The organism is Marinomonas atlantica (assembly GCF_001639725.1).
In the GTDB taxonomy this organism is placed as follows: Bacteria; Pseudomonadota; Gammaproteobacteria; order Pseudomonadales; family Marinomonadaceae; genus Marinomonas; species Marinomonas atlantica.
On the sequence record NZ_LTAW01000013.1, the window covers coordinates 1 to 56,688 of the forward strand.

60 protein-coding genes and 2 tRNA genes (1 of these 62 only partly in view) are annotated in these 56,688 nt (G+C 44.1%); 35 read left to right on the forward strand and 27 right to left on the reverse strand.

Features of this window, described 5'->3' with window-relative positions; genetic code table 11:
* From AYW75_RS16990 to AYW75_RS17030, 9 genes are all read right to left on the reverse strand, one after another.
* Nucleotides 1-74: transfer RNA gene (locus AYW75_RS16990), tRNA-Met, on the reverse strand.
* 11 nt (nt 75-85) lie between these two features.
* Nucleotides 86-160, reverse strand: a tRNA-Gln gene (locus AYW75_RS16995).
* Between the two features lie 103 nt (nt 161-263).
* On the reverse strand, nt 264-1,355 hold the full coding sequence (gene ychF, locus AYW75_RS17000; RefSeq protein ID WP_067102044.1) for a redox-regulated ATPase YchF: 1,092 nt from the start codon (nt 1,353-1,355) through the stop codon (nt 264-266).
* Nucleotides 1,356-1,378: 23 nt separating this feature from the next.
* On the reverse strand, nt 1,379-1,963 hold the full coding sequence (gene pth, locus AYW75_RS17005; RefSeq protein WP_067102048.1) for an aminoacyl-tRNA hydrolase: 585 nt from the start codon (nt 1,961-1,963) through the stop codon (nt 1,379-1,381).
* Between the two features lie 16 nt (nt 1,964-1,979).
* Entirely contained in the window at nt 1,980-2,558 is a 579-nt protein-coding gene (locus tag AYW75_RS17010) for a 50S ribosomal protein L25/general stress protein Ctc (RefSeq protein WP_067102051.1), read from the reverse strand.
* A gap of 67 nt (nt 2,559-2,625) precedes the next feature.
* Nucleotides 2,626-3,573 carry a ribose-phosphate diphosphokinase gene (locus tag AYW75_RS17015; protein WP_067102054.1) on the reverse strand — a complete coding sequence of 316 codons (948 nt, stop codon included), beginning with the start codon at nt 3,571-3,573 and terminating at the stop codon, nt 2,626-2,628.
* Between the two features lie 57 nt (nt 3,574-3,630).
* Nucleotides 3,631-4,491 carry a 4-(cytidine 5'-diphospho)-2-C-methyl-D-erythritol kinase gene (gene ispE / locus AYW75_RS17020; protein ID WP_067102056.1) on the reverse strand — a complete coding sequence of 287 codons (861 nt, stop codon included), beginning with the start codon at nt 4,489-4,491 and terminating at the stop codon, nt 3,631-3,633.
* Nucleotides 4,488-5,069, reverse strand: coding sequence for a lipoprotein insertase outer membrane protein LolB (lolB, locus tag AYW75_RS17025; RefSeq protein ID WP_067102059.1), 582 nt, complete (start codon nt 5,067-5,069; stop codon nt 4,488-4,490). Before lolB ends, ispE begins: the two co-directional genes overlap by 4 nt.
* A gap of 9 nt (nt 5,070-5,078) precedes the next feature.
* Nucleotides 5,079-6,809 (reverse strand): tetratricopeptide repeat protein, encoded by a 1,731-nt coding sequence (locus AYW75_RS17030; RefSeq protein WP_067102062.1) that lies wholly within the window; start codon nt 6,807-6,809, stop codon nt 5,079-5,081.
* A gap of 238 nt (nt 6,810-7,047) precedes the next feature.
* On the opposite strand from AYW75_RS17030, the gene hemA reads away from it, so the two are divergent.
* Genes hemA through prmC form a run of 3 tightly spaced genes read left to right on the forward strand, consistent with a single transcriptional unit; the run spans nt 7,048 to nt 10,274 of the window.
* A complete protein-coding gene (gene hemA / locus AYW75_RS17035) occupies nt 7,048-8,322 on the forward strand; it encodes a glutamyl-tRNA reductase (RefSeq protein WP_067102065.1) in 1,275 nt (424 codons plus the stop codon).
* Complete coding sequence (prfA, locus tag AYW75_RS17040; RefSeq protein ID WP_067102067.1) at nt 8,319-9,407, forward strand: peptide chain release factor 1; 1,089 nt, start codon at nt 8,319-8,321, stop codon at nt 9,405-9,407. Before hemA ends, prfA begins: the two co-directional genes overlap by 4 nt.
* Before the next feature lie 30 nt (nt 9,408-9,437).
* Entirely contained in the window at nt 9,438-10,274 is an 837-nt protein-coding gene (gene prmC, locus AYW75_RS17045) for a peptide chain release factor N(5)-glutamine methyltransferase (protein WP_067102070.1), read from the forward strand.
* Nucleotides 10,275-10,278: 4 nt separating this feature from the next.
* On the opposite strand, the gene yaaA is transcribed toward prmC, so the two are convergent.
* Entirely contained in the window at nt 10,279-11,055 is a 777-nt protein-coding gene (gene yaaA / locus AYW75_RS17050) for a peroxide stress protein YaaA (protein WP_067102073.1), read from the reverse strand.
* An 89-nt stretch (nt 11,056-11,144) separates the two neighbouring features.
* On the opposite strand from yaaA, the gene AYW75_RS17055 reads away from it, so the two are divergent.
* The 3 genes from AYW75_RS17055 (at nt 11,145) to AYW75_RS17065 (ending at nt 13,985) form a co-directional block, all read left to right on the forward strand.
* On the forward strand, nt 11,145-11,351 hold the full coding sequence (locus AYW75_RS17055; protein ID WP_067102076.1) for a hypothetical protein: 207 nt from the start codon (nt 11,145-11,147) through the stop codon (nt 11,349-11,351).
* 27 nt (nt 11,352-11,378) lie between these two features.
* Nucleotides 11,379-12,296 carry a hypothetical protein gene (locus AYW75_RS17060; RefSeq protein ID WP_067102079.1) on the forward strand — a complete coding sequence of 306 codons (918 nt, stop codon included), beginning with the start codon at nt 11,379-11,381 and terminating at the stop codon, nt 12,294-12,296.
* Between the two features lie 141 nt (nt 12,297-12,437).
* Complete coding sequence (locus AYW75_RS17065; RefSeq protein ID WP_067102082.1) at nt 12,438-13,985, forward strand: methyl-accepting chemotaxis protein; 1,548 nt, start codon at nt 12,438-12,440, stop codon at nt 13,983-13,985.
* 56 nt (nt 13,986-14,041) lie between these two features.
* On the opposite strand, the gene AYW75_RS17070 is transcribed toward AYW75_RS17065, so the two are convergent.
* Genes AYW75_RS17070 through hemC form a run of 4 tightly spaced genes read right to left on the reverse strand, consistent with a single transcriptional unit; the run spans nt 14,042 to nt 18,207 of the window.
* Complete coding sequence (locus AYW75_RS17070) at nt 14,042-15,274, reverse strand: heme biosynthesis HemY N-terminal domain-containing protein (RefSeq protein WP_067102084.1); 1,233 nt, start codon at nt 15,272-15,274, stop codon at nt 14,042-14,044.
* Entirely contained in the window at nt 15,271-16,497 is a 1,227-nt protein-coding gene (locus tag AYW75_RS17075) for a uroporphyrinogen-III C-methyltransferase (RefSeq protein WP_067102085.1), read from the reverse strand. The genes AYW75_RS17070 and AYW75_RS17075 overlap by 4 nt, the downstream gene beginning before the upstream one ends.
* Nucleotides 16,490-17,251, reverse strand: a complete 762-nt coding sequence (locus AYW75_RS17080; RefSeq protein WP_067102088.1) for a uroporphyrinogen-III synthase — start codon at nt 17,249-17,251, stop codon at nt 16,490-16,492. Before AYW75_RS17080 ends, AYW75_RS17075 begins: the two co-directional genes overlap by 8 nt.
* Nucleotides 17,252-17,280: 29 nt before the next feature.
* Nucleotides 17,281-18,207, reverse strand: a complete 927-nt coding sequence (gene hemC / locus AYW75_RS17085; protein WP_082856577.1) for a hydroxymethylbilane synthase — start codon at nt 18,205-18,207, stop codon at nt 17,281-17,283.
* A gap of 157 nt (nt 18,208-18,364) precedes the next feature.
* Between hemC and argH the strand changes: the two genes are divergently transcribed.
* Complete coding sequence (gene argH / locus AYW75_RS17090) at nt 18,365-19,765, forward strand: argininosuccinate lyase (protein WP_067102094.1); 1,401 nt, start codon at nt 18,365-18,367, stop codon at nt 19,763-19,765.
* 54 nt (nt 19,766-19,819) lie between these two features.
* Here argH and AYW75_RS17095 read toward each other — a convergent pair whose 3' ends face one another.
* Nucleotides 19,820-20,581 (reverse strand): hypothetical protein, encoded by a 762-nt coding sequence (locus tag AYW75_RS17095; protein ID WP_067102097.1) that lies wholly within the window; start codon nt 20,579-20,581, stop codon nt 19,820-19,822.
* A gap of 181 nt (nt 20,582-20,762) precedes the next feature.
* On the opposite strand from AYW75_RS17095, the gene lptM reads away from it, so the two are divergent.
* The 6 genes from lptM (at nt 20,763) to trxA (ending at nt 24,819) form a co-directional block, all read left to right on the forward strand.
* Nucleotides 20,763-20,900 (forward strand): LPS translocon maturation chaperone LptM, encoded by a 138-nt coding sequence (lptM, locus tag AYW75_RS18690; protein ID WP_082856578.1) that lies wholly within the window; start codon nt 20,763-20,765, stop codon nt 20,898-20,900.
* A 9-nt stretch (nt 20,901-20,909) separates the two neighbouring features.
* On the forward strand, nt 20,910-22,163 hold the full coding sequence (gene lysA / locus AYW75_RS17100) for a diaminopimelate decarboxylase (RefSeq protein WP_067102099.1): 1,254 nt from the start codon (nt 20,910-20,912) through the stop codon (nt 22,161-22,163).
* A gap of 10 nt (nt 22,164-22,173) precedes the next feature.
* A complete protein-coding gene (gene dapF / locus AYW75_RS17105; RefSeq protein ID WP_067102102.1) occupies nt 22,174-23,004 on the forward strand; it encodes a diaminopimelate epimerase in 831 nt (276 codons plus the stop codon).
* A gap of 10 nt (nt 23,005-23,014) precedes the next feature.
* On the forward strand, nt 23,015-23,683 hold the full coding sequence (locus tag AYW75_RS17110) for a DUF484 family protein (protein WP_067102104.1): 669 nt from the start codon (nt 23,015-23,017) through the stop codon (nt 23,681-23,683).
* On the forward strand, nt 23,680-24,393 hold the full coding sequence (locus AYW75_RS17115) for an HAD family hydrolase (RefSeq protein ID WP_067102107.1): 714 nt from the start codon (nt 23,680-23,682) through the stop codon (nt 24,391-24,393). The genes AYW75_RS17110 and AYW75_RS17115 overlap by 4 nt, the downstream gene beginning before the upstream one ends.
* A 99-nt stretch (nt 24,394-24,492) precedes the next feature.
* On the forward strand, nt 24,493-24,819 hold the full coding sequence (trxA, locus tag AYW75_RS17120) for a thioredoxin TrxA (RefSeq protein ID WP_067030552.1): 327 nt from the start codon (nt 24,493-24,495) through the stop codon (nt 24,817-24,819).
* A gap of 80 nt (nt 24,820-24,899) precedes the next feature.
* Here trxA and AYW75_RS17125 read toward each other — a convergent pair whose 3' ends face one another.
* Nucleotides 24,900-26,153: a peptidoglycan DD-metalloendopeptidase family protein gene (locus AYW75_RS17125; RefSeq protein WP_067102109.1), complete on the reverse strand. Its 1,254-nt coding sequence runs from the start codon at nt 26,151-26,153 to the stop codon at nt 24,900-24,902.
* A gap of 171 nt (nt 26,154-26,324) precedes the next feature.
* Between AYW75_RS17125 and tyrS the strand changes: the two genes are divergently transcribed.
* The gene (gene tyrS, locus AYW75_RS17130; protein WP_067102112.1) at nt 26,325-27,629 is read left to right on the forward strand and encodes a tyrosine--tRNA ligase; all 1,305 of its coding nucleotides are present in this window, start codon (nt 26,325-26,327) and stop codon (nt 27,627-27,629) included.
* A 60-nt stretch (nt 27,630-27,689) separates the two neighbouring features.
* On the forward strand, nt 27,690-28,931 hold the full coding sequence (gene tilS, locus AYW75_RS17135; protein ID WP_067102115.1) for a tRNA lysidine(34) synthetase TilS: 1,242 nt from the start codon (nt 27,690-27,692) through the stop codon (nt 28,929-28,931).
* Nucleotides 28,932-28,983: 52 nt separating this feature from the next.
* Here tilS and AYW75_RS17140 read toward each other — a convergent pair whose 3' ends face one another.
* On the reverse strand, nt 28,984-30,222 hold the full coding sequence (locus tag AYW75_RS17140) for an outer membrane protein transport protein (protein WP_067102118.1): 1,239 nt from the start codon (nt 30,220-30,222) through the stop codon (nt 28,984-28,986).
* A 139-nt stretch (nt 30,223-30,361) separates the two neighbouring features.
* Complete coding sequence (locus tag AYW75_RS17145; protein WP_067102120.1) at nt 30,362-31,045, reverse strand: nucleoside/nucleotide kinase family protein; 684 nt, start codon at nt 31,043-31,045, stop codon at nt 30,362-30,364.
* Nucleotides 31,046-31,118: 73 nt separating this feature from the next.
* On the opposite strand from AYW75_RS17145, the gene AYW75_RS17150 reads away from it, so the two are divergent.
* From AYW75_RS17150 to rpoS, 13 genes are all read left to right on the forward strand, one after another.
* The gene (locus AYW75_RS17150) at nt 31,119-31,415 is read left to right on the forward strand and encodes a DUF6482 family protein (protein WP_067102123.1); all 297 of its coding nucleotides are present in this window, start codon (nt 31,119-31,121) and stop codon (nt 31,413-31,415) included.
* Between the two features lie 85 nt (nt 31,416-31,500).
* On the forward strand, nt 31,501-32,469 hold the full coding sequence (locus AYW75_RS17155) for a PDR/VanB family oxidoreductase (RefSeq protein ID WP_231886238.1): 969 nt from the start codon (nt 31,501-31,503) through the stop codon (nt 32,467-32,469).
* A 183-nt stretch (nt 32,470-32,652) separates the two neighbouring features.
* Nucleotides 32,653-34,287 (forward strand): CTP synthase, encoded by a 1,635-nt coding sequence (locus AYW75_RS17160; RefSeq protein ID WP_067102126.1) that lies wholly within the window; start codon nt 32,653-32,655, stop codon nt 34,285-34,287.
* A gap of 51 nt (nt 34,288-34,338) precedes the next feature.
* The gene (gene eno / locus AYW75_RS17165; RefSeq protein WP_067102128.1) at nt 34,339-35,634 is read left to right on the forward strand and encodes a phosphopyruvate hydratase; all 1,296 of its coding nucleotides are present in this window, start codon (nt 34,339-34,341) and stop codon (nt 35,632-35,634) included.
* A gap of 111 nt (nt 35,635-35,745) precedes the next feature.
* On the forward strand, nt 35,746-36,024 hold the full coding sequence (locus AYW75_RS17170) for a septum formation initiator family protein (RefSeq protein WP_231872648.1): 279 nt from the start codon (nt 35,746-35,748) through the stop codon (nt 36,022-36,024).
* On the forward strand, nt 36,024-36,719 hold the full coding sequence (gene ispD, locus AYW75_RS17175; RefSeq protein ID WP_067102130.1) for a 2-C-methyl-D-erythritol 4-phosphate cytidylyltransferase: 696 nt from the start codon (nt 36,024-36,026) through the stop codon (nt 36,717-36,719). Before AYW75_RS17170 ends, ispD begins: the two co-directional genes overlap by 1 nt.
* 13 nt (nt 36,720-36,732) lie before the next feature.
* Nucleotides 36,733-37,221, forward strand: coding sequence for a 2-C-methyl-D-erythritol 2,4-cyclodiphosphate synthase (gene ispF / locus AYW75_RS17180; protein WP_067102132.1), 489 nt, complete (start codon nt 36,733-36,735; stop codon nt 37,219-37,221).
* A complete protein-coding gene (truD, locus tag AYW75_RS17185) occupies nt 37,218-38,312 on the forward strand; it encodes a tRNA pseudouridine(13) synthase TruD (RefSeq protein WP_067102135.1) in 1,095 nt (364 codons plus the stop codon). Before ispF ends, truD begins: the two co-directional genes overlap by 4 nt.
* On the forward strand, nt 38,290-39,036 hold the full coding sequence (gene surE / locus AYW75_RS17190; RefSeq protein WP_067102137.1) for a 5'/3'-nucleotidase SurE: 747 nt from the start codon (nt 38,290-38,292) through the stop codon (nt 39,034-39,036). The genes truD and surE overlap by 23 nt, the downstream gene beginning before the upstream one ends.
* Nucleotides 39,033-39,695, forward strand: coding sequence for a protein-L-isoaspartate(D-aspartate) O-methyltransferase (locus AYW75_RS17195; RefSeq protein WP_067102140.1), 663 nt, complete (start codon nt 39,033-39,035; stop codon nt 39,693-39,695). Before surE ends, AYW75_RS17195 begins: the two co-directional genes overlap by 4 nt.
* Entirely contained in the window at nt 39,688-40,635 is a 948-nt protein-coding gene (locus tag AYW75_RS17200) for a DUF368 domain-containing protein (RefSeq protein ID WP_067102142.1), read from the forward strand. The genes AYW75_RS17195 and AYW75_RS17200 overlap by 8 nt, the downstream gene beginning before the upstream one ends.
* 227 nt (nt 40,636-40,862) lie before the next feature.
* Nucleotides 40,863-41,486: a peptidoglycan DD-metalloendopeptidase family protein gene (locus AYW75_RS17205; RefSeq protein WP_231886239.1), complete on the forward strand. Its 624-nt coding sequence runs from the start codon at nt 40,863-40,865 to the stop codon at nt 41,484-41,486.
* A 50-nt stretch (nt 41,487-41,536) separates the two neighbouring features.
* Nucleotides 41,537-42,532 carry an RNA polymerase sigma factor RpoS gene (gene rpoS / locus AYW75_RS17210; RefSeq protein WP_067102145.1) on the forward strand — a complete coding sequence of 332 codons (996 nt, stop codon included), beginning with the start codon at nt 41,537-41,539 and terminating at the stop codon, nt 42,530-42,532.
* 69 nt (nt 42,533-42,601) lie between these two features.
* On the opposite strand, the gene AYW75_RS17215 is transcribed toward rpoS, so the two are convergent.
* Nucleotides 42,602-44,035 (reverse strand): AhpA/YtjB family protein, encoded by a 1,434-nt coding sequence (locus AYW75_RS17215; RefSeq protein ID WP_067102147.1) that lies wholly within the window; start codon nt 44,033-44,035, stop codon nt 42,602-42,604.
* A 167-nt stretch (nt 44,036-44,202) separates the two neighbouring features.
* Between AYW75_RS17215 and serB the strand changes: the two genes are divergently transcribed.
* Complete coding sequence (serB, locus tag AYW75_RS17220; protein WP_067102149.1) at nt 44,203-45,120, forward strand: phosphoserine phosphatase SerB; 918 nt, start codon at nt 44,203-44,205, stop codon at nt 45,118-45,120.
* Nucleotides 45,121-45,166: 46 nt separating this feature from the next.
* On the opposite strand, the gene AYW75_RS17225 is transcribed toward serB, so the two are convergent.
* From AYW75_RS17225 to moaA, 4 genes are read right to left on the reverse strand one after another with little or no spacing between them, the layout of a single operon-like run.
* Nucleotides 45,167-45,595, reverse strand: a complete 429-nt coding sequence (locus AYW75_RS17225; RefSeq protein ID WP_067102152.1) for a hypothetical protein — start codon at nt 45,593-45,595, stop codon at nt 45,167-45,169.
* Between the two features lie 44 nt (nt 45,596-45,639).
* Nucleotides 45,640-46,830 carry a molybdopterin molybdotransferase MoeA gene (locus AYW75_RS17230; RefSeq protein ID WP_067102155.1) on the reverse strand — a complete coding sequence of 397 codons (1,191 nt, stop codon included), beginning with the start codon at nt 46,828-46,830 and terminating at the stop codon, nt 45,640-45,642.
* A gap of 3 nt (nt 46,831-46,833) precedes the next feature.
* Nucleotides 46,834-47,373 carry a molybdenum cofactor biosynthesis protein B gene (gene moaB / locus AYW75_RS17235; protein WP_067102157.1) on the reverse strand — a complete coding sequence of 180 codons (540 nt, stop codon included), beginning with the start codon at nt 47,371-47,373 and terminating at the stop codon, nt 46,834-46,836.
* Between the two features lie 14 nt (nt 47,374-47,387).
* Nucleotides 47,388-48,383 carry a GTP 3',8-cyclase MoaA gene (gene moaA, locus AYW75_RS17240; protein ID WP_067102160.1) on the reverse strand — a complete coding sequence of 332 codons (996 nt, stop codon included), beginning with the start codon at nt 48,381-48,383 and terminating at the stop codon, nt 47,388-47,390.
* A gap of 147 nt (nt 48,384-48,530) precedes the next feature.
* Here moaA and tesB point away from each other — a divergent pair, with 147 nt between their 5' ends.
* Entirely contained in the window at nt 48,531-49,391 is an 861-nt protein-coding gene (gene tesB / locus AYW75_RS17245) for an acyl-CoA thioesterase II (protein ID WP_067102163.1), read from the forward strand.
* A 92-nt stretch (nt 49,392-49,483) separates the two neighbouring features.
* On the opposite strand, the gene queG is transcribed toward tesB, so the two are convergent.
* Nucleotides 49,484-50,554: a tRNA epoxyqueuosine(34) reductase QueG gene (queG, locus tag AYW75_RS17250; RefSeq protein WP_067102206.1), complete on the reverse strand. Its 1,071-nt coding sequence runs from the start codon at nt 50,552-50,554 to the stop codon at nt 49,484-49,486.
* 71 nt (nt 50,555-50,625) lie between these two features.
* Nucleotides 50,626-50,886, reverse strand: a complete 261-nt coding sequence (locus tag AYW75_RS17255) for a hypothetical protein (protein WP_067102166.1) — start codon at nt 50,884-50,886, stop codon at nt 50,626-50,628.
* Between the two features lie 427 nt (nt 50,887-51,313).
* Here AYW75_RS17255 and AYW75_RS17260 point away from each other — a divergent pair, with 427 nt between their 5' ends.
* From AYW75_RS17260 to AYW75_RS17275, 4 genes are all read left to right on the forward strand, one after another.
* Nucleotides 51,314-53,032, forward strand: a complete 1,719-nt coding sequence (locus tag AYW75_RS17260; protein ID WP_067102169.1) for an acetolactate synthase 3 large subunit — start codon at nt 51,314-51,316, stop codon at nt 53,030-53,032.
* 1 nt (nt 53,033) lies between these two features.
* A complete protein-coding gene (gene ilvN, locus AYW75_RS17265; RefSeq protein ID WP_067102172.1) occupies nt 53,034-53,525 on the forward strand; it encodes an acetolactate synthase small subunit in 492 nt (163 codons plus the stop codon).
* A 252-nt stretch (nt 53,526-53,777) separates the two neighbouring features.
* Complete coding sequence (locus AYW75_RS17270) at nt 53,778-54,275, forward strand: YtxH domain-containing protein (protein ID WP_067102175.1); 498 nt, start codon at nt 53,778-53,780, stop codon at nt 54,273-54,275.
* Between the two features lie 128 nt (nt 54,276-54,403).
* Complete coding sequence (locus AYW75_RS17275) at nt 54,404-54,862, forward strand: Lrp/AsnC family transcriptional regulator (RefSeq protein ID WP_067102177.1); 459 nt, start codon at nt 54,404-54,406, stop codon at nt 54,860-54,862.
* Here the strand turns inward: AYW75_RS17275 and AYW75_RS17280 are convergent.
* Nucleotides 54,843-55,715 carry a DMT family transporter gene (locus tag AYW75_RS17280; RefSeq protein WP_067102179.1) on the reverse strand — a complete coding sequence of 291 codons (873 nt, stop codon included), beginning with the start codon at nt 55,713-55,715 and terminating at the stop codon, nt 54,843-54,845. The genes AYW75_RS17275 and AYW75_RS17280 overlap by 20 nt on opposite strands.
* 167 nt (nt 55,716-55,882) lie before the next feature.
* On the opposite strand from AYW75_RS17280, the gene AYW75_RS17285 reads away from it, so the two are divergent.
* The gene (locus AYW75_RS17285; RefSeq protein ID WP_067102182.1) at nt 55,883-56,515 is read left to right on the forward strand and encodes a LysE family translocator; all 633 of its coding nucleotides are present in this window, start codon (nt 55,883-55,885) and stop codon (nt 56,513-56,515) included.
* An 88-nt stretch (nt 56,516-56,603) separates the two neighbouring features.
* Here AYW75_RS17285 and luxS read toward each other — a convergent pair whose 3' ends face one another.
* On the reverse strand, nt 56,604-56,688 hold the 3' portion of the coding sequence (gene luxS, locus AYW75_RS17290; RefSeq protein ID WP_067102184.1) for an S-ribosylhomocysteine lyase. The gene runs 428 nt beyond the window's last position; 85 of the gene's 513 nt are visible here — the last part of the coding sequence; the start codon falls outside the window, past its right edge; its stop codon occupies nt 56,604-56,606.

Genomic DNA, 56,688 nt, shown 5'->3' on the forward strand with positions numbered 1-56,688 from the left:
TGGCTATGACTAGATTCGAACTAGTGACCCCATCATTATGAGTGATGTGCTCTAACCAACTGAGCTACATAGCCTTTTGAGAGATTGGCTGGGGTAGCTGGATTCGAACCAACGCATGACGAGATCAAAACCCGTTGCCTTACCGCTTGGCTATACCCCAACATTCTCTCAACACAGACATTTTGAAACGTTGCTTCGCTGTGTCTGTGGCGCGATATTATTCACATAACCCGTTAATGGGTCAAGGATTATTTTTAAAAAAGTTAAACATTAAATCGGAAGTGCATCACGTCGCCATCTTTGACGATGTATTCTTTACCTTCTAGGCGCCATTTACCTGCTTCTTTCGCGCCGCTTTCACCTTTGTATTGGATGAAATCGTTGTATGCGACAACTTCTGCACGAATAAAGCCTTTCTCAAAGTCTGTGTGGATCACACCAGCCGCTTGAGGGCCCGTTGCACCTTGTTTAACGGTCCAAGCACGCACTTCCTTAACGCCTGCTGTGAAGTAGGTCTGAAGACCCAGTAGTTCGTAGCCTGCACGAATGACTCGATCTAAGCCGGGTTCTTCCATGCCCATTTCATCCAAGAACTCTTGCATTTCCTCTGAATCCAACTCAGAAATTTCCGCTTCAAGTTGGTTGCAAATAGGCACAACCATGGCGCCTTCAGCTTCGGCGATTTCACGAACGACGTCTAGGTGAGGGTTATTTTCAAAGCCATCTTCAGCGACATTGGCTATGTACATCGTCGGTTTAGTGGTCAAAAGATGCAGTTGTTTTACGGCTTTTTTTTCATCGTCTGAGAGTGGCATCGCGCGAACAGGTAGACCGTCTTCTAAGTGAGCTTTGATGCGTTCTAGAAACTCTTTATGAGCAATGGCTTCTTTATTGCCGCTTTTGGCATTTTTCGCTGTGCGGAACAGTTGTTTATCGATTGATTCGATATCGGCGAAAATTAGCTCAAGATTAATCACTTCAATGTCTAGTTTCGGGTTAACGTGATTGGAAACGTGGATTACGTTTTCATCTTCGAAGCAGCGAACAACATGAGCAATGGCGTCGGTTTCGCGAATGTTTGCTAGAAACTTGTTGCCTAAGCCTTCGCCTTTTGATGCGCCTTCTACTAAGCCTGCTATGTCTACGAACTCCATGGTCGTAGCCAATACGCGTTCAGGCTTCACAATTTCAGCTAATGCATCCAAACGCGGATCAGGCATAGCCACGACACCTGCGTTTGGCTCAATTGTACAGAAAGGAAAGTTTTCAGCGCCAATGCCAGCTTTGGTGAGCGCGTTGAATAAAGTTGATTTGCCGACGTTTGGTAAGCCGACGATGCCGCAATTAAAGCCCATATGAGATTCCTAAAGCTGTTAGTTTATGCTTTAAAACTATGAAGATGGTTCATTACACTGTTCCAATTGTCCGCAATGATATCGGTATGGTAGCGTAGTGATTCATCGATGGTTTGTTCGATTTTTTGGTATTCATCGCTGGGGGCTTTTTTGAGCACGTAGTTTGCCACTTGGCTTGCATGCCCAGGATGACCGATACCGATGCGAACACGACCAAAGTCTCGGTTATTACCGAGTTTGCTAATGATATCTTTAAGGCCGTTGTGACCACCGTGACCACCGCTTTTTTTAAGCTTAACAGTGCCAGGAGAGATATCGAGCTCATCGTGAACGACTAGAACTTCTTGGGGAGAGATTTTATAGAATTGACAGACGGCTTGAACTGCTTTGCCGCTTAAATTCATATAGGTCGTAGGAATAAGGAGGTAGCATTCCTGCCCACCTATAAAAACTTTGCCGAACTGACCAAAGAATTTTTTTTCAGTTCGAAGAGAACACTGACTCATACGAGCCAGTGCTTCTATCCATTGTGCGCCAGCATTGTGGCGGGTATTTTCATATTCTGAACCTGGGTTACCCAAGCCAACGAGTAATCTAAAACCTGCCACAGACTTGCCTCAATGATTAACGCTTAGCTTTACCGATACGAGCGATAGGTTGGTCGTGGTCTTCGCCTTTAAGCAAAGCAACCAATTCAACGCCTTCTGGAAGTTCAGCATCAGATAGGTGGAAAATTTGACCAAGCTGACCGTTGATTGCGTCAACGTTCAAAGCTGCTGGAAGGTCTTTTGGAAGACAACGAACTTCAGCAAGTTTTGCTTCAACTTGTAGACGACCACCTTGAGATTTAACACCTTCAGATTTAGCAGCGTTAACGAAGTTCAAAGGAACTCGTGTAACGATCTTAGTTTCTGAATCAACGCGAAGAAGGTCGATGTGCATTACATCGCCAGTTGCTGGGTGGCGTTGTAGAGATTTAACGATTACTTCTTGCTCAGCACCATCAACTGATACTTTTACTACAGAAGTTAGGAAAGCAGCATCTTTTACCGCTTTAACTACTTCGTTACCTTTGAACGAAACAGACTCAGGGTTAGTGTTACCACCGTATACTACAGCAGGAACAAGGCCTTGAAGACGAAGGCGGCGGCTCGCACCTTTACCTTCTTCGTTACGTACAGAAGCGTTTAGAACTACAGACATGTGAATATCCTAAAATAAAGTTAAGGTTGCCCAGAACTGCGACCCGTTCCGAGCGTAAATGTTTGGCTTAGGCCCCAAACATGGCACTGATTGACTCTTCATTGCATACGCGACGAACAGCCTCAGCCAAAATGTCTGACATAGACAGTTGGCGGATTTTTGCGCAATTCTGTGCCGTTTGAGTCAGTGGGATAGTGTCTGACACCACTAACTCGTCAAGTACAGAATTGCTGATATTATCAATTGCTTTGCCTGATAGAACAGGATGAGTACAGTAAGCTAATACTTTTGCAGCGCCGTGTTCTTTAAGCGCTTTTGCTGCAGCGCAAAGGGTGCCGCCAGTATCGATCATGTCGTCGACCAATACACAAGTTTTACCTTCTACATCACCAATCAAGTGCATGATTTGCGCTTCGTTTGCGCGTGGGCGACGCTTGTCGATGATGGCCAAATCTGCATCATCCAGCATTTTAGCAAATGCGCGAGCACGAACAACACCACCAACATCCGGCGAAACGACTGTAATGTTCTCATGACCTTGGCGCTGTAGATCATCTAATAGCAGTGGTGTTGCATAAACATTATCTACAGGAATGTCGAAGAACCCTTGAATCTGGTCAGCATGCAGGTCTACCGTTAGTACGCGGTTGATCCCTACAGCCGAGATCATGTCTGCAACGACTTTTGCTGTAATTGGTACACGTGCTGAGCGTACACGACGATCTTGACGTGCGTAGCCGAAATATGGAATTACAGCCGTTACACGGGTAGCTGACGCGCGACGCAGTGCATCAGCCATTACAATCAGCTCCATAAGGTTATCATTACTTGGAGCGCAAGTTGATTGGATAATAAAAACGTCTTTACCGCGAACGTTTTCGTTGATCTCGACCGTGATTTCTCCGTCGCTGAACTTTCCGACCGTAGCGTTGCCGATAGGGAGACCTAGGCGACGAACGACCCTGCGAGCAAGCTCAGGGTTTGCATTACCGGTAAAAACCATCAACTTGGACACTGTGTACACCCTTTGTATTTATAGCGATGAAAATATATGTTTGCGTTTTATTCAGCATTAAGTATGCTGAGATGCGATCCACTGGTTTAGTACGTCAAGAGTAGGAGATGTATTACATCCACGACAAACCCAAGTCTGCCACTTCTCTGGTGCGTAGTTTTTCACCCGCTTGGCTTCATCAATTGACTCACATGCTAAAAACAAACATGCGCCAGTGCCAGTTAGTTTTGCATTACCAAATGTTGTGAGCCACAAAAACGCTTCATCCACTTCAGGATACAGTCTCCGAGCGACGTCTAGGCAGTCGTTGTGCCCTTCCAGTTTCAAGGCGTGCGATATTCTGATCGCAGGGGTGTCTCTTGTCAAATATTTATCGGTAAAAATTTGACCAGTTGGTACTTCGCAATTTGGTTTTAAAAGCAGGTAATAAGGGGTATCAGGATTGGTTTTCGTTAGCACTTCACCAATCCCTTCTGCAAATGCCGAGTGGCCAAATACAAATATGGGGACGTCGGCTCCTAGCTGTTTTCCTAAGTGTGCGAGTTCTTCCAGTGATAGATCGCAGTTCCATAGTGTATTTAGCGCCAATAGCGTTGTTGCAGCATTACTGCTACCACCACCTAATCCGCCGCCCATAGGTAGGATCTTACTAATTGATATAGCGATACCTTGGTGTGTTTTCTTGTGCGCTTCTAGAAGGCGTGCGGCTTTTACGATTAAGTTATCTTCGTGATCGACGCCATTAATTTCAGGGATAAGGCTAATATCAGGATTATCGGTAAGGGTGAAGCTTAACTCATCACTTAGATCAAGGAATTGAAACAAGGTTTGCAGTTCGTGGTAACCATCGCTTCGACGACTTGTGATATGTAAAAATAAATTCAATTTTGCTGGAGATGGCAAAGTAAGTGTCGTCATTGAACATTCCAGTCTGTAATGATCAAGTTAACCCGATATGGGGGGTGAGTAACTTGCATTTTTTGCGGTAATTTTAAATGTTCTAACTCAGTGAATTCTTTATAGGTAATGGTCCAACCATTTTGTACGATTTGCTCTGGTGTGGTGCCATCTTGTTGATAAGTGATTTCCGCTGCACTGTTCGGAGCGGCTAGTCCTCGAATCCAATATTGTACGCTGGTAACAGGGAAGTGCCAGCCTAGCTCATGGTAAAGCAAAGCATCGGCGCTTGGCCCAGTTAAGTCTTTGTCGTCATAAGTCAAACGCGACTCTTTGCCGGGGATGCCTTCCAAGCGTGTTGCACCTTGACCAAAGGGGCCGTAAATATTGAGTTCGTAATACTCAGGAGAGTGCTCCCAATTAAAGTTACCGGAGATTGCATCTTGCTCTGTGCGAATGCCGACTCGGCCTTCATTTTGCCAGGCCATTATATCAGCGTTACTTTCAGGTAATGGTGTCTTGGGTGATGTTGGTGATGAACTACAGCCAGCTAAAAAAATGCTAGCTAAAAAGCCAATAACCAAATTTTTCATTTTCATGGTTCTTCCTTATGAGCCTAATAGAGTAGGTGCGTATTGCTCTAAAGTTTCAAGTAATACTGGCAACTCACTATTGTTTCTTAATGCCTGCCGCCAGATTTTTATCGCGTTCTCTCGGTCCTCAAGCTGCCACAACACTTCGCCATAATGAGCACCTATTTCAGCATCCTGCATGGCGTCCCATGATTGTGAAAGTAACGTTTCAGCTTGTTCTAAGTTACCTTGTAAATAATACGCCCATCCCATACTGTCCATGATTGCTGCGTCCTCGCTGTTAAGGTCATAAGCTTTTTGTATCAACTTAAAAGCTTGGTCGAACTGATCAGGATAGCGAACCATCATAGTGTAGCCAAGTGCATTAATATAAGACGGATCATTAGGGTGCTTTTGATATAGTATTGTAAGGTCTTGTATCGCTTGAGACCACTGCTGTTGCATATCGTAAGTAATTGCACGTTTATAGCGTAGCCCGTCAGCGTCAGGAAAAATGGGAAGAGCCCGAGTAAGTAGGTCAATTGCTAAGTCTGGACGTTGGTTATGTAGATGTAAATCTGCAACGCCAGTGATATGGCCAGGTTCTACATCAACAACAGCCCGTTTCAAAATGAAAGAGTTCACTTGGTCTGCTTGATCGGCTGAATAAAGCCATTGTACTAATAGGTTAGAAGCCTCCCAGCTTAGTTTGCCAAACACATTTAATAAGCTTTTTAGAGCGTCATTGTAACGTTCGGCTTGATGTTGTGCATTGGCTAAAATAAATAATAAGTCATCACGTAAACCGCCATGTTTTGGCAATTTGGAAATTAACTGTATAGCAAGCTCAGGTTGTTTTTTTTGCATTAACAATTGGGCGATAGCAGTACCAATTTGTTGTTGTAAATAAGGGTTGAGTTGAGCTTCATCAAACGCTGACAATGCGGTTTGATACTCATCATTTTTAACAAGTATTTCTAGATAGTTGGCCATCAAACGCTGGCTTTTAGGGAAGCTCTTCAAACCTTGTTTGAGAGTCTTTTGAGCACTCTCTTTTATTCCCAGTTGTTCTTCACTTACTGCCTTTATGATGAATAACCCTTCTTGCTCGGTTTCTGGGCTCAGTTCAAATAATGGTGAAATATTGTCGAGTATGTATTGATATTTACCGTTGATAAAATGAACATGAAGTAAAGCGATGTTAACAAACAAATCGGAGGCTAATTTCGGGTCACTTAAAAGATTTTCTAAGTGGGTTGTGATGCGGTCGTGACGGATATTTTGATCCACAAAGCTAGGCAGAAAACTCAGTGGGATATCGTTCTTTTTAGCTTTTAATAGAAGTGCTTTTGCTTCGTCTAGCGCCCCTATGCTTAGCTGAGCTTGCATTAAAATAGGGTAGGCTTGAGATGCGCTCGGATCAAGTGTTAGCCATCGGGAGCTGGCTTTGAGTACCGCTTGACTGTCTTCACTCATCATGGCGGTGGAGGTGGCTCGTTTGGCAATCTCTACATCTGTACTTTGCTCAGCTAAATCTAAATACAGCGTGGTCGCAGACTCACTGCCTTGACGTTGCAAAGCAAACTCAGCGCTCAGAAGTTGTTCCAGTTGCTCCGTATGTTTGGATTGTGCTACCGGTGACCAACGGTTATCTGCGATTGGCACAGTATGTGAGTTAGGAATGGATGAGCAGGCGCTGACAGATAGACCGAATGCCATCGTAAGAAAAGCTCGTTTAATCGATACCGCGTGTTGCATTCGTTGCATAAGTGCCTGCCTTATTTGGCTAAAATCATATCCAAGTTACTATGGTAGCTCTGCAATATAGGTGTTGTCAGCCTAATAAACGGTGCATGATTGTAAGGAATTGACATATTTATTGATTTGATGGGGTGCGAAGAGCTAAAAATTCCACTTATAATAGGGGTATTTAATCATGTGTCATAATACTAGGCATATATCTGCAAACATCTGTTCGATCTCAAGTCGTGAGAAGAGTTCCTGAATGCCGCTAATTGCTGTGGGTGTGAACCACAAAACTGCACCAGTATCTATTCGAGAGAAAATTTCGTTTGCCCCTGAAAAAATGCTTGAGGCGCTCAATTCACTTGTGTCTGACGCTCAAACAAAAGAGGCAGTGATTGTTTCTACCTGTAACCGTACAGAGTTGTATTGCGCTGCCGACGGTGAGTCTGATGCTGAAAAGATCATTGCTTGGTTGGGGCGTTATCATCAAATTGAGCCTGCTGAACTAGGTCGCTTTTGTTATGCCCATTCTGGTGATGAAGGTGTGCGTCATGTGATGCGTGTGGCATCAGGGCTGGACTCTTTAATTTTAGGTGAGCCTCAGATTCTTGGGCAAGTAAAGTCTGCCTATGCAGTATCTCAAGAAGGCAAGTGTGTTGGTTCTGAACTTCAGGCCTTATTTCAGCAAACATTCTCTGTTGCAAAGCGAGTGCGTACTGACACGGCAATAGGAGAAAATCCTGTTTCGATTGCATTTGCAGCGGTCAGTTTAGCCCAACGAATATTTGCAGATGTGAAGCGCAGTACCGCTTTGTTGATTGGTGCAGGACAGACTATTGAGTTAGTAGCCCGTCATCTCAAAGAGGCTGGTATAAAGCGTATTATTGTTGCCAATCGTACGCTCGAACGCGCACAAATTCTCGCTGACGAGCTGGGTGCAGAAGCTATATTGTTGGGCGATATTAACGATTTTCTGCATCAAGCAGACATTATTATCTCTTCAACTGCCAGCCAGCTGCCGATTATCGGCAAAGGAATGATTGAGCGCGCGACAAATAAACGTCGACATAAGCCAATGCTGTTGGTCGATATTGCGGTGCCGCGAGACATCGAGCCGGAAGTACAGGAAGTTGAAGACGCGTATTTGTATACAGTCGATGACCTTCATTCTGTGATTGAGGAGAATGTTCGAGCGCGTCAAGATGCTGCTGAAGCCGCTGAAAAAATCATCGAGCAAGGCGTTGATGAGTTTAGGCGCAAACAAGAGTCTCGCAAAGTTGCTGATCTAATTGTAAGCTACCGCGCCCAAGCAGAATTAATAAAACAGTCCGAATTAGAGCGAGCACTGAAAGGTTTAGAGTCAGGACAGGCTCCGGAACAGGTGGTTGCTAAATTAGCCCATGGATTGATGAATAAACTGATCCATTCCCCAACCCAGTATTTACGCCACGCGGGTGCCGAAGCTGATCAAGAAGCTTTGCAGCGAGCTGCCGAGGTGTTGGGCATAACCGATACGAAAGAATCCTTAGAATGAAAGAATCGATTAAATTTAAGTTAGAGAGCTTATCTGAGCGTTACGAAGAACTGGCGGCATTACTCAGTGAAGCAGAAGTGATTATGGATCAAGATTTGTTCCGTAATTACAGTAAAGAGTACGCCGAGCTAGAGCCTGTCGTGAAATGCTTTTCTGAATATCAGCAGGTGTTGGAAAACATTGAAGAAGCGCAACTAATGTTAAGTGATACTGATCCAGATATTAAAGAGATGGGTCAAGAAGAACTGAAAGCTGGGCAGGCGCAAAGAGAACAATTATTGTTAGATCTTCAGTTGCTTTTGCTGCCGAAAGACCCTAACGATGCGAAAAATGTGTTCTTAGAAGTGCGTGCCGGAACCGGTGGTGATGAAGCCTCAATTTTCTCTGGTGATTTGTTCCGTATGTATTCTAAGTATGCCGAAACACAGCGCTGGAAAGTCGAAATTGTTAGTGCCAATGAAGGTGAGCATGGCGGTTACAAAGAGGTTATCGCACGCATAGTGGGTGATGGGGCATACTCTAAACTGAAGTTTGAGTCCGGTGCGCATCGAGTGCAGCGTGTTCCGGCGACGGAATCACAAGGTCGAATTCATACTTCTGCCTGTACTGTTGCGATTCTGCCTGAAATGGACGAAGTAGAGGCTATTAACATCAATAAAGCTGACCTTCGTGTTGATACCTTCCGTGCCTCTGGTGCGGGTGGGCAGCACGTCAATAAGACGGACTCAGCCATTCGAATTCTGCACATTCCGACAGGTGTGGTAGTGGAATGTCAGGATGAGCGTTCACAGCATAAGAACCGAGCTAAAGCCATGGCTTTACTGGCATCTCGCCTTCAAGCGGCGGAAGAAAGCAAAGCCGCAGCGGAGCAATCAGAAGCACGTCGTTCTTTGGTGGGCAGTGGTGATCGCTCTGAACGTATTCGTACATACAATTATCCACAAGGCCGAGTTACGGATCACCGTATTAATCTGACGTTGTACAAGTTAGATGAAATTGTTCAGGGTGATTTAGATGTACTGGTTAATCCGTTGATTAATGAGTATCAAGCTGAACAGCTTTCTGCTTTGAGTGGCGATAACTAAACTCCTTTTGTGAATACACGCGAGACATCCATGACCATAGATTCTTTGCTAAAACTGGCTTATGGGCGACTCGCGTTGCAATCGGATACAGCCCAATTAGATGCCCAATTATTGCTGGCGCATGTACTTGGCGTTTCCACAAGTTACTTTTTTACATGGCCTGAAAAAGTTGTCTCAGACTCTACTAATGAGCAATTTAATGCCTTGTTGACTCGCCGAGAGCAAGGTGAGCCAATTGCATATATATTGGGACAACAAGACTTCTGGACTCTGAGCTTAGAAACGTCAAAGCATACTTTGATTCCTAGAGCAGACACTGAGCGATTGGTTGAAGTGGCTTTGGAGCTACAGCCTAACGGTGTCAAGCGCGTTTTGGATCTTGGTACTGGCACGGGAGCGATTGCTTTAGCGTTAGCTTACGAATGGCCTTCTGCCGACGTTGTTGGTATCGACTTTCAGGCTAAAGCGGTAGCGCTAGCCCAGCAAAATGCTGTTAAAAACGATATAAAGAATGCTCGTTTTCTAAAAAGTAATTGGTTTTCAGCATTGGCCGATGAGCCTTTGTTTGATGTGATTGTCTCAAACCCGCCTTACATTGATCCCGATGATCAGCATTTGACGCAAGGTGATGTTCGATTTGAACCCATTACAGCGTTAGTGGCCGATGATCACGGTTTAGCTGATATCAAGCAGATCATAGATGGCGCTTTGCAGCATCTTATTATAGGTGGGTGGTTGATGTTTGAACACGGTTTTGATCAAGCTAAAGCTGTACAGCAATTGTTTTCTGATAAAGCATTCAAAGACATTGCCACCTATCAAGATTTAGGTGGCAATGATCGAGTAACAGTAGGGCGTTTAACCTAAGCGTTTAGTCTGTCACACCTTCAGCCCTTGTGAATACAGGCTCTAAGGGCTTAGAACGCGCTGCATCATAGCGATATCCGGCTAGATCGAAGCGTTTAATGTCTTCGATAGTCTCCGCGCCACTTTCGATTAAATAGCGTACCATTAGGCCACGAGCCTTTTTCGCATAGAAACTAATTACCTTGTATTGGCCGTTCTTCTCATCTAAGAAATTCGGTGTAATGATTGTTTGTTTGATCGCTTTTTTATCAACCGCTTTAAAGTACTCATTTGAAGCAAGGTTGACCAACAACTCGTCCTTTTCAAGCTCTTCTGTTAAAGCGTTAGCGATTTGGCTACCCCAAAAATGGTAGAGATTATCACCTTCGCTGTTCTTCAATTTTGTACCCATTTCTAGGCGATAAGGCTGCATAAAGTCTAAGGGCTTAAGTAGACCATAAAGACCGCTTAAAATTCGAAGATGGGATTGCGCGTAATGAATCTGTTCGGTACTTAGGGAATAAGCATCGAGCCCCGTGTAGACATCCCCCATAAACGTAAACAGTGCAGGACGGCTGTTGTTCGCATTATGCTGTTGTGACCAAGTTTGATAGCGTTCAACATTAAGTGTTGCTAACTTATCGCTCAGCTTCATCAGTGAAGCAATATCCGCTGGTGTATAGGGTTTAATCGTATTAATTAGTGACTGCGCTTGATCTAAGAAGCGTGGTTCAGAGTACTTTATATCAGGCGTCTTACTGTCTAAATCCAGTGTTTTCGCCGGAGAAATCAAATATTTCATTGTCTTACCTTGGCATAGCGTTGCGTTTTAATTAGATTATCCATAGAGTGTCAGTAGATATCCACTAATAGCCTTGATAGAGATATTGTATGAAGGACAACGTAATACCATTTCCGGTGCAGCTTGAATCGCGGAGCGATGATGAGGCAGTGGTGTCGCGTGTGGAAGAAAAAGCGTCAGAACGTCAGTTAGATGAATTACGTCATGCTTTTGATGAAGCTCGTAAACTTTGGCCATTAGAGCTATCAGAGTTACCAGAGCAGAATAGAAAATGTGCCACATCTCGTAAGCGATAATAATAAAAACTTCAAGGAAGGCGGACATTGCTTACTTTTTTAGTTAAACACTCACTTGTGTGCATGTTTTTATGTGCTTTGCTTGGCTTTGTGTTCCCAGTCGCCTCTAACGCATTATTCCCATTTCTCCCCTACGTATTGTTCACACTTATGTTGCTGACACTCATCGGAATGCCGATGGAGCAGTTAATTAAACGACTTTGTCACCGGTCTATTTGGCTATACGCCTTACTTCACAGTGCCTTTTTTATGGCGATTTTTGCTTTGTGCGGTGTTTTATTAGGTCTATCTGATGAGCTATTGTTGGCTATTCTAGGGGTCGGGGCGACAGGCTCATTGTTTGCCACGCCCGCCATTGTTCGAGCGTTAGGGTATGATGCTCTTGAAGCGATGGCAATGACCATCGCTACGACTCTACTTTTACCTGTGGCCTTGTTTATTTCTATTCACTCTTTGCCCATGTCACAAGGAAGCTTGGATTTCGTCACATATGGCATTCGGTTGTTGATTTTTATTGTTGGTCCAATTTTAATTTCATTTAGTCTGCATTACATTGTGCCGAAAAAGGCTTTACAGCGCGCTTTGTTGAAAGTATCACCTTATACAGTTTTGTTGGTGTTCGCGTTTCCCTTTGGGTTAATTGGTAATTATCGAGGGCTTTGGGATGAAAACGCGTCACAGGCAATGATATTTTTACTAGTTGCGGCTGTTTTGGTAAGTATTTTCTTTGTTGTTACATTTTTTTTATATCGTCATCATGGGATCGAAAAGTCGCTAACGGCTGCTATTACATCCGGAAATCGCAATGTTTTGCTTACTTACTCTATCGCTGGTGTTTTATTGGGACCAGCCTTTCTTCCCCTTGCCGGTGCCATGCAAGTACCCACTTACATACTGCCTGTAATCACTAGGCGAGTTGCTCGTTATCTAAAAAACCGTTCATAAAATTCCTGACCATACATGCAAAGTTACTAAACCTTGACTACGCTTCTTTTACTGAATGTGTACGAAATAAAGACATTATTGTTTTTGTTGAAGCATGTATTCAATAAGCCAATAGGCTTTTTTGGAAGTCATGAGGGAATTATGAGAAAGAATCTACCTGTCACTAACGTGGAAAGAGTTGTGCCTAAAGGTGTTCGATTGATTTCCACTACCGATCTGAAGGGCAAAATCACCTACTGCAACCAAGATTTTATCGATATTAGTGGGTTTACCTATGAAGAGCTTCTAGGGGCACCACATAATTTAGTCCGTCACCCTGATATGCCTACAGAAGCGTTTGATATTATGTGGAGCCATTTAAAAAATGGTAAACCTTGGATGGGGTTGGTTAAAAACCGTAGTAAAAATGGCGACTATTATTGGGTCGATGCTTACGTAACGCCTGTCACAGAAAAAGGGCAAGTAATCGGCTATGAATCCGTGCGTTCGACACCCGATCGCAAAGATGTGGAGCGAGCTGAAAAGCTGTATGGCTCGATTCGAGAGGGAAAAAAAAGCGTAACAGTTCCATTAAGTATTGTTGTACCTATTCTTGTCGTAATAGCTTGGATTGCGTCTTTGTTGATGTTTTTTATGGATGTACCTTCTGCGACAGCCCCTGCATTGGTATCCTCTGTTTTATTGGCGTTCTATTACAGATTTACACAGTGGAAGATGCACCAAATTTTACAGGGATCCTTGAGTCATTCATTTACCCACCCTTTAGCGGCTAAGACCTATTCAGATCATAATACTGAGCTTGGCCAACTTGAAGTTGGTATTAAAAGCCAAGCGATGCATCTTGATACGGTACTGACTCGGATTGAAACGGAATCAATGGAAGTTTCTAAAAAATCAGAGCACGGTTTAGAGCAGACCGGTAGTTCGACTAAAAAAATTCAACAGCAAATGCATGAAACGCAAGAAGTGGCAGCCGCCATGCAGCAAATGACTGCCACTGTTTCGGATGTGTCTAAGCATGTTCAGCATACCGCCCACAGTGCTGAGCAAGCCAAAAGTTTAGCTTTAGAAGGTGATAAGACACTTGAGGAAACCACGTCAGCGGTACAGGAGTTAGCATCGTTAGTCGAGCGGATCAGTGAGTCTGTCAGTAATCTATCAAAGCAGTCAGAGAGTATAGCTGAGGTGGCTGTGATGATTGACCAAATAGCTGAACAAACGAATTTGTTGGCTTTAAATGCGGCTATTGAGGCTGCACGAGCAGGAGAACATGGTCGTGGTTTTGCCGTGGTTGCCGATGAAGTGCGTCAGCTGGCTCAAAGAACCCAGGGTTCGACCCAAGAAATTCACAGTATTATTGAGCGTCTTCGTAGTGGTGCTCACGACGCAGTTAAGGTGGCTGGCAATGGGCAAGAGAGTGCAAATGTAGGTCTACAAAAAATGTCAGATGCTCAAGCTTCTTTGCAAACTATTGTTTCAGCCGTTACTAGTATTTCTGATATGTCGACGCAGATGGCGGCCGCAGTGGAAGAACAGGCTCATGTCTCTGAAGATATTAATCAGCAATTAGTTAGAATCTCAGACTTAGCAAATGAGAGTAAAGATGAAGCGGAAGGTGCTATGCAGAGCATGGTTACGCTAAGAGGGGTTGCTTCAGATATGCATGAACTGGTCGTTCGCTTTAAATAAGCGCTATCATTCTTTGATGAATAAAATGCCGAGCATTGCTGCTCGGCATTTTTGGTTTAGTGAGGAAGCGGTAACGCTTTCATAGATAGGCTGTCATTATGAATGCGCTTGACGATAAGCTCTTGTGCTACATCAATATCGCCCATGGCTTGTAAAAGCATACTGAGCTCAACAATGGCTTCTGAAGAGGCGTCTGCATGCAATGCTTTTTCATAGTAATCGCGGGCCTTTCCCCACAATTGTAAGCGCTGACAAATTCGTCCAGCTGCTAAGTAAAGTGGGGCGCTTTCAGGATGTCGGCGAATCCACGTCTCAGCATTGCTCAGCGATTTCTTCATAGAGACATCTGTTAACTGACCGTATACACCTGCAAGTGCATCAGACCACTGATCATTTAGCGACGAACGAATGAAGGCTTCTGCCTTTTCTTCGCTGCCGAACTCGATTAATGTGCTGGCATACAGCACCTGCATTTCATCATCTTTAGCTAAGGCATCCAGTTTTTTCCAAATGCCTTGAAGTTCATTCAAAAGGACTTCTTTACTTTCGCCTGTCTTTGCTCGGAAATGCAGTTTTTCTAAAAGTGCTAGAAATGCGTTTTTCTCAAGCTCTAGTAGGTTATGGTCGTCAAAAATTCCTTGTTTCTTAAGTGTCGGAGTTAACTCTTGTAAAGCTTCCCAGTCTTTTAACTGAGTATGCGTAGTTACCAACATTTTAAGGGTTTGGCGGTGTTTTGGCTTCATGCTGTGTAGGCGTTTTAAGGAAGCTAGGGCACTTTCATAATGGCCTTGTTTAAGCTGAAGTTGACTTTGTACAAAGCTGATGGCGAACTCAGCATCAGGTGATGCTTGGTGTGCTTTACGCAGTAGTTCTTTTGAGCGCTCATGCTCTTCTTGTTCGCTGGCAGCGTAAGCCGCACCGATGTAGTTCAGTAACGGGTAAGATACTTTGTTAGCAGATGTTGTAAGCAGTTTCTCAGCTTTTCCCCAATTGCCACCAGCTAACTCAAGCATCCCTTTAATGGTAGATTTCAAAGCACGCTTATGGGAAAGCGTACCTGTTAATTTGGATAAAGATGAGTTCGGGTGAAGCAGTACCCAAATGAGCTTAAACAGCATAACCGCTGCTACATAGCCTATTATGACAAGTGTCAGCATCACCCATAGGCTCATTTCTAGCGTTACGCTTTTGAAAGAAATCATTACGTAGCCAGGGTCTTGCTTCATAATTAGGCCAATAGCACCCCCAATTAGTAGGACAATAATGAGAGATAAGAGAATTTTTCTCATAAAGCTTGCTCCTCATTAGTGACTGCGGAAGTGTCTTCTTGCGTCTGTATGGCACTGGCTTTCCAGTTCTTCATCAAGTTTTTCATTGCCTGAAGTGAAGCGCGAGGAAGTGGAACATCAGGGTTCGGGTTTACTTGTTGTAATGATGTGAGTGTTGTCATAAAGGCAATTGTTGCTTGAGATGACGTGTCAAAATGTTGATTGACAGCTATGGCAACACGGCTTAATGACTTCTCGTAGATCGCTGGCTCGCCTTTTAGAAGTGCGACTTGTGCAACATCAAGCTGTAGCTGAATGCCTGTGACTAGCTCTTGATATTCTGCTGGTGGTAAAAGTGGTTTGATGGGCTTTTGGTTGTAATTAATAACGACCAAAGACTTCAAGCCTTGCCAAGCTTCTGCAAACAATTGCTTGATCGCGGATGATGTTGTTACTTCAGTAGTCTGAGAGTTAGCCTCTGTTTGTTGCTCTTGCCATGATTTGGATGGTTCACGCTGCGGTAGTTTGGCAACCTGGTCGTACAGTGCAGAAAGTTGCAAATAGCGACCTTCAAGATCAAATGAAGCTATAGACTTCAACGCTTGTAAGTCTTGGGCGATGGCTTTGCGCGTGTCAAACATCAAGGGATCTTCTAGGTCCGCAAGAATGGTGTCAGCGCTGCTTAATAGAGAAATTGTGCCCTTGGTATCTTTATCAAGTAGTAGGCGTTGATTTGCAAGGCGGATTAAATATTCTGCTTCGGCCAGCAACCAGTCGTTTTTATCCGCACTGCTTAGCTTGTTGATCTTGCTTGAAAGATCAACTAAGGCTTGTTCTGTCTGTGTTTTCACACTATTAGATTGCGCTTGTATGTTAGCTAGCGCTTCATCAAAGTCGCCAATACGAGTCGTAAGGGAGGTATTACTTTCAACTCGGCGGTTAAGGCGATTCACTTGTTGTTCAAGTGCAACCACTTTATTTTGGGCATCCGCTAAGGCTTGGTTATCAGAGTTCATATATTGGCTCTGATAAAACTGCCAGCCACTTAAACCTAGCGCGGCAACGCCAGCGAGCAGTGCAATGGCGGGTAAAGCTTTATTGCTTTTAGAGGCATCGTGAGTGCTGGTGACGTTGTGAGCATCACTAGAGGGAGCGGAATTGCTCTCGCGAGAGGACTCTAAGGACGTAGAGTCTACGCTGTTTTCCGTGTTCTCGGTTAAAGCCTTGTCGTTTTTATCAGTCATGTTGTCGTCCTAAATGCTGCTGTGTGGCTGAGATTAAACGTTGATCGTCAGCGCCATGTGCACAGATTACCTGATTCCAATGAAGGGACTTTGCTTGTTGCGCCACTCTTTCACTTGGAACAAATAAGACAGTGTCTTTGAGGTTTGGGGCAAATTGCTCAACGTAAGTTGTCAGATTGGCCACACTTTCTCCACTAGTAGCCCATATTACGTCAGGATGATCTAAGAATAAAAAAGTTTGTGCCGTATATTGTGGCATATGTCGCTTATAGAGCTCTAAGTGGTCGACAATTGCACCACGTTCTTCTAGCGCTTTTGCCAAATCCGGTCGGCCGCCACAGCCTCTAACAATCAGCACTTTTTCACCGCGCATTTTGACTGGCTTCAACCAATCCAGCATGGTTTCAGTGTTGTTTCCTGGGTTGCTTAAGGCGGGTATGTGTAATTCTTGCAGCGTTTGTGTTGTACCTTGCCCAATTCCCAACCAATTAATGTTAACGGGTAACATTGGCCAGCATTCGTCAATCAATTCAGACCCAATTCGCGCCGCATTTTTGCTAACAAAAATCACGAAGCGATAAAGATCAAGGTTATAGAGTTGAGTGCGCAGTGCTGCGCGGGCGGTGGGATCTGTTGTTTCCTGTATATCTAGCATTGGAAGTGATATAGGGGTGGCGCCAAGCGCAGTAAGCGCTTGGAAGGTCAAACCGTTCTCGGGTTCAGGTCGAGTGACCAAAACTTTTAAGCCTTGCATGGTGGGTGATTTCCCAATCAGGTTGCGAATTAGTCTTGGTACACTTCATCCAATAGCGCCTGAGCGCCTTTCCCAAGCAGTTCATCGGCTAACTGGATACCTAATGATTCGGCATGTTCTTTGGCGCCGCGAATCTGACTGCGTACCATACGTTTACCATCGGTGCTGCCGACTAAAGCGCGTACATAAAGTTCTTCACCTTCAAACACGGCGAAACAAGCAATCGGAGCTTGGCAGCCACCGTTCAGACGCTTATTTACGGCACGCTCGGCGGTTACACGGTAGGCTGTTTCTTGGTGTTGTAAGGGGGCAAGTAATTTGATCAGTTCTTCGTCGTTGGTGCGACACTCTATTCCCATTGCACCTTGACCGCCTGCTGGTAAAGAAAACGTGTCACTGATTCGTGTTTTGATACGGTCTGCCATTTCCAAGCGGACTAGGCCTGCTGTAGCTAAAATAATGGCATCGTATTCGCCATTGTCCAGTTTACGTAGACGCGTATTGACATTGCCACGCAGGTTTTTTATTTCGATATCAGGACGGTGCATTTGCAGTTGGCTCGCGCGTCGCAAGCTAGAGGTGCCGACAATTGCACCTTCTGGTAGATCGTCGATGCAGTCATATGTGTTGGAGACAAACGCATCGGTCGGGTCTTCACGTTCACAAATAACGCTTAGGCCTAGGCCTTCAGGAAATTCCATTGGCACGTCTTTCATAGAGTGTACTGCAATGTCTGCTTCACCATCGAGAAGGGCTTTTTCTAATTCTTTAACGAATAAACCTTTGCCGCCAATTTTTGAGAGCGGCGAGTCTAGGATCTGGTCGCCTTTAGTGGTCATGCCCATCAATTCGACATTGATCTCAGGGTAGAGAGCCTCCAAAGAAGCTTTTACGTTGTTTGCTTGCCAAAGGGCCAGTTGGCTTTCACGGGTTGCAATGACGATTTTATTTCTCACATTCTCTCCTAGAGTCGACATCGAGTACGAAAATAACGATAAAATTTCGCTATATCATACTCGCTTGCCTGTTGGTCGTCATCCCGCAGCCCTTTATAAAGGGCGCGTCATCAGGTAATCTTGCCGCAACATTGATCTCAGACTGGGAAATGAATAAATGACTGATACAAACAAAACCACTAACCAGCAATGGGGTGGTCGCTTCTCTGAACCTGTTGATGCGTTTGTCGCTCGTTTTACCGCATCGGTTGAGTTTGACCAGCGTATGGCGGGACAAGACATTCGTGGTTCGATTGCACATGCAACGATGTTGGCAAAAGTCGGTGTGTTAACAGAGGCTGAACGCGACCAAATTATCCAAGGCTTAACGGAAATTGAGCAAGAGATTGCTCGTGGTGAGTTTGAGTGGTCTATAGAATTAGAAGATGTTCATATGAACATCGAAGCTCGTTTAACACAGAAAATCGGTATTACGGGTAAGAAATTGCACACAGGTCGTTCACGTAATGATCAAGTAGCGACCGACATTCGCCTCTACATGCGCGATGAAATCGACTTTTTGCTCGAAGAAGTAACACGTTTGCAGCAAGGTATTTTATCTCTTGCAGAACGAAATACAGACACAATTATGCCTGGCTTTACGCATTTACAAACGGCTCAGCCAGTGACATTTGGCCATCACTTGATGGCGTGGTATGAAATGGCACAACGTGATTACGAGCGTCTACTGGACTGCCGTAAACGCGTTAATATCTTGCCACTAGGTGCCGCAGCATTGGCTGGGACGACTTACCCAATCGACCGCTTTATGACAGCAGACTTGCTAGGATTTGAACGTCCTACATACAACTCATTAGATTCGGTAAGTGATCGTGACTTTGCAATTGAATTCACGGCTGCAGCTTCGATTACCATGATGCATTTATCTCGTTGGGCTGAAGAATTGGTTATGTGGGCCTCGGCTCAATTTAACTTTATTTTCCTTCCTGATCGCTTCTGTACTGGCTCATCTATCATGCCGCAGAAGAAAAACCCAGATGTACCTGAGCTTGTGCGTGGTAAAACAGGTCGTGTTTATGGCCACTTAATGGGTCTATTAACATTGATGAAATCCCAGTGTTTGGCGTACAACAAAGATAACCAAGAAGACAAAGAACCGTTATTTGATACAGTAGATACATTACGTGGTTCACTGCGTGCGTTTGCAGATATGATTCCAGCGATCGAAGCGCGTAACGAGCATATGTATGAAGCGGCGCGCCGTGGATTCAGTACTGCGACAGACCTTGCTGACTACCTAGTGCGTAAAGGCGTGGCGTTCCGTGATGCTCACGAAATCGTCGGTAAAGCAGTTGGGTTTGGTGTGCAAGAAAGTCGCGATTTATCTGAAATGACGTTAGTGGAGCTACAAGGTTTCGGCGACATGATTGAACAGGATGTGTTCGAAGTATTAACGCTTGAAGGTTCGGTAGCGGCACGAGATCACATTGGAGGTACAGCGCCAGCTCAGGTGAAATCTGCGATTGAACGTGCTAAGGCAGAATTAGCACAACGTTAATAAAACGACGTTTCCTCTGCAATACTCTAAAAACCTCGCATTAAGCGGGGTTTTTTAATTATTGCCAAACGGGAGGTCTTGAAAAGGAGCCGTCCGTAATATATCCATCGTGATATTCAGTTCAAACCTGAACATGTCTTTTTGCCCCGAGCAACCAGACAGAACTACCTGCCACTCTTCAGTGCTGCCTGGCTCGGGTAGCTTCCAACATAACCCTTTGATATTGACATAGCGAGTACCGTCAGCATCTTCTGTAATGGGATATTTCTGTTCTTCAATAATACCTTTCTCATATTCATTTTGAATATTTTTTGCTTTGTAGAGCGCTTGTCGAAATTTTGGTGAAAAAGCATCTTTAGTCGGGTCTAAAGTCGGTTTTTTGGCGCTGACTCCTTCAATATCGAGCAAGCTGTTGGCTTTCCAGTCAGGAGAGGAGGTTACCGCTTCGGTCGCATCGACGATGTCACTCAATGTGAAACGGGGTTGTGCCGTCGGCATGGGTACACGAGCTGCTTCTGCTGCTGGCGCTTTGAGTGGCTCAGTCTGTGAAGGCGGTTCGGTTATTTGACTTAGTTCTGTTGGGTCTTGTTTGATTGTAGCTGGTTCAGACTCAGATTCAGATTCAGACTCAGATTCAGACTCAGATTCAGGCGTGAGTTGTGCCGACTCCTCAGCGGCTAATATTGAAACCTGCAAATGCGTTGGTTCCGACGTTTCAGCGCCCCAGTGACGATCTTTAAACCATACAAATAGAGTGGCATGCAGACCTAGTGCTGCAAGCAAAGCAACCACCCATGGTTTAAGCAAGCGTTTCATTCGAGCATCCGTATCTTGATTCTAATTCTTTTGCGTACAAAACCGCGCGTATCAAGCGCTCACTATAGCAAATCACATGGCTTTAAACAGGCAAACCGCGTAAAGATTTTCAATCAAAATAGTGAGTGGGGGTGGGAATAAAATAGGGGATCAGTATACTGTCAACAAATTATATTAATGGATGGTTATCACTGTGCCTAAGCCTATTTTTTTGTTGCTCATGACCTTAGTTCTATCGGGTTGTGGAAATAAAGGTGCCTTGTATTTACCGCAGCAATCTTTGCCAGCGGACGCAGTGTCTACTTCCTCCGATCATTGAGGTGTTCCCTTGGACTTTTTTAATTACTCTGGTCAGCAGCTTCACGCTGAAGATGTTTCATTAACGGATATCGCAAATCAATTCGGTACTCCAACTTACGTATATTCGCGTGCCACGTTCGAGCGCCATTACAAAGCGTATGCGGATGCCTTTGCGTCACACCCAACGTTGATTTGCTATGCCGTGAAAGCGTGTTCCAATATTGCAATTTTGAATGTGCTGGCGCGTCTTGGTTCAGGTTTTGATATTGTCTCCATCGGCGAGCTAGAACGCGTTTTGCGTGCAGGCGGCGATCCGAGCAAAGTGATGTTCTCTGGTGTGGCGAAGCAAGCGCATGAAATGCGTCGTGCATTAGAAATTGGTATTCACTGCTTTAACGTTGAGTCTGAGTCAGAACTTTATCGCCTAAACACTGTGGCGAGCGAAATGGGGGTTGTGGCGCCAGTTTCATTGCGTGTAAATCCTGATGTAGATGCTAAAACACATCCTTACATTTCAACGGGCTTGAAAGACAATAAATTTGGTATCGATATTCAAGATGCCGTGCGTATTTACAGCGTGGCGCATTCGTTAGAGAACCTAAATGTGATGGGGGTAGATTGTCACATTGGTTCTCAGCTAACTGAGCTTCAGCCATTTATGGACACATTTGATCGCTTGATTGGTCTGATTGATCAGTTAGCTGAACAAGGTATTACCATTAAACATCTTGATTTAGGTGGTGGTTTAGGGGTGCGCTACCGTGATGAAGTGCCACCAGAGCCGAAAGATTATGCAGATCAATTACTGGCCAAGGTAAAAGGTCGTGATCTATCACTGGCTTTTGAACCAGGTCGCTCAATTGCTGCGAACGCCGGCATTATGATGACGAAAGTTGAGTTCCTAAAATGCACCGCGCATAAAAACTTTGCCATTATCGACGGTGCGATGAACGATATGATTCGTCCCTCTCTTTATGGCGCTTGGATGGACATCGTCCCAGTTAATTTAGGTGCGACACCGGAAGGCAAACGCACCTATGACCTAGTTGGTCCGATTTGTGAAACGGGTGACTTCCTAGGCAAAGATCGTGAGTTAGACATTCAGCCGGGTGATCTACTAGCTCTTCGCTCAGCCGGAGCTTATGGTTTCACAATGGCTTCAAACTACAACAGTCGTGGCCGCGCAGCGGAAGTGATGGTTGACGGTGATAAAACATATTTAATCCGTGAGCGTGAAGACATTGATCACCAGTTAGCCGGTGAGCAACTGTTGCCTGCTTAAGGAGCGTAACGTGTTACTAAAATTTACTAAGATGCATGGCCTCGGTAATGACTTCGTCGTTGTCGATGCCGTGTCTCGAAAAGTGTATTTCAACAAGGCGCAGATCGAGCGCCTTGGTGATCGTAACCGTGGCATAGGTTTTGATCAGCTGTTGGTTGTTGAGCCTCCCTCCAACCCGGATATGGACTTTCGCTACCGTATTTATAATTGTGACGGTTCGGAAGTTGAGCATTGTGGCAATGGTGCTCGTTGTTTTGCAAAGTTTGTACTGGATCGTGAGTTGACTCATAAACGTGTCATTGATGTAGAAACAAAGCGTGGTCAGATGCAGTTGAAAATCCAAGAGGATGGTCAAGTCTGTGTGGACATGGGAGAGCCTAGTTTCATACCTGCTGACCTTCCTTTTGTAGCAGATGAATTGGCTGACGTTTATGTGATTGATGTGGCAGGTGAGCATTTCGATTTAACGCCTGTGTCAGTGGGTAACCCGCATGCAGTGATTCGTGTAGAAGCACTAACGGATGAACTTGTGCACCGCGTGGGTCCGATTATTGAAGATCATGAGCGTTTTCCAAACAATGTAAATGTTGGCTTTTTACAGGTCTTATCATCTGATGAAGTTAACTTGCGCGTATACGAACGTGGGGTTGGTGAAACACAAGCGTGCGGAACTGGCGCATGTGCGGCCGTTGTGGCCGGAATTAAGCAAGGTTGGCTTGCCTCCAATGTTTTAGTGCATTTACCTGGTGGTGATTTGCGTATTTCTTGGCGAGGACCAGGTCATTCTATTGAAATGACTGGACCTGCACAAAAAGTATTTGAAGGCCAAATTTACCTATAAGAGAGGGTTCATGTCGGAAGAGGACGTAGTTAAATACTTACAAGATACGCCAGATTTTTTCGAGCGAAATCCTGAGTTATTAGAAGAGTTGACCATTCCTCATCCGGTACATGGTGGTGCGATCTCGTTATTGGAGCGCCAAGTTTCGTTATTGCGTAAATCGACCGCAGAATACCGTGGTGAATTTGAACGCTTAGTGAGCATCGCTCGTGAAAACGAAGCCATCATGAAGAAAAGTCGTCGGCTGATCTTGAAATGTCTAAGTGGTGACTCGCTTGATGATTTTGCTGAGGTTGTCGAAGAGGTGATGCGTGAAGACTTCGCGGTCAACTATATGTCGATGGTGCTGTTTACTGAGCAACCATTAGATACGTCCGTTCGTACGGCCAGTTGGGAATCTGCAGAGCCAATTATAAAAGAAATGTTGGCCCAGTCAGGCTGCTACTGTGGCGTACTATCAGTTGTTGAGTCTGAGTTTTTATTTCAGTCGCAAAGTGACTCAGTGATGTCTTCGGCCATTCTGCCTTTAGTGTCATTCGAAGGTGGGCGATTGGTTTATCATGGCGTGTTAGCGCTTGGTTCTAATCGATTGAACCATTTTGATAAAGACAAGGGCTCCTTGTTTTTAGATTACCTTTCTGACCTATTGAGTGCGCTGCTATTAAGGCTATTACCATGAAAACATTGATTTCATTTGACTTAGACAACACCCTTTGGGATGTCGACCCAACTCTTGTCCGTGCAGAGCATGCAATGGAGAAATGGTTCGAGGGTAACTTTCCAGGATTTGCTGAGCGTTTTTATACGCCCACAATGGACCCTATCAAGTTCGAGATTTATGAGCTTTACCCAGAGATTAAACACGATGTGACAAAGGTGCGCTTAGCGCAATACCGTTTGGCCTTGCAACGTTATGGTTTGCCAGCTGAAGAAGCAGAGCAACGAGCAGAGCAAGCTTTCAATGTATTTTACGATTGGCGTCAGCGCGTTGACTTGTATCCCGATGTCCACCCGATGTTAACAAAGCTCGCTGAACGATACGAACTGGCTGCCTTAACCAATGGTAATGCCGATGTATATCATCCACATATTGCATTGGAACATTATTTTGGCACGGTTATTCGGGCTGATAAAGAAGGGATTGCCAAACCAGATCCTGAGATTTTTACGCGCCTATCGGAACGTACTGATACACCAATGGACCGTATTATCCATGTGGGCGATCATCCTATTGATGATGTTCAAGGCGCAGTGAATGCTGGCGCGCGTGCGGTGTGGTTTAACCGCCATGGAGCGCGCCGTTGGAAGGCTGAATGGAGCGTGGTACCTGATGCGGAAGTGCATTCTTTACCAGAGTTGATTACGCTAATTGAGAACATGACCTTATAGCATTTTGCTATCGTTCTAGTTAAGTATTCTGATTTTGCCGTGACGTGAATAGTGTTACACTTACACCATAAATGAATAACCGAATTTAAGGAATTTGCGATGAGCGAAAATATTATCAACGTAACTGATGCTCAGTTTGAAGAAGAAGTTCTAAAATCTGACTTGCCTGTTATCGTAGACTTTTGGGCGCCATGGTGTGGGCCTTGTAAAATGATCGCGCCAGTTCTTGAAGACGTTTCAGCAGAATACGCTGGTCGTGTGAAAGTGGTGAAAATCAATGTTGATGAAAACACCGAAACAGCGCCTAAATACAATGTACGTGGTATTCCAACACTGCTTATTATCAAAGGTGGCGAAGTTGCTGCTACCAAAGTGGGTGCAGTTTCTAAGTCTCAGCTTGTAGAGTTTGTAGAAAGCGCTCTTTAATCAGAGAGAAAACGCTTACTTTTAAAAAGGGCCGCTTACGCGGCCTTTTTTGTGTCTAACTTTTTATAAAATGCAGTGTATCAATTTTTACGAGATAGCCTCGCAAGGTAACTAGCCAAGTCTTGTGAGCGAGAGCGCTTTAGTCTCTCCATTAATGTTTGCGCATAAGGTAAAAAAGCCATCAATTCGGATTTGCTCATAGGGCTGTCGTAAGGAATATCGACGGTTTCGGGGTTTTGATGAGCACCATTAATGCGGAATTCATAATGTAGATGAGGGCCTGTTGCCCAGCCCGTTTGGCCTACATAAGCGATAGTCTCCCCTTGAGACACTTTTCTACCCGCTATTATGTGCTCGGAGAAGCCATTTAAATGTGCGTATAGGGTGGTGTAGCCGGCACCGTGATCAATAATGACCGTATTGCCATAGCCTTTCATTTCCCCCACAAAGGCCACACTACCATCCCCTGAACTTTGTACTGGCGTATCGGTTGGTGCGGCGTAATCAACACCTTGATGCGGTCGACTGGTTTTAAAGATAGGGTGCAGTCGATGAGGATTAAACTGGGAGGATACACGAGTGAAATCGACAGGTGAGCGGATGAACGCTTTACGTAATGATAAACCGTCACGAGTAAAGTAGTCCGTTTGTTGCTCGAGCTGATAGCGCAGTGCTTCAAAAACACGGCCATTATTAATAAATTGCGCAGCGATAATATTGCCCGTGCCTATTTTTTCTTCATCAATAAAGCGCTCTTCAAATAATAAGGCAAAACGGTCGCCTTGACGTATATCGAGGGCAAAGTCGATGTCCCAGCGAAAGATGCGGGTAATTTGCAGTAATAACTTGTCTGAAATACCTGCCGCCGTACCGTCTACAAACAATGAGTTCTGAATGGTGACCTCTTTGTAAGCAAGTGCCGTCTCAATGGGGGTAAGCTGCTCATTGTATCGATAACCACTGTCTACTTGCTTAAACACATGAGCGCGTTCGCGGCTCACTGAAAGAGTGAGGTTTTTCAAATTATTACTGGGAACCAAAATGTTGGTGGTGAGTTTTTGTCCAGGTTGTAGGTTACTTAGTACATTGCTTTCATCTACTTGCAGCAGTTGGGCAATCTGACGGTTACTAACGCCAAGTCGATTCAGGGTGCGTGACAGTGAATCCCCGTTTTGAAGCAACACAGTTTTAGACTCAAGTGTTTGTGGTATTGGCTTGATATGTTCTGGCGAAGGAACGTCTGCTTTAGCAGGAATCGGTCCCGCACTTGTCAGAACAGTACTCTGCTTAGGTGTATTTGTCATAGGCTCTGAGGAACCGTCCCATAGTAGCAAACTACCCCCTATGAGCAGTAAAACTAAGGATGTCCAGAAAAGTCCCTTAGATAGCAATGATTTGTCCAATATTGAGTTCCAATTTTAAGCATAAAGCCATGTAATCCTATCAACTAAGTGGCTATAATTGAATGCTAATTATTTTTACTACACTAGGATTTGGATCTAACAATGACACAACAAAACCTCGACCTATTAGCTGATTTACAAGCTCGTGGGCTTATCGCTCAAATGACAGCTGAAGAAGAGCTGCGCGCTCACTTGTCATCCGGTCGTCGTACTTTGTATTGTGGCTTTGATCCAACGGCCGACAGCCTACACCTTGGCCACTTAGTGCCTTTGTTGGTACTGAAGCGCTGTCAAGATGCGGGACATAACCCAATTGCGCTTGTTGGTGGTGCCACTGGTATGATTGGTGACCCAAGCTTTAAAGCCGCAGAGCGTTCATTAAATACGTCTGATATCGTGGCAAGTTGGGCTGATAAAATTAAAGGTCAGGTAAGTCAGTTTGTTGCGTTCGAGGGTGTTGATAACCCTGCGCGCGTGGTAAACAACCTAGATTGGACTGGCAATATGAATGTGATCGATTTCTTGCGCGAAATCGGTAAGCATTTCTCTGTCAATGCCATGATTAACAAAGAGTCGGTTCAGCAACGTCTAAACCGCGAAGGTGCTGGGATTTCTTTTACCGAGTTTTCATACGCATTGTTGCAAGGCATGGACTTCGCAGAATTGAACCGCTTGTACGATTGTACGCTTCAGGTAGGCGGCAGCGATCAGTGGGGCAATATCGTTGGTGGTATTGATCTGTCTCGTCGTCAAAATCAATCGCAAACATTTGGTTTAACAGTTCCCTTGGTAACGAAATCTGATGGTACTAAATTTGGTAAAACAGAGTCTGGTGCGGTTTGGTTAGATCCTACGAAGACCAGCCAATACTCGTTCTATCAATTCTGGTTGGGTACAGCTGACGCAGATGTATACAAATTCTTGAAGTACTTCACGTTTATGTCAATCGAAGACATTGATGCGATTGAAAAAGCCGATCAAGAAAATGGCGGTAAGCCGCAAGCACAAGCAGTACTAGCGCATGAGGCAACTCGTTTAGTGCATGGTGAGGAAGGTTTGGCCGCCGCTGAGCGTATTACGCAAGCGTTGTTCAGTGGTGAAACGGACAAGCTAAGCGAACAAGACCTTGAGCAAATTCAACTGGATGGTCTACCAAGCAGTTCTTTAGAAGGTATCAATTTAGCGGAAACGCCAATGACCTCACTGCTTGCGGATGCTGGACTAGCCGCGAGTGGCAAACAAGTAAAAGATGCTCTGCAGCGTAATTCTGTATTTGTAAATGGTGTAGCAAAAGGCATGGATGACAACATGTCTGCAGCGGATATCTTTACCACGCAGAACGGTTACTACGGCAAGTACTTCCTAGTGAAATTAGGTAAGAAGAAACACCACTTATTTGCTCTATAAGCATGATAAATGGTTCATACTAAAGGCGCTTCGGCGCCTTTTCTGTTTGTTAGGTAAAGCATGATTGTATTATCGACAGAAACATTGCAAAGGTTGTTAGGGGAGCAAGGAAAGATCTATATTGCTTACAGCGGCGGTATGGATTCCCATGTTTTGCTTCACTGTGTGATGAGGCAGCTTTCTTCTGATTTACGGTCACGTGTGTCTGCCATTCATATACATCATGGTTTGAGTGACAATGCAGATGCTTGGGCGCTGCATTGTCAGACGATATGTGATGGTTATCAGATTCCGTTGTTCAATGAGCGGGTCACACTTGATACTCACCAATCACTTGAAGAGCAAGCTCGGCGTAAGCGTTATGAGGTGTTTGAGCGCTACTTAGAGAATGGTGATGTATTGCTGCAAGGTCATCATGCGAACGATCAAGCAGAGACGCTGCTCTTTCGTTTAGAACGAGGCACTGGCTGGCGCGGCATTCAAGGTATTCCTGCCCAGCGTCCACTCGGTTTGGGTCAACTTTGGCGTCCGTTGTTAACGATCTCACGACAAGTATTAATGGAATATGCTCAACAGCAATCACTTCACTGGATTGAAGATGAATCGAATGCTGACGTGCGATTCCGACGAAACTTTCTTCGTCATCAGGTAATCGAACCCTGGGAAGATAACGATGGGGCTCTTATGGCGCAAGTGGCTAAAAGTGCCGAATTTATGCAGTCAGAAGGTCGTGTTATTGAGCGCTTAATCAGAACCACTCTCCAGACACATATTAATGAAACTGGAGGACTGAATTTAGCCTCTTTGCCGGTTGATGAAAGAGCCTTTTGGTTGTCGAGTTACCTTAAAGAACAGAACGTTTCGCTCACGCAAGCTCAGTTATCTGCTGTTGTTGCTATGTTTTATGGCGCTCAAAGTAAGCAGCCTTTGTATCAAACTTCAGGGTATCGACTTGTGCGTTATATCGAGCATTTGTATGTATTGCCTGAAGAGCGTTTGCCTGTACTGGGTGCGCTCAAAAAACGCGTTTGGTTTGAACGAGAGTTTGATTGTATTCGTTGTAGTGAGGCTGTAGAGCTTAAATCTCGTCCAGAAGGGGAGCGTTTATTACTAGCAAATGGCAAACATCGTTCACTCAAAAAATGGCTACAAGATCAAAGAATTCCAATCTGGTGGCGCGACCATCTACCTTATATCTATCAAGCTGATACCTTGGTTGCGATTGGGGATCTTTGGCAGCATCCTGAAGCTATTTTAACCGTAGAGTGGCACAGAAATGAGCGTCTATGTTGGCCTAACTGAAAGGCCCAGAGGGTAGTCTGGGCCTTTGTACGTTAAAGAACATCTGCTAACGCTAGAAAGAGCGGCTGTATTGTATCCCTAGCAACAAAGCATCAGCGTGTGTCGTACCTTGAATGCTGGATAGCTGAGTGCCTTCTTGCACGTTTGTATCTTCACCTATGAGATAGGTCGCACCAAAGTCGATACTGCTGGTTTGACTTGGGCGGTAGGTAAAGCCAGCGGATAACCATTGGCGATCGGAATCAGGAACAGAAAGTGAGCGCATATCAGCTTGAGCGCTGGTATCGTACATATAGCCTGCACGCAACTCCCAAGCGTCATCCATGTAATAAGTACCACCAATAGAGTAATGCCACGCATCTTGCCATTGGTAGTTGTTGATTAGACCGGCTTGTTTGGCTTCCAGTACATCAAATTCAGACCAGCGAATAAATTGCACGCTGTAATGAACCGCGTATTCTGGTGCCAAGCGGTGATAACCTGAAAATTCAGCCATATCAGGTAGAGGCATTATTACAGTATCGGATTGTTTTGTGGGGGTAGAACCAAAACGGTAGACCTCTCCGTTTGCCTCAATGTCTGGGCTGTAATGGTAGTCTAAGCCAAATCGATTATTGTCATCGACCTCAAATAGTAACCCAAGATTGTATCCCACAGCCCAACCATCGGCCTCAATCTCTAAAAGATTGTTGGTATTAAATTGAGCGGCAACTACAGGATTGGCTGGTCGTATAAACGTACCTTTTCCATAAACGGCATCAATACCTGCACCGACAGCCAATTGATCGGTTACTCGATATGAGCTAACCAGTCCAAAGTTAACGCTTTTGACATCGGTTTTACCGCCGTATTCATAACCTTGGTAGCCGCTGCTGAATTCGGTTTTAGTTCCGAAGTTAGAGTAAGCGTTGAAACCCCAAGCGAACTTGTCGTCGACCGGTCGGATATAATGAAAGTTTGGTGCGACTGACGTGCCGCCGATATCATCAGTGTTTGCGCTGGTATTGCTTGCTGTTAGATTATTGGTGTAGGTAGTATCTTTTGTTTCTATATCAGTTGTAATGGTTTCAGCACCAATAGACATCGCTGGTGACTCGAACAGTGCCATGCCGGCAGGGTTTCTTGAAATGATGCTCGCGTTATCACCAATGACAGCATCACCTGCATAAGCTCGGCCTAGACCGGTCGCAGATTGGGCGTTGAGTTGGAATCCTGCCGCGTGCAGTTGAATGGTAGACAACGCAAATGCAGAAGCAATCAGCGTTTTCTTATACGGGAAAGACGAGGTCATAAATGGTTTCCTTTTTGTTATAATTCGGTTGGCTATGAACCCTGACGTGCAACGCCATTTGTAAGATTGTTCGTAAAACATAGCGCCATAACCAAAGAGTTTCCATGTTATTTTGTTGCGATATTAGTGGCAAAATCGTTCAAATAATATGCAGAATATGATCTGCATATTGTTGGCTTAGATCGGCGATTTGAGCATTGAGAGCATCGTTGATTTGAATCTTGTGTTTCGCTTCTTCCGCACTGATCCCCCACGCTTGTTGGTGTCTAATGGCTAATTGAGCCATGGCATGCTCCAGTTCTAAATGAATGAACCAACGAAAATCGAGAAATTCTGACGCTTTTTCAAAGCCATGCTGTTGGTGCAGCACATACAAACCTTCCACAATCAGTATTTTGATATCAGGATCAATTATCACATCGTTTAATACAGGATCGCCGATAGCATGATCGAAACTAGGCCAGCTAAGAGGCTTTGAGGGGTGCTGTTTGAAATGACGTAAATGTTCTATAAAACTCTCACTGTCGAACGTCCAGGGCGCTCCTCGCCGTGCAAGCGCTGCTTCTGGATCAGCCATAGCGCTAAGTTTCGCTTTGCTTATGTGAAAGCCGTCCATACTAACGCAGGCCACTTTATGAGGGTATTGCTGGTTAGTTCTATTACAGATGTATTCGGCTAACGTTGATTTCCCGGAACCAGGAATGCCGCCAATACCAATGATAATTCTACTTTTAAGGTTGGGTAAGAGCTTATTCACTTTCGTCAAAGCATCTTGGTACACAGTGTTATGGTCGAGTTTTTTTAATAAGTCTGATGAGATCATGATGTAGACGTATGACATCCAGTTTAGAAAAGTTTGCGTACAATATTACGTATTCTAGAAGGAGAGTAGCGAAATGACCTTATCCGAGCTAGCAAAAATAACTGAAATTGAAAAAGTCTGTATTCATTCACTTGAGTCTAACTTATACCAACTATCTATTATTTCAGAAGGAGAAGAACATTACATTACTGATCAAAAAGGTGTGTTTGTGACCAGTCATAACAAGCTTGATCTACAGAAAATCTTCACCAATAAGCAGGTTGAGCAGATGGTTCTGTGTCACCAAAGTGCTTACGATGAAATGGTGGGACAACCAGTGGGGGGTACCAATATTCTTGAAGTACCGTTGGGAGATCCATTTAAACAATAAATACATCCTTGCAACAGCGTATTTCTTCTTTCGAAAGTCTCTTCTATATTAATGGTAAGTTATTATTTGTACTTGAGGAGGGTGGATGAAAGCCATTATGCTGGATTTAATTGTGAGCCACATTCTCAAAGAAGCGGAAGATGTGATCCGCTTAACGTTAGTTGAACAAGATGGTGGTACGTTGCCATCCTATAAAGCAGGGGCACACATCGAATTGCAATTGCCTAGCGGTTTGTTGAGGCAGTATTCGTTGTGTCGTTTACCGACAACGGGAAAAGAATTTGAAGTGGCCGTGTTACGTGATCCAAATTCTCGTGGTGGCTCTGCCGAAATCCATCGTCTAAAAAAAGGCGATAAGCTCAAAGCGAAGCCTCCTGAAAATCACTTCCCTCTCAGTAATTCTAGACTCCCTGCTTTACTGATGGCCGCAGGTATTGGTGTTACTCCTCTCATACCAATGGCGCAAAAGTTATCTCAATCAGGTGCGGAGTTTTTGTTTCATTATTCCGCTAAAAATGCTCATCAAGCGGCATTCTACAGTACGCTCAAAAATGCTTCTTTCTCTGATAAAGTTGAATTTCACTTCACCAAAAAGCAAGGTGAACGGGTTGATATCCAAGCTTTGCTCGCGTCGTTGCCGGATAAACGTAATATCTATGTTTGTGGCCCAAATGACTTTATACATACTGTACTTGATACTGCGCGAAGTTTAGGCTGGCCGGAAGAAAAATTGCATTATGAGTTCTTCAAAGGGGTTACGTCTCCTGAGGTGGACATCGCCCCTCGGGAGACTTTTCAAATAAAAGTGGCCAGTTCAGGGGAGGTATTTGATGTTGAAGAGGGACTAAGTATCACGCAGACGTTAGAAATAAATGGCATCGATATTCCCATTTCATGTGAAGAAGGTTGGTGTGGAACGTGTATGACTCGGGTTGTAGAGGGCATTCCAGATCACCGAGATACTTTCTTATCAAATGATGAGCGTGCTTCCAGTGATTTGATCATGCCATGTTGCTCTCGATCCCGAAGTGACTGTCTTGTGTTGGATATCTAGATTGCCTGTGTTTACATAGATTTTCCCTGATTCACACGTTTCGTTTATAAAAGACGCAAATCTTGTCTGCTTTTACGTTGAGTGAAAGGGGGGCTGGTGCTATTATTTGCTCCCGTCATAAAGGTGCTTTTTAAGTGCCTTTTCTCATTTCGATCTCACACATTTAAGGCGGGCTTAATACACATGGCGACACGATATATTTTCGTCACAGGCGGCGTGGTTTCATCACTTGGTAAAGGGTTAGCATCGGCTTCATTGGCAGCGATCCTAGAATCCCGTGGTCTGAAAGTCACCATGCTAAAACTGGATCCATACATTAACGTTGATCCAGGCACGATGAGCCCATTCCAGCACGGTGAAGTTTTCGTGACTGAAGACGGTGCTGAGACAGACCTAGATTTGGGTCATTATGAGCGTTTTATCTCTACGAAGATGAACAAGCGCAACAACTTTACATCTGGCCGAGTTTATCAGCACGTTCTACAGAAAGAGCGTCGTGGTGACTACTTAGGCGGCACTGTTCAAGTTATTCCTCACATTACTGATGAAATTAAACGTCGTGTCATTGCTGGCGCTGAAGGTGCAGACATTGCTCTAGTTGAGATCGGTGGTACGGTCGGTGATATTGAGTCGCAACCTTTCTTAGAAGCGATTCGTCAGCTAAAAGTTGAGTTAGGCTCTCATCGAGCACTATTCATGCACTTGACGTTGGTGCCTTACATTCGTACAGCTGGCGAAACGAAAACCAAGCCGACCCAGCATTCGGTTAAAGAGATGCGCTCGATTGGTATTCAACCTGATGTGCTGGTATGCCGTTCGGAAGTTTCGATTGATATCGCAGATCGTAAGAAAATTGCATTGTTCACTAACGTGGACGAGCGTGCCGTTATCTCACTACCTGATGCAGACACTATCTACAAGATCCCACAAATGTTGGCCGATCAAGGTCTTGATAGTCTCATCGTTCAGCGCTTTAACCTAGACTGCAACATTGCTGATTTAGAAATCTGGAATAAGGTTGCGCAAGCGAAACTTAACCCAGAGAAGCAAGTAAACATCGCCATGGTAGGTAAATACATGGAGTTGTTGGATGCTTACAAATCGTTAATTGAAGCAATGGATCATGCGGGTATTCATGCTCGTACTAAAGTGAAATTGCATTACATTGACTCTGAAAAGGTTGAAGAAGAAGGCACTTCCGTGTTGGAAGGTATGGATGCGATCCTAGTACCTGGTGGCTTTGGTGAACGTGGTGTGGAAGGTAAGATCCGTACTGCGCAATACGCACGTGAAAACAAAATTCCGTACTTGGGTATCTGTTTAGGTATGCAAGTAGCTGTGATTGAGTTTGCGCGTAACGTGGCAAATTTGAAAGGGGCTCACAGCACCGAGTTTAATCTTAAAACAGAGAACCCTGTGGTTGGTCTAATCACTGAATGGGTCAACTCTGAAGGTTCAAAAGAAATCCGCTCAGAGCAATCCGATCTAGGCGGAACGATGCGTCTAGGCGCACAAAACTGTAACTTAGTAGATGGTACGAAAGCACATGCTGCGTACGGCGAACCAGTGATCAGTGAGCGTCATCGTCATCGTTATGAAGTAAATAACTACTATGTGTCAGCGTTAAAAGAAGCCGGTTTAACGATCTCAGGCTTATCTGGAGATAACTCACTAGTAGAAATGGTAGAAATTGCCGACCATCCTTGGTTTGTTGCATGTCAATTCCACCCAGAATTTACATCTACACCAAGATACGGACACGGCCTGTTCAGTGCATTTGTACATGCTGCGCTGAAGTATGCAGGAAAAGAAAAATAGTATTAGCAGACAGAAGTTTGTGAATTTTTCATCTACAAAAAGGGGTTTGTTATGAGTCAAATCGTTGATATCAAGGCCAGAGAAGTTCTGGATTCACGCGGTAATCCAACAGTGGAAGCTGACGTGATCCTAGCCGACGGCTCGTTTGGTACAGCATGCGCACCTTCTGGTGCCTCGACCGGTTCTCGTGAAGCTTTGGAACTACGTGATGGTGATAAAAGCCGTTACTTAGGTAAAGGTGTATTGAAAGCGGTTGCAGCGGTAAACGGTCCTATCCGTGAAGCGCTTATTGGCAAAGATGCGACAGCACAAGCTGAACTAGATAAGGTCATGATTGATCTTGATGGAACTGAGAACAAATCTCAATTTGGTGCTAACGCAATCTTAGCAGTGTCTTTGGCCGCTGCGAAAGCCGCAGCCGCTTCTAAGAAAGTGCCATTGTACGTACACATAGCTGACATCAACGGCACGTCTGGTATGTATTCTATGCCTGTACCAATGATGAACATCATTAACGGTGGCGAGCATGCAGATAACAATGTTGATATCCAAGAGTTCATGATTCAGCCTGTAGGTGCACCTAATTTCCGTGAAGCACTACGTTACGGTGCGGAAATTTTCCACGCCTTGAAGAAAGTGCTAAGCGAACGTGGCCTTAGCACAGCGGTAGGTGATGAAGGTGGTTTCGCACCGAATCTTGCTTCTAATGCAGAAGCGCTAGCTGTGATCAAAGAAGCGGTTGCAGCGGCGGGCTACGAATTAGGTAAAGACATTACCTTAGCGATGGACTGTGCAGCATCTGAGTTCTACGAAGATGGTCAGTACAACCTTAAAGGTGAAGGCAAAGTCTTCACGTCAGAGGGTTTTTCTGACTACCTTGCAGAGCTATGCAACGATTATCCAATTGTGTCTATTGAAGATGGCTTAAATGAATCTGACTGGGACGGCTTTGCTTATCAGACTAAGATTCTTGGCGACAAGATTCAATTAGTTGGTGACGACTTGTTTGTGACCAATACTAAGATACTGCAGCGCGGTATCGATGAAGGTATTGCAAACTCTATCCTGATCAAATTCAACCAAATTGGTTCTTTGACGGAAACTCTGGAAGCCATCAGAATGGCGAAAGAAGCAGGTTACACGGCTGTCATTTCCCATCGTTCAGGTGAGACAGAAGACGCAACAATTGCTGATTTAGCCGTAGGTACCGCAGCAGGCCAAATTAAAACAGGCTCGCTATGTCGTTCTGACCGAGTGTCTAAGTACAATCAATTGTTACGTATTGAAGAACAGCTAGGTGGTAAAGCACCTTATAAAGGTCGTTCTGAGATCAAAGGCCAAGCGTAAAGTTTGGTCTGATTTTAAAAGGGAGAACATTCGTTCTCCCTTTTTTATGTTTTTTTCTCCCATTTCGCGAAATAATGGGCACTCCTTTGTCCAGAGTCTGAATCTTCCAACATGATGTTGCGTATTTTTATTGCCATATTTCTAAGCGTGTCTGCTTATTTCTTTTACCAAAGCTATTGGGGAGAGCAGGGCATAAAGCGCGAAGAAGAACTGGCCAAGCAGATTGAGTATCAAGAACAGATTAATAAGCGTCTGAAAGTGCGTAATGATGCCTTACGTGCCCAAATAAGTGATTTGCGTCGAGGCGGAGATGCGATCGAAGAACACGTTCGGACAGAACTTCAATATATCAAAGACGGTGAAGTCTTTTATCGAATAGTAGAAAAGTAATGACACAGTATTGGGTAATTATTCCAGCCGCAGGGGTTGGTAAGCGCATGGCAAGTGCGCAACCAAAGCAATATCTAATGCTTAATGATAAAACTATCCTTGATACCACAATATCTCGTTTTATTGGTCATCCTAATGTAGCTGGGGTCGTTGTTGGTGTCAGTCCAGACGATGAGTATTGGCCGGATTCTGAATGGTCAACGCATCCTCAAGTGGTTCGTTTTGACGGTGGTGAAGAGCGATCGGATACGGTATTAAATGGTCTGCAAGTATTATTGGCCCTTGGTGTTTCTGAAACTGATTCCGTATTAGTACATGATGCGGTACGTCCGTTACTCTCTCAATCGGCTCTGACACGTATTGTGTCGCATACCGGTGAGCAAGGTGCTTTATTGGCTATCCCGTGTAAAGACACATTGAAACTAGCAAACGATCAATGCGCGACTGCAACGGTTGACCGCAGTGTTATATGGCAGGCTCAAACACCTCAAAAATTCCCACTGATGGCATTGTATGAAGGTATTGCTAGCGCGACAGAAGAAGGAATCGCGATTACCGATGAAAGCTCGGCAATGGAGCTATTAGATTGGCAACCGGATTTGATCGAAGGTGAATCGAGCAATTTAAAAATTACGGTACCGGATGATTTAGTGATCGCTCAAGCGCTTATTAGTATTCACAGTTCCGAGTTATAGTAAGGAGATTTTTATGGTGCCATTTCGAATTGGCCATGGCTTTGACGTTCATAAGTTTGGCGAAGGCGATCATATCGTAATCGGGGGGGTAACCATTCCTTATGAAAAAGGGCTGGTAGCTCATTCCGATGGCGATGTAGCTTTGCATGCTTTGACGGATGCTTTATTAGGCGCCGCAGCTCTAGGTGATATTGGTAAACACTTTCCGGATACTGATGCTGAATTTGCAGGCGCAGACAGCCGTGGTTTATTACTTCAAGCCTATGCTGAGATCAGGAAGCTTGGCTGGTTAGTCGGAAATGTTGATGTCACTATCATTGCTCAAGCTCCCAAAATGCGTCCTCATATCGATGCTATGCGTACTAACATTGCCGTAGATCTTGAGATCGACATGTCTGCAACAAATGTAAAAGCGACAACGACTGAGAAATTAGGTTTTACGGGTCGTAAAGAAGGCATCGCTGTGGAAGCGGTTGCGCTACTGTATCGAGACAATGCATGAACACACAATGGCACTATGCATGGACGGAGCCGCAAGCCCGAGCAGACCTAAAAACGCAGGTCAGTGACTTCTTGGTAGAAGAAATCTTAGGATTTGAGCCAGAAGGGAAAGGCGAATTTGTTTATCTATGGGTAGAGAAGCAAGGCGTTAATACTGATTTCCTAGCTAAGCGTTTGGCGCAGGCCGCTGATATTTCACCGAGTCGTGTTACCTATGCAGGTGTTAAAGACCGACATGCCTGTACACGTCAATGGTTTTGTTTGCATATCATTGGTCAAGCACCAGATTTGAGTGATATTGAACAAGTTTTTCGTGAGCCGGAAACGGTGAAAGTGCTACTGCAAACGCGTCATAGTAAAAAGTTGCGCACCGGGGGATTGCTAGGGAACCGCTTTAGTTTGCGTTTGCGTAATATTCAAGGGGATCTTAATGAGATAAAGCAGCGCTTAAGTCTCATTGAGCGCCATGGCGTACCGAATTACTATGGCGAGCAACGCTTTGGTATTGATGGCAATAACTTAGTGAATGGCTACAAGTTCGTGATGCCTGGTCGTCATGGCACGTATAAGCTCAATAAAACACAGTCGTTCTGGTTGTCGGCCATTCGATCATGGTTTTTTAATGAAGCCTTGTCTCAGTTTGTCGCAGATAGCAGTTGGGATATGATAAAAACAGGTGATATTGCTCAACCAAGAGATGGCTCTCAATCGTTCCGAGTCAAAGAGTTAAGTTTGGATACCTTGTACCGAACCCGTTTAGGGGACGTTTCGCCGGTGTTGCCATTGATTAGTGATGGCTGGCCTATGGGCACAAATTCTGAACGAGCGGAAGCTATGGCCATCCTTTACGCTGAGCAAAGCGAACTATTAAAAGGGTTGATTAGCTTTGATTTTTCTCGTGACAGTCGTGCGACTCGAATTGTACCGAAAGACATGGCCTGGGAATTGCTAAATGCTACCAATGAAGCGGAGCAGTTGGTGATTCAATTTGAGCTGCCTAAGGGTGCTTTTGCGACCAGTGTGTTGCGTGAGTTGTTTATTATTAATGATCGATCCCAAGAAAAACGTCATGAGATTATTACTAGCGAATGATGACGGACTGGATGCTAAAGGCATTCAAACGTTAGCCAATTACTTACAGAAAGATTTCCAATGTACCTTAGTGGCACCTGATCGTGATCGTAGTGGTGCAAGTAACTCTCTAACATTGACGCGCCCTTTGCGTCCTACGCTGGTTCGTGAAGGCCAATATAAAGTGGATGGTACGCCAACTGATTGTGTTAATTTAGCGTTGTCTGAAGTGATTGATGGGCGCTTTGATGCCGTGATTTCTGGTATTAATCACGGTCCTAATTTAGGGGATGACGTGATTTACTCGGGTACCGTTGCCGCAGCGATGGAAGCGCGTCATCTGGGGCGGCCAGCAATTGCCGTATCTTTGGTGGGGAATCGTTACTTTGATACCGCGGCAAAATGGGTGAGTAAGCTATTACAAGACTCACATACGCTAGCGTTACCGCCTAAAGTGCTGCTTAATATTAATATTCCTGACCTGCCGTTTGCTGAAGTTAAAGGTATTAAAGTGACACGCTTAGGGTATCGCCATCAAGCACATCCAGCGATTCTAGCTAACCATCCAAAAGGTCTTGAGTGTTACTGGATTGGAGCATTAGCTGAACCAAATGATGCCCAAGAGGGAACCGATTTTCATGCGGTTGCCAATGGCTATATTTCGATTACGCCAATGCATACAGACATGACTTGTCATTCTGCATTACATCAACTGAATCAATGGGTGAATGATATAGCGCCATGAGCATTGCATTAGATGACCTTTTAAAGCGCTCACAACCGCGCTCTAGTCAAATGCTAGAGCACTTGGTTAATGAGGGGGTTAGTCATAAAGAATTGCTTGAACTAATGGCGACACTACCACGCCAAGAATTTGTTGAGCCTGCTTTTTCACATTTGGCATACAGCCCAACGGCTCTTCCTATCGGTCGTAGTCAAACCATCAGCCAACCGCTAACCGTGGCTAGAATGACGTTGTGGCTGTTGTCCTATGCACGATTAGGGCGAGTGCTTGAGATAGGGACTGGCTCGGGGTATCAAACCTGCTTGTTAGCGCATTTCTTTAATAAAGTGCATACCATTGAACGACAGAAGAGCCTTCATGTCCAAGCGCAAGAGCGTTTAAGAAATATGGGGATTAACAATGTTGAGTTTTTGCATGGTGATGGTCATTTAGGATGGCCACAAAAAGTGCAAATGGATGCCATCATCGTCACGGCAATGGCGAGTAAAGTCCCCTCAGCTCTGACAGATATGCTGAAAGAAGATGGTATTTTAATTATGCCTATTGCGGATGAGGTGCCTTCTATTGGATGTTGGCGCCGAGTCGGAGATAAATGGAAGCGTTTAGAATCGGCTCCAGCTCAGTTTGTCCCATTATTGGAAGGAAAAGTGGATGCCTAAGTGGCTAAAAATTTATTTAAGCGGTGTACTTATGGGGGCTGCGGATGTGGTGCCAGGTGTATCTGGTGGCACGATGGCGTTTATTATAGGCATCTATAGTCGCTTGATTAGTGCGCTAAGCGGTGTCAACCGTCAAAGTATTGCAATGCTTTGCAAAGGTGATATCAAGGGCTTATGGAAGCACTTTGATGGCGGTTTCTTATTAGCGCTTTTACTTGGCATCATGACCAGTATTTTTGGTCTCGCGAGCCTTATAACAACGTTATTACAAGATTATCCTGTTTGGTTATGGAGTTTCTTTTTTGGGCTAATTATTGCTTCAGCTTATGTTTTGATTCATGAAATACCAGCTTTTACTGTTAAACATGGACTTATAATGTTGATTGGTATTAGTGTCGGTAGCGGGCTTTCTTTGTTGGTGCCGACGCAAGTCAATACGAACTTAGTGATGGTTTTTTGTTCCGGCATGATTGCCATCTGCGCCATGATTTTACCTGGCATTTCCGGTAGCTTTATTTTATTAATGCTGGGAATGTACGGGTTTATTATTACGTCAGTTAAAGACCTTAATCTTGTCGTGATTATTGTTTTCGCAACTGGCGCTGTATTGGGTTTGTTAAGTTTTTCGAAGTTATTGAATTGGCTACTAACCCATGCAAAGTCGGTCACTTTAGCGATGCTAACCGGTATTATGTTAGGTGCGTTAGTGAAAGTGTGGCCTTGGAAAGAAGCCGTATCTTTTATTGATGTAGGCAGTAAGCGCCTTCCTGCCGAGGAGCATCTTCTGTTGCCATGGAATATGGACAACTTTGTGATAATCGATGGTTTGATTATTCCATGTGGTTTAATTTTACTCGGTGCGTTGTTCGTTCTTGGAACACATTACATCTTCTTACAAAAATCAAACGCGACTATTATTAATCCCGATCTGTGTAAGTAAAGTGAGTTTAAATGCAAATAGTTGGGCAGATGAGAATATTTTATAAGATCTCTAAATTGCTGACACGCAAGCTCAGCGGGGCCCTAATGCTATGTTTGGTTTTATCGGGGTGTGCATCAGACAGTTTTCATTATTCTAATACCGGGTCTTTCAAAAATTCAGCGAACAGCCCGAGAACAAGGGCTATGCCTAGTAATGGGGTATATCGTGTAAACTCGGGTGACACCTTGTTTTCTATCGCTTTTTCATTCGGTTTAGATTATCGCCAAGTGGCGAAAATTAATAATATTGTAGCTCCTTACACGATATATCCTAACCAAAAAATTCGCCTGAAAGGTTCTGTAATACGGCCATCTACAAAGACAAGGACAGTTGCTAAAACGACATCAACTCAACAAAAGTCTGTACCAAAAAATACTACTGTAAAAGTGAACTCTCCTACAAAGACTGTGTCGACTGTAAAGATACCAGATAAAAAAGTGTCTTCATGGCGCTGGCCTATTTCAGGTTCAGTAACTAGGGGCTTTTCAAATGCTGGTGTTAGTAGTAAAGGTATAGACATACGAGGCAAAGATGCTGAGCATGTAAAAGCAGCGGCTGATGGAGTTGTGGTATACGCAGGAAATGGCTTGATTGGTTATGGTAATTTAGTCATAGTGAAACACAACGAAGTTTATCTTAGTGCCTATGCTTACAATGAGCGTATCTTAGTTAAGGAAAAGCAAAGTGTTCGATCAGGTGATTCTCTCGCAATCATTGGTGGTAAAGGAACGGATAAACCTTTACTACACTTTGAGGTGAGGCGTGACGGTCAGCCAATCGATCCACTTAAAGTACTACCTAAAAAATAAGTACTACCCCAAAAAATAATAATCATAATTTGGGCGTTGAGGAGGGCTATATGAAATCAGTAGAGATGGACAAGTCGGCAGAAGAAATTCTTAAGAGTACGGATGATTTTGATTTCGAAAATATAAATGACTCTGTGTCTGAGGAAGAGGCAGATGATTTTGAATCAGCGGTAAATGCTCGTTATGCAGACAACGACGCTAAGTCTTTGGATGTGACGCAGTTATATTTAAGCGAAATTGGTTATTCCCCGTTATTGACTGCAGAGGAAGAGGTTTACTTTTCTCGATTAGCATTAAAAGGCGATGAGGCAGCTCGTAAACGGATGATTGAGAGTAATTTACGTTTGGTCGTTAAGATTTCTCGTCGTTACTTAAATAGAGGCCTAACGCTCTTAGATTTGATCGAAGAGGGCAATTTAGGTTTGATTCGTGCCGTTGAAAAATTTGACCCTGAACGAGGCTTTCGCTTTTCAACTTACGCTACGTGGTGGATTCGTCAAACCATAGAGCGTGCGATCATGAATCAGACACGAACAATCCGTTTGCCTATTCATGTAGTCAAAGAGCTGAATGTATATTTGCGAGCAGCTCGTGAGTTGACGCAAAAGCTTGACCATGAGCCAAGCCCAGAAGAAATTGCGCAAATGTTGGACCGTCCTGTAGAGGATGTTCAACGTATGCTGAGTTTAAACGAACGAGTTAGCTCCATTGATTCCCCAGTTGGTGGATTAGACAGCGATAAAAGCTTAGTGGAGGTATTGGCTGATACCCAGCATGCTGGGCCTGAAGAGGATCGGCAAGAAGGCGATGTGCATCATAATATTGAGCAGTTACTTGATGAGCTTAACGATAAGCAGTGTGAAGTGATTGCAAGACGTTTTGGTCTACGTGGCTATGAGCCAAGTACGCTTGAAGATGTTGGAGCTGAAATTGGATTGACACGAGAGCGTGTTCGACAAATACAAGTTGAGGCGTTGCGTAAATTGCGGATTATGTTACAGAACCGTGGTCTGTCATTAACGGACGTGATCAATCTAGACAGTTAGTATTGTCAAAAACATGAAAGCCCACTATCAAAAGATAGCTGGGGCTTTTATGTTTAAAGCGGCAAATTATTAAACTTCTTCGTACTCTAATGCGAGCTCATTAATTTGTTCGTCCACTCGAGTACGGTATTTCTCAGATAATCCTTTCACTGAATACGCCAATATTTCATCGCCGCTTTCAAGCTCAATGATTTCCGGCAAACTCAATATAATTCGGTTTTGAATCTCAGGTACAGTGATGATCTCTTCACTCAATACAAGTTTATTGTGAGACTCGGAGAGTGCTAATGAATTGGCTAACGTTATAAAAGGTGTAATTTCTTCTGTGTTGATTTTATTGGCTTCGTACATACGTGAAATAGACTCGTCGCCATTGTGAAGCCCCATGTGGTAACTGATCTCTGGTACTTCTTCATATAGATCACTGCTCATTAATTTAATCAGTAATTCTTGGATGAGTTCAGCGCAACAAGCTGCATTCATGTATAGATTATCGTCACAGTTTTTTGCTTGAAAAAGCATCAAGATACAATCTTTCTCATATTGGTGAACTTGGCCATTATAGTATTCAGATGCTAAGAAAATGGTTCGGTAAATAGGTGTAAGCAAATTTGCGACTTGCAAAGGAGGGAGTTCGTCCCGCCATTGATTCAGGTGTTTTAATTGAATAAATAAAGCACAGGATTCACGCTCTGACTCTTTGATTATCTGTTCAAAATTAATTTCAAATTGACCTTCTTTATCAACACTCGGTTCGGCTAAGTCGGGAGTTTGTATCTCTTTTTGTAGCGGAGCTTTTAGCTCAAGGCTCTGTAGTTGCTGAACATGATGAATTAGCTCATGAGCCTCTCGATAGCTTTTTTCTGGCATGGGTGCATTGTTTGTACCATTGGTATACGCCTCTAACGCATCAGTGGCTCTTGTAATAGGAATGAACAAACGTCTTGTTATCAGTACTAAAATTATACTGGTGATCGCGGTGAGAAAAATGCCTAAGCCGATGACCAAGTTGCTAATATGGCTCAAGGTATTCTGAGCGGATGACTTATCCAGCGTAATTAGAACATGGCCTACAACATCATCACGAAAGCGTATCGGGGAGCTGTAGACTCGATGCTTGTCAGAAGGGCGAAGGTCGACCTCACTTTTAGACTGGTTGCCATTGATATTCGCTTCGGCAAGCAGTTCGTCTTTTTTGTTGTACACGCGTGCACTCAAAATATTGTCGCTGACAACAAGACGGTTCAACAAAACATTTAAACTGAGTAGATCATTGGTCAAGATCGATTGGGTTGCGTTAAAAGCGGCTTGGGTCGCTAAGCTGCTGCCCAGTACATCGGTTTGTTGATTAAGATGTTTGTCAACAGCAGATGTAACCGAAAACCATACGGTCGACAGTGTAATTAGAATCAGTGCTAAATAGGTTGACAATAAAATGCTTGCTGAAGAGCATTTTTTAAGCAGCTGATAATACCCTGATGATAGTTTTTTTAAGGTGTCCATCGACGTCCCGGTACAAATATTAAGTAGGTATCTAGTTGATATACCCAATGATTTATTGGCGTTCTTATAGGTTTACGGATCTAGATGGCATTTCTTTAGGTCTTAATTGTGGTTAGCGTCTGTATGGGGATTTGATATAGTAAGTGTCCCCATTATCAGGAGTTGTTATGACCGCTTCGATTACGCTTATAGGCGATCATCTCGCCGACTACTTGCCAACCTTTGAAGCTTGGCTTGAACAACAATTATTAGAGACTTCGACAAGAGTTCTGACAAATCCTCAAGACGTATTTTGTGTTCAGCGCTACGACCTTAGCACTACCATCGACGATGGTAAATATGAAGAGCTTCGGGTGCAATTGTTAGCCATGGCGGATGCGTCTGGAATCGACCATATTTTCCAACCTTTTACACCAATACTTTCTGAGCCGGGGTTAGCTGTCTTTGATATGGACTCTACGCTGATTAAAGCTGAAGTTATGGACGAGTTAGCGGTGGAGATGGGAATAGGTGAACAAATTGCGGCCGTAACAGCCAGTGCGATGCGTGGTGAAATCGATTTTACTGAGAGCTTTGTGCAGCGTTTGTCGTTTTTAAACGGTTTGAGCAGCGATGTGATGGATTCTGTTTACCAGCGTATAGAGCATATGGATGGCATTTCAATATTGATGGAAGTACTGCATAAATTTGGTTGGAAGACGGCTATTTTATCGGGAGGTTTTACCTACTTTGCCGATCGTGTACAGCAAGATTATGGTATGACCGAAGTACATGCGAATGAATTAGACATTGTAGGCGGAACATTGACCGGTAAGCACATTGGCCCCATTGTCGATGCGAAGCGTAAGCAGCAACTGCTAGCACAGTTGAAAGAGCAATATTCTGTACCTTATTCCCAGACGATAGCGTGTGGCGATGGTGCCAATGATTTGCTTATGCTTAATGATGCAGGGTTAGGGGTAGCATTGCATGCTAAACCGATTGTGCGTAAACAAGCGCCGTGTCCAATGAGCCAGTTGGGGTTAGAAGGAGTGCTTTACTTGTTAGGACTTAGTTCAGACGAGATCACTGAATCTGTAACCTAACCAGCATTAAGCTCCTTAAAGCAATGCTTTAGGGAGCACTTTGCTTTTAATGGTCCTCTTGAACAAGTCTTGAGGTCCACTCTTTAGTAAGTACTTCTACTAAGGCGTAGCGTCGTAAGGATAATGCCGAAGACAGTTCGATGAAATTCTCATCTAAGTAATCAAATAGTATCTTTTGGCGCAGTTCCACCAGTACTCGAATCTGCTCACCTTGTTCATAGGTTACGTCTTTGTGTTCTATTAAAGCATCCAGTACTTGATCCCGACGTTCAACAGAAACATCATAGTGATGTTTAAGTACATAACGAGCGAAATCGAGCATCGAGGCCACTAATAATTGGAAGGTGTGTTCCACGGCCATTATCTCATCTTGAGTAAGCTGATCGTTTCGATCTTTTTGACGATGAACATCAAGACGTTTAATCATCTCGTGTTGATGTTCATACAATGACGCTTCCCAGTTTCTATCTCTCACAACGGTTACTCCTAATAATAGGGGATAGATCCATTAAGTGTAGTTTAGAAGCTGTTAAATGGGTAAAAGTCGAATTCACTATTTGGCGAAATATTGTGCTCCGCTGGTACATGTAAGTAACCATCTGTTTGGCAGGCAGCCAATAAAGCACCAGAACTTTGTTGAACGTGCGGTGTTGCAACGCCGTTGTTTACATGCACCCTTAAGAATTCATCTCGAGACTTATTTCCCTTACGCGAAAAATCGCATTTGACTGGTAAGGGCTTCGGTAAGTCTAAGTTTTCACCTGCGGCTGTTGCCAGTGCCAGTCTTGCAAACAGGTGGAATGTGACCAGAGTAGAGCTGGGATTACCTGGTAATCCCAGCAAAGGTGTATCAAATACCTTGGCAAACACTAAGGGCTTACCTGGTTTTATAGCGATCTTCCAAAGATGCAACTGACCATTTTTTTCAATGGTGGCTTTTACATGGTCTTCTTCGCCTACAGAAACACCGCCAGAAGAGACAATGATATCGGAGCAGTCACTGAGTTCTTTCAGGGCCGTTTGTGTGGCTTCTACGGAATCCATAGCATGTCGGCGTAAACTTACCTGATGTCCCGCACTGATTACTAATGACTCAATAAGTGGGCCATTTGAGTTGTAAATTTGCCCGGCCGTAAGAGGTTGACCAGGTTGCTGTAATTCATCACCTGTGGTGAGAACACCCACTCTTAATGGTGTAAAGACGTCGACGCAGGTAATACCAATACTGGCTAATACACCAATATCTATGGCAGATAAGCGCTTTCCTGCGGCTAACACCAGGGCATCTTTTGCAATGTCTTGTCCCGCTGGACGAATATTATCGTTTGGCTTTACGGCCTGAAGAAACGTAATATGGTCGTTTTGTTGCCTGGTATTTTCTTGCATCACAACGGCGTCAGCCCCAGCAGGGATTTCGGCGCCAGTGAAAATACGAGCGCAGGTGCCTGGCGTGAGAGGCGTTGGGGCGTTACCCGCTGCAATGCGTTGCGAAACCGATAATGTTGCACTGTCTTGCAAATCACGGGTGCAAACGGCAAAACCGTCCATCGCACTGTTGGCCGCAGGGGGGACGTCAATGTGAGAGATAATATCCTGAGACAAAATGCGTCCCAGAGCATGGTCTAATGAAACACGCTCGGTTAACGTTGCATGGGACAGGGTGTTTTTAATGTGCTGAATCGCGTCTTTAAAAGGCATTAATGCCGTCATGAATTATACCTCGTGAACAGGGGGTTGGTATGGCCCCAAAAGCATCGTAACGAAGTTACATGGACGATGACGTGCATCTAACTGCTCTTGGATAATACCGCTCCACGCAGTTCGACAAGCTCCTGTAGAGCCAGGTAAGCAGAAAATAAGTGTTTTATTGGCAAGGCCTGCAAGTGCTCTAGATTGAATTGTCGAGGTGCCAATTTCTTCATAAGATATTTGGCGGAAAAGCTCACCAAAACCATCGACTTCTTTGTCCAGCAACGGCATGATGGCTTCCGGCGTACTGTCACGTGAGTAAAAACCAGTACCGCCTGTGATCAAGACAACGTGCGCTCTGTCATCAGCTATCCAGTTGGATACCACGGCGCGCATGGCATAAACATCATCTTTTACAATCGCTCGCTCACCGAGATTATGTCCGGCGTCTTGAAGCATGGTAATGAGCGCTTCACCGGATGTGTCTTCTGCAATACCGCGGGTATCAGAAACGGTTAATACATTGATGTTAAGCGGGCGAAAAGGGGACGGGGTTTTAGCCATAATAAAATCCTTTGTTAACCGCCAGTGGCGCTCATGAAGCGCAGAATTTGGGGTTCTTCATCTAAATTAAAGTGGTGTTTCTCGGGTTTGAGTACTAAAGAATCAATAATACTCTGCTGTAATAAATCTGCATCGTCGGGATGAGTTCGTAGCACCGATTTTAAATCTTTTGAATGCTCATTGCCCAAGCAAAGTAACAGGCGACCTTCTGCCGTCAAGCGTACTCGATTGCATGTACTGCAAAAATTATGACTGTGTGGGGAAATGAATCCTACTTGCTGGCTTTCTCCGGCAATGTCGTAATAGCGTGAAGGCCCGCCAGTCGAGCGTTCTGAAAGGCTCAGTTGCCAGCGGTGTTGTAAACGTTCTAGTAACTCGTCACTGGATATGTAGACCTTGGCACGATCATGGTGAGAAATCTGACCCAATGGCATTTCTTCAATAAAACTAATGTCCATTTTATGGGCTATTGCAAATTCAACTAAGTCTTCTATTTCGTCATCATTATGACCACCTAGGATCACGGCATTCAGCTTTAATTGCTTAAAGGGGAGTTTGCTGACTGTTTTGATGCCACGTAATACTTGGTCGAGTTTATCCCGACGTGTAAGCTCTTCAAAGCGTTCACGTTTAAGGGTGTCTAAACTAATATTGATGCGAGAAACACCTGCGTCGTATAGCTGCTGGCCCATTTTTTCAAGCTGTGAACCATTCGTTGTAATGGTGAGCTCATCAAGTCCAGGTAGAGCAGCTATTTGCTTTAGAGCAAACAGAATGTCCTTTCGTACCAGAGGTTCTCCGCCCGTAATACGGATTTTTCGAGTGCCTAATGCTACGAATGAGCTTGCAACTTGAACGATCTCTTCTAGAGATAAAATATCGCGACGAGGCAAGAAAGTTGCGTTCTCATCCATGCAGTAGGTACAGCGAAAATCACAGCGGTCCGTCACCGAAATACGTAAATAATCAATTTTTCGACCAAACGGATCGATGAGCTTGGAATCTGACACTTGAATTGGCCTCGCTACAATTTGCTAATAGAAGCAAAATTTATCTACAGAGGTAAAGTCTCTCTGTATTGACTGCGGCTTACGTTATGTTCAAATAACGCAATATTTGAGTGCAATTAGAACCACTATAGGAATAGGGGAATCACAGTGCGTAGTGTTATACATAATTTGATCGATATACTCACTTTGAATCGGGTTTCTGACACTAAATTTGTCGGTAAGAGTCAAGATTTAGGGTTTCCTAAGGTCTTTGGCGGACAAGTTGTTGGTCAAGCATTGAGTGCAGCGGCACAAACCGTTCCTGAAGGACGAGTGCCGCATTCGTTACACAGCTACTTTATTCGTCCTGGAGATGCGAAGCAAATAATCGACTATGATGTTGAGACAGTGCGAGACGGTGGAAGTTTCAGTGTTCGTCGTGTTATTGCCAGCCAAAACCAGAAAACCATTTTGGTGATGACGGCTTCGTTTCAAAAACATGAAGAGGGACTCTCCCATCAAGAATCTATGCCAAATGTACCTGGCCCCGAAAATTTTAAATCAGAACTCAGTTTATTCCAGAAACATGCTGAAGAGATCCCACCTAAAATTCGCAGCTTATTGACCGCTGAACGGCCGATCGAATACCGCATTGTGGAAAATCAAAATCCGTTTCGTCCGCGTCCTGGATTGCCAGCTCGTCATATGTGGATACGAAGTATTTCTCCTCTTCCTGATAATGAATTAGTGCATCAATCAATGTTGGCTTATACCACTGATTATGGCTTTTTAGAGACTGCACTTCAGCCGCATGGAATTTCTATTGGTAATCCAAATTTGAACATTGCTAGTCTTGATCATGCTATTTGGTTTCATCGCCCATTTCGATTAGATGACTGGTTATTATATGTTGCCGATAGCCCATCTGCTTCTGGGGCTCGAGGTTTTGTACGAGGGAAAATTTTTAATAAGACGGGAGAGTTGGTTGCTTCTACTGCCCAAGAAGGGCTGATTCGTCTATTTCGTTAAAATCAGCAATGCGTACTTCTCTCTCATGAACGTGCTTTTTAGTGGATGATCCATAGTATGATTTGAATTTTGTTTATCTAGGGAGGATGTTTCTATAGTTTATTTTGTTGTTGGCGAAGGGCCCAATCAACATGTACTAAGAGCTTGTCCGATGCATTCGTTCGAGCGTTATCTAAAGCGGTGATAGCGGCCTTGGAATAGGGCGCATTGCCTAGCGCGACAGCGATGTTGCGTCGCCAGTTTTCATATCCAGTTCTTCTTATGGGGGAGCCCGCAGTTTTATTTAGAAACGTTTCCTCGTCCCACTCAAACAAAGTTAGTAGGTCTTCACTGTCTAGATTGTGTCTTGGTTGAAAATCATCTTCTAGGGTGTGTTTGGCAAACTTTGTCCAAGGGCAAACCAATTGGCAATCATCGCAACCAAAAATTCGATTACCCATTTTTCCGCGCAGTTCTTCAGGGATAATGCCATCGTATTCAATGGTTAAATAAGAAATGCATTTACTGGCGTCCAAAACCCATGGTTTAACAAAGGCATTGGTTGGGCATTTATCCAAGCATGCAGTGCAACTGCCGCAATGGCGCTGTGGCGTTTGCGGGTCAACGGGTAAAGGAAGATTTGTAAAAACCTCGCCTAATAAAAACCAACTACCTGCTTTGGGTGACAATAATAGTGTGTTCTTGCCAATCCAGCCCATGCCTGCTTGCTCAGCGATTTGACGTTCTAAGACAGGGGCACTATCAACAAAGGCGCGATAACCATGATCACCAACCTCTTCTTCAATGCGCTTTGCTAACTGAGTCAGTCGTTTGCGAATAAGCTTGTGGTAATCACGTCCAAGTGCATAACGAGCAATATAGGCTTTTTCAGGGGTTTTCAGGCGTTTTACCGTTTCCACGGATTCAGGTAGATAGGCCATGCTCAAACTGATGACGCGTTGAGTACCTTTATGAAGATTTGCTGGTTGAAAACGTAGATCATCATGATTGGCAAGGTAATCCATTTCGCCATGATAACCCTGCTCAAGCCAAGCGTGAAAATCCTCACGATATTGTTCTAGTTCAGGATTTACAATACGGCAGTCACTAAAGCCAAATTCTTTGGCCCAAGTTTTGATGTTGTTGGCAATATGCTGCAAGGAGGCTTCGTCAAAAGAGGGCATAAACACTACATGAGGTCATTCAAGGAAGTAGGAGCTTAAAAGCCCCTACTGATACGAAGGCAGAAAAATTTTTAATAAAGATTGCTATCGCTTTTTACAGTATCAATTAGAAGGTTGATAAACATGCGATCTGCATCCGTATGCTCTTCTTGAATTTTTAATGTTGTTTGGCTGGAAACCGCTTCCGCAATGACTTGATAAGCATTTGGCTCATTAATGTGTTCTTTAGCAATGCGAACTAATTCGGCAGACAATTCTGGTTCCATTAACATTTTGCGGAAACAGCGTAAGAATTCATCGATAATGCGTTGTTGGTTTAATTCTGAAGCCATAGTGGTAACTCCTTAATTCATAATAGTAAGTATGACACCATGAAAGCCCAGTCAGAGCAAGAAGAATGGCGTAAGACGGAGTGTTTTCATTGACACCTTGTTGTGTGCTTGAGAGAATACTCTTCTACGTCAACAATACCCCGTTGGCTATCTCATCTGATGGCGGCAAACAGCCCCTTCCTATACGACTAGAGTATAGTCGTTGCACTAAGTATTGTGAGTAGAATTTTTACCTGCAGTGCTTCTCCTCGCGATATAGACGCGGGCAGTGTCAAAACTGCGATTTATTGCGTTTGAGTGTTCCTTGATTTCAGGCATCTCATTTGTTTTGCAAACATCGTTTTATCAACTTTTATCTGACCTTGGTATATGGTTACAATAGCCTTACCAAAGTAGCAGATTGATGAACACTATAGAGGTTTACAAGGTGGAGTTATTATCCGGTGGTGAAATGATCGCCCGCTTCCTTAAAGATGAGGGAGTTGAGTACATATATGGTTATCCAGGTGGTGCAGCGTTACATATTTACGATGCGCTTCATCGCCAGTCAGACGTCAAACACATTCTCGTCCGTCACGAGCAAGCCGCTACACATATGGCTGATGGCTACGCGCGTGCGACTGGTAAACCAGGGGTTGTTCTGGTTACCTCTGGCCCTGGCGCAACAAATACAGTAACAGGTATTGCAACAGCTTTTATGGACTCCATCCCTATGGTGGTAATCTGTGGTCAAGTAATGAGTTACTTGATCGGCGAAGATGCATTCCAAGAAACGGATATGGTGGGTGTATCACGCCCGATTGTGAAGCATAGCTTCTCAGTAAAGCATCCTTCTGAGATTCCACTAATCCTGAAGAAAGCTTTCCATATTGCGAATTCTGGACGTCCAGGTCCTGTTGTTGTCGATGTCCCTAAAGACATGACAATGCCAAATGAAAAGTTTGAATATAACTTTCCTGAGTCTGTTTCACTGCGTTCGTACACACCGCCTACTAAAGGTCACAGCGGTCAAATTAAGAAAGCCGTTGATTTATTGTTAGCCGCTAAGCGTCCAATGATTTATGCAGGTGGCGGTGTCATTATGGGTGGAGCTTCTGAGCAACTGACTAAGCTTGCGAAAGAGCTTGGTTATCCTGTGACAAATACGTTAATGGGACTAGGTGGTTACTCTGCGACTGACGATCAGTCCGTGGGGATGCTGGGTATGCATGGCTCTTATGAAGCTAACCAAGCGATGCATCACAGTGATTTGATTTTAGCCATTGGTGCACGCTTTGATGATCGTGTTACTAATGACCCAGATAAGTTTTGTCCAAGTGCTAAAATCATTCATGTAGACATTGATCCTGCGTCAATCTCTAAAACGATTCGTGCCGATGTGCCGATTGTTGGACCTGTAATTCAAGTTCTTGAAGAAATGATGGGGTTGATTGATGATGCTCCGACGCGAACGAATCAAGATGCGATTGCTGGTTGGTGGAAGCAGATCAACGAATGGCGTCAAGTCCACGGCGGTCGTTACGATACATCCAGTGAAAAGATTAAGCCACAAGCTGCTGTAGAAGCCTGCTGGCGTGCAACCAACGGTGATGCCTATGTCGCATCGGATGTTGGTCAGCACCAAATGTTTACCGCTCAATACTATAAGTTCTCTAAACCATACCGTTGGATTAATTCTGGTGGCCTTGGAACAATGGGCTTTGGTCTGCCTGCCGCGATGGGCGTAAAAATGAATTTCCCTGAAGAAACTGTAGTATGTGTAACAGGTGAGGGTAGTATCCAGATGAACATTCAGGAACTATCCACTTGTCTACAGTACGGTATTCCAGTCAAAATTCTATGCTTGAACAATGGTTCATTAGGTATGGTTCGCCAGTGGCAGGATATGAACTATGAGGGGCGCCATTCAAACTCTTACATGGATTCTCTTCCTGAATTCAAAACATTGATGGATGCCTATCGCCATAAGTACGTTGAAATCCGTACCAAAGATGAATTAGATGCGAAGATGGAAGAAGCGTTCGCAATGACAGATCAGCTTGTGTTCATCAACTGTTATGTAGACCCAGAGGAACATGTGTACCCAATGCAAGTACCACGCGGCTCTATGCGTGATATGTTCCTAAGCAAGACGGAGCGAACTTAAGATGCGACACATTATCTCAGTTTTAATGGAAAACGAGCCGGGTGCTTTGTCGCGTGTTGTTGGTTTGTTCTCGCAACGTAACTTCAACATCGAAACATTGAATGTGGCGCCGACTGATGATCCAACGTTGTCTCGTTTAACGTTGACAACATTTGGTTCTGATCAAGTGGTTGAGCAAATCACAAAGCAGTTAAACAAATTGATCGACGTAGTTAAGTTAGTTGATCTGACAGAAGGTCAGCATATTGAACGTGAAATGATGCTTGTAAAAGTACGAGCATCTGGAGCGCAACGTGCTGAAGTCAAACGTACAGTGGATATTTTCCGTGGCAACATTGTTGATATGACACCTTCTATTTATACAATTCAGGTTGTTGGCGAGTCTGATAAGCTTGATGGCTTCTTACACGCGCTGAGTGGTATGCACATTTTGGAAGTCGTACGTACGGGTGTGTCAGGCATAGCTCGCGGTGAAAAAACGCTTTCTCTGTAAGGTTTTAGCTGGCTAATGAATTAAAAAACGCGCTTCGGCGCGTTTTTTTATGCCTGAAGAATAAGTATTACTCCCCGTTTATGTGTGATGCTTCTTTACCTATCGCTGACAAATGCTGAGAAAATAAGTATCCGCTCCTGCATTCAGTGCTTACTGGGAGCAAAAACGTAACCGAACTTTCACCTCTTTCTTTTTCTTTGAGAACTGCCACTATCTAGTCATCTCTTAAGCAAATGAAAAAAGGACGGTCATATGAAAACTTTAACGAACGCATTTACATTCGCTAAAAAAGGTACATTAGCAGCAGCCATTGCAGCGGCTTCAATGACAGCATCAGTAGCTTACGCTGATTACGATGGTGACGGCTGTGGTATGATTGAAAAGCAGGAAGCTGCGATGGAGCAAGCAAAAGCTGACAATGATTGGTCTGCTATTGTTGGTGCGCAAATGGAGCTATCTACAGCTAAGGTAGAGTGTTGGATCAATAAAAACATGGATGAAGACAACGCTGAAGATAAGTGGAATGACATCAAAGACGACTTCAACGAAGGTATGGAAGACCTACGTGATGAATACGATGAGCAAGTAGAAAACGCTAAAGATGCTTATGAAGATGCGAAAGAAGAAGCCGATACTGATGAAGCTATGGAAGAAGCAAAAGAAACTTACGATGATACAATGGAAAGTATTTCTGAGGCTTACCATGAGTCTGTAGAGTCCTTGAAAGAAGGCCTTGGTATTGATGAATAAGTTTTAATAACTGAATTTTTTAAAACGGTCACCTTGTGTGGCCGTTTTGCGTTCAAGAGCCTTTAAAAGTCGAAATTCATCACGCTACCCGTTAAGCTAAAGCAGTTTTCATCTTGATGGATATAGATATGGATAGGATTAATTGGAAATTACTCAAAGCACTTGAGTCAAATGGACGCTTAGGTTACTCAGAGCTAGCAAAGCTTGTACACCTGTCAGCACCTGCTGTTGCAGAGCGCATTAAGAAACTAGAAGATCAAGGTGTTATTACTGGTTACAAAGCTAAAATAAATCTTGAGAACGCAGGCATCCCTATTACGGCTTTGGTTGAATGTGAAGTGTACCGAACCAAAGAGCGAAAGTTTAAAGAGCTGGTACTGAACCTAGATGAAGTCTTAGATTGCTATAATGTCACAGGTCCTTCTGCTTTTATCTTACGTGTAGCAGTCTCATCTATGTCACGATTGGATATCTTACTTGAACGTTTGATTGATTTGAGCGACACAAAAACGATGATGATTCTTTCACAGCCGGTTCAACGTGATATGCCGCTCAATATCGAAGACGTTACCGGCTCGTTTCTATAGCGCTTTCTTTACGTGGCCATTGGCTTACGATCATACCGGCAAAAATGAGTGCACAGCCAAATAGAGCTCGATCACTTAGCACTTCTCCCATCAGCAGCCACCCACCGATGACTGCAAACACGGCTTCCATTGAGAGTATTAGAGCTGTTGTACTAGGTATTACCTGTCGTTGCCCCAAGGTTTGAAGGGTAAAGGCAATGCCTGAGGAAGCCACTCCAGCATACACCAATGGCCACCAAGCCAACTCTACCGCAGCAATACTAGGTTCTTCTAATGTGAATGCAGTCATGCTTGCCCACAATGTTGCGATGGCAAACTGAGCAATGGATAAAGGCAGTGCGGGTAATGAACGTGATAAGTAGCTTATTAGCAATACATGGCTGGTCCAGAATAAAGTACCTGCCAGTTCTAGTACATCACCTTTATTAATGCTGAGATTTGGTCCAATGGTTAGGACGTAGAAACCAATTAAAGAGACTGCAATGCCCCCCCAAGTTAATCGGTCAACGGACTGTTTAAACAGTAATCCAACTAAAGGGACCAGTACGATATACATGCTTGTGATGAAGCCAGCATTACCTGCTGTGGTATACAGAAGTCCGGTTTGCTGAAAGGTAAAGCCACAGAAAAGTAAGCTACCTGCGGCGATACTTCCTTTCAGTAAAGCTTTTGGATCGTAGTCTTGTTTCGTCTTGAAAATGAACAGTAATGGTATCATTGAAAGTGTCGCTAAAAGGAAGCGAACCGCATTAAAAGTATGTGGACCAATGACTTCCATTGCCGTACTTTGCGCAACAAATGCGAATCCCCAAATGCTGGCGGTGAGCCATAAAAATAAGTGCGAAATAGACATGACATACTCTTTTTTTATCGTTAAAGTTGCCGCCTATTTTAGGGTCAATGGCGTAATTCAGAACAGTAGTATACCTTTGAATATAAGGTCTCAATCCTTGATAAATAAGGTATCTCTGGATTCGTGCTTTGGAATATTAAGTCATTCATTACGAGGTAAGACTTAGAATGGCACTTCAGTTTTGGTTAACGGTTGCTCCGATCTTATTGCTGCTATCTTTTGGCCCGGGCCCAAACAACTTTACGGCTATGTATAACGGTATTCGTGTCGGAGCATCAGCCGCGGTTATTGCTGTAATTGGTCGTAATGTGGCTTTCGCTATTTTGATGGTAGTTTCTGCTTTAGGTCTTGGTGCAGTGATTGTCTCATCATCATTTTGGTTTAATGTGGTGAAATGGCTAGGCGTAGCGTATTTGTTGTATGTTGGCGTTAAAACATGGATGGCTGCTAAGCAAAATTTAAGTTCAATGGAAGAAGAGGGGATTGTTGTACAGAATTCTCATTTTTCGCGTATGCGCCAAGAGTTTATGGTTGCTATTAGTAACCCCAAAGCTGTGTTGATATTTACGGCCATATTTCCGCAGCTATTAGATTTGAATGAGCCTGTTGCTATCCAGTTCACAATATTCGGGGCGACGTTTTTAGCAACAGAGTTTATCGCTGCTTTCTTTTATGCTGTCGGTGGACGTCAATTACGTCGTATTATTCGCAGTCCAAAAGGGTTAGCAAATTTAAACCGTGGCATGGGCGGGATTTTTGTAGCGGCCAGTGCCTTCTTAGCGACGGCAACTCGTGGATAACGTTTAGAATAATCTTTAAATAGAAAGCTGCAAATAAAAAAGAGAGCCATTTGGCTCTCTTTTTTATGTCTTAATACTTCAAAGCAGATTAAGAATGTTCTGCTAAGAACTCTTCGCTTAGGTAAAGTTCAGAGTTACTGTTTACCAACACGCCGCGATCAAGAATATTACGT

Coding starts and splice junctions, on each gene's coding strand:
- ychF (WP_067102044.1), bottom strand. CDS start 1,355: ATGGGCTTTAATTGCGGCATCGTCGGCTTACCAAACGTCGGCAAATCA.
- AYW75_RS17010 (WP_067102051.1), bottom strand. CDS start 2,558: ATGTCTGTAGTTCTAAACGCTTCTGTACGTAACGAAGAAGGTAAAGGT.
- ispE (WP_067102056.1), bottom strand. CDS start 4,491: ATGACGACACTTACTTTGCCATCTCCAGCAAAATTGAATTTATTTTTA.
- lolB (WP_067102059.1), bottom strand. CDS start 5,069: ATGAAAATGAAAAATTTGGTTATTGGCTTTTTAGCTAGCATTTTTTTA.
- AYW75_RS17030 (WP_067102062.1), bottom strand. CDS start 6,809: ATGCAACGAATGCAACACGCGGTATCGATTAAACGAGCTTTTCTTACG.
- hemA (WP_067102065.1), top strand. CDS start 7,048: ATGCCGCTAATTGCTGTGGGTGTGAACCACAAAACTGCACCAGTATCT.
- prfA (WP_067102067.1), top strand. CDS start 8,319: ATGAAAGAATCGATTAAATTTAAGTTAGAGAGCTTATCTGAGCGTTAC.
- prmC (WP_067102070.1), top strand. CDS start 9,438: ATGACCATAGATTCTTTGCTAAAACTGGCTTATGGGCGACTCGCGTTG.
- yaaA (WP_067102073.1), bottom strand. CDS start 11,055: ATGAAATATTTGATTTCTCCGGCGAAAACACTGGATTTAGACAGTAAG.
- AYW75_RS17055 (WP_067102076.1), top strand. CDS start 11,145: ATGAAGGACAACGTAATACCATTTCCGGTGCAGCTTGAATCGCGGAGC.
- AYW75_RS17065 (WP_067102082.1), top strand. CDS start 12,438: ATGAGAAAGAATCTACCTGTCACTAACGTGGAAAGAGTTGTGCCTAAA.
- AYW75_RS17070 (WP_067102084.1), bottom strand. CDS start 15,274: ATGAGAAAAATTCTCTTATCTCTCATTATTGTCCTACTAATTGGGGGT.
- AYW75_RS17075 (WP_067102085.1), bottom strand. CDS start 16,497: ATGACTGATAAAAACGACAAGGCTTTAACCGAGAACACGGAAAACAGC.
- AYW75_RS17080 (WP_067102088.1), bottom strand. CDS start 17,251: ATGCAAGGCTTAAAAGTTTTGGTCACTCGACCTGAACCCGAGAACGGT.
- argH (WP_067102094.1), top strand. CDS start 18,365: ATGACTGATACAAACAAAACCACTAACCAGCAATGGGGTGGTCGCTTC.
- AYW75_RS17095 (WP_067102097.1), bottom strand. CDS start 20,581: ATGAAACGCTTGCTTAAACCATGGGTGGTTGCTTTGCTTGCAGCACTA.
- lptM (WP_082856578.1), top strand. CDS start 20,763: ATGGTTATCACTGTGCCTAAGCCTATTTTTTTGTTGCTCATGACCTTA.
- AYW75_RS17110 (WP_067102104.1), top strand. CDS start 23,015: ATGTCGGAAGAGGACGTAGTTAAATACTTACAAGATACGCCAGATTTT.
- AYW75_RS17115 (WP_067102107.1), top strand. CDS start 23,680: ATGAAAACATTGATTTCATTTGACTTAGACAACACCCTTTGGGATGTC.
- trxA (WP_067030552.1), top strand. CDS start 24,493: ATGAGCGAAAATATTATCAACGTAACTGATGCTCAGTTTGAAGAAGAA.
- tyrS (WP_067102112.1), top strand. CDS start 26,325: ATGACACAACAAAACCTCGACCTATTAGCTGATTTACAAGCTCGTGGG.
- tilS (WP_067102115.1), top strand. CDS start 27,690: ATGATTGTATTATCGACAGAAACATTGCAAAGGTTGTTAGGGGAGCAA.
- AYW75_RS17140 (WP_067102118.1), bottom strand. CDS start 30,222: ATGACCTCGTCTTTCCCGTATAAGAAAACGCTGATTGCTTCTGCATTT.
- AYW75_RS17145 (WP_067102120.1), bottom strand. CDS start 31,045: ATGATCTCATCAGACTTATTAAAAAAACTCGACCATAACACTGTGTAC.
- AYW75_RS17150 (WP_067102123.1), top strand. CDS start 31,119: ATGACCTTATCCGAGCTAGCAAAAATAACTGAAATTGAAAAAGTCTGT.
- AYW75_RS17155 (WP_231886238.1), top strand. CDS start 31,501: ATGAAAGCCATTATGCTGGATTTAATTGTGAGCCACATTCTCAAAGAA.
- AYW75_RS17160 (WP_067102126.1), top strand. CDS start 32,653: ATGGCGACACGATATATTTTCGTCACAGGCGGCGTGGTTTCATCACTT.
- eno (WP_067102128.1), top strand. CDS start 34,339: ATGAGTCAAATCGTTGATATCAAGGCCAGAGAAGTTCTGGATTCACGC.
- AYW75_RS17170 (WP_231872648.1), top strand. CDS start 35,746: ATGATGTTGCGTATTTTTATTGCCATATTTCTAAGCGTGTCTGCTTAT.
- ispD (WP_067102130.1), top strand. CDS start 36,024: ATGACACAGTATTGGGTAATTATTCCAGCCGCAGGGGTTGGTAAGCGC.
- ispF (WP_067102132.1), top strand. CDS start 36,733: ATGGTGCCATTTCGAATTGGCCATGGCTTTGACGTTCATAAGTTTGGC.
- truD (WP_067102135.1), top strand. CDS start 37,218: ATGAACACACAATGGCACTATGCATGGACGGAGCCGCAAGCCCGAGCA.
- surE (WP_067102137.1), top strand. CDS start 38,290: ATGAGATTATTACTAGCGAATGATGACGGACTGGATGCTAAAGGCATT.
- AYW75_RS17195 (WP_067102140.1), top strand. CDS start 39,033: ATGAGCATTGCATTAGATGACCTTTTAAAGCGCTCACAACCGCGCTCT.
- AYW75_RS17200 (WP_067102142.1), top strand. CDS start 39,688: ATGCCTAAGTGGCTAAAAATTTATTTAAGCGGTGTACTTATGGGGGCT.
- rpoS (WP_067102145.1), top strand. CDS start 41,537: ATGAAATCAGTAGAGATGGACAAGTCGGCAGAAGAAATTCTTAAGAGT.
- AYW75_RS17215 (WP_067102147.1), bottom strand. CDS start 44,035: ATGGACACCTTAAAAAAACTATCATCAGGGTATTATCAGCTGCTTAAA.
- serB (WP_067102149.1), top strand. CDS start 44,203: ATGACCGCTTCGATTACGCTTATAGGCGATCATCTCGCCGACTACTTG.
- AYW75_RS17230 (WP_067102155.1), bottom strand. CDS start 46,830: ATGACGGCATTAATGCCTTTTAAAGACGCGATTCAGCACATTAAAAAC.
- moaB (WP_067102157.1), bottom strand. CDS start 47,373: ATGGCTAAAACCCCGTCCCCTTTTCGCCCGCTTAACATCAATGTATTA.
- queG (WP_067102206.1), bottom strand. CDS start 50,554: ATGCCCTCTTTTGACGAAGCCTCCTTGCAGCATATTGCCAACAACATC.
- AYW75_RS17255 (WP_067102166.1), bottom strand. CDS start 50,886: ATGGCTTCAGAATTAAACCAACAACGCATTATCGATGAATTCTTACGC.
- ilvN (WP_067102172.1), top strand. CDS start 53,034: ATGCGACACATTATCTCAGTTTTAATGGAAAACGAGCCGGGTGCTTTG.
- AYW75_RS17270 (WP_067102175.1), top strand. CDS start 53,778: ATGAAAACTTTAACGAACGCATTTACATTCGCTAAAAAAGGTACATTA.
- AYW75_RS17275 (WP_067102177.1), top strand. CDS start 54,404: ATGGATAGGATTAATTGGAAATTACTCAAAGCACTTGAGTCAAATGGA.
- AYW75_RS17280 (WP_067102179.1), bottom strand. CDS start 55,715: ATGTCTATTTCGCACTTATTTTTATGGCTCACCGCCAGCATTTGGGGA.
- AYW75_RS17285 (WP_067102182.1), top strand. CDS start 55,883: ATGGCACTTCAGTTTTGGTTAACGGTTGCTCCGATCTTATTGCTGCTA.